Annotated in this window: 47 protein-coding genes, 1 tRNA gene and 2 pseudogenes; 17 read left to right on the top strand and 33 right to left on the bottom strand. The window is 59.1% G+C overall.

Translation table 11 applies throughout. The annotated features are described in order from the left end of the window. The first annotated feature begins 5 nt into the window (after nucleotides 1-5). The gene (locus tag H3U89_RS04125; RefSeq protein ID WP_198178395.1) at nucleotides 6-866 is read left to right on the top strand and encodes an aldo/keto reductase; all 861 of its coding nucleotides are present in this window, start codon (nucleotides 6-8) and stop codon (nucleotides 864-866) included. Nucleotides 867-916: 50 nt separating this feature from the next. Here the strand turns inward: H3U89_RS04125 and H3U89_RS04120 are convergent, their stop codons facing one another. The 5 genes and pseudogenes from H3U89_RS04120 to dnaB form a co-directional block, all read right to left on the bottom strand. Further along, the gene (locus H3U89_RS04120) at nucleotides 917-2626 is read right to left on the bottom strand and encodes an ABC1 kinase family protein (RefSeq protein ID WP_198179391.1); all 1710 of its coding nucleotides are present in this window, start codon (nucleotides 2624-2626) and stop codon (nucleotides 917-919) included. Nucleotides 2627-2921: 295 nt separating this feature from the next. After that, a pseudogene (locus tag H3U89_RS08530) lies at nucleotides 2922-3090 on the bottom strand (phasin family protein); the annotation flags it as partial. A 216-nt stretch (nucleotides 3091-3306) separates the two neighbouring features. Then, nucleotides 3307-4107, bottom strand: a complete 801-nt coding sequence (locus tag H3U89_RS04110) for a type 1 glutamine amidotransferase (protein ID WP_198178396.1) — start codon at nucleotides 4105-4107, stop codon at nucleotides 3307-3309. Between the two features lie 26 nt (nucleotides 4108-4133). After that, nucleotides 4134-5528: a Mur ligase family protein gene (locus H3U89_RS04105; RefSeq protein WP_415873550.1), complete on the bottom strand. Its 1395-nt coding sequence runs from the start codon at nucleotides 5526-5528 to the stop codon at nucleotides 4134-4136. After that, entirely contained in the window at nucleotides 5528-6868 is a 1341-nt protein-coding gene (gene dnaB / locus H3U89_RS04100) for a replicative DNA helicase (RefSeq protein WP_198177608.1), read from the bottom strand. Before dnaB ends, H3U89_RS04105 begins: the two co-directional genes overlap by 1 nt. 416 nt (nucleotides 6869-7284) lie before the next feature. Here dnaB and H3U89_RS04095 point away from each other — a divergent pair, with 416 nt between their 5' ends. Beyond that, a complete protein-coding gene (locus H3U89_RS04095) occupies nucleotides 7285-8676 on the top strand; it encodes an MATE family efflux transporter (RefSeq protein WP_232345499.1) in 1392 nt (463 codons plus the stop codon). Nucleotides 8677-8776: 100 nt separating this feature from the next. Here the strand turns inward: H3U89_RS04095 and H3U89_RS04090 are convergent, their stop codons facing one another. The 11 genes from H3U89_RS04090 to H3U89_RS04040 form a co-directional block, all read right to left on the bottom strand. Beyond that, on the bottom strand, nucleotides 8777-9115 hold the full coding sequence (locus H3U89_RS04090) for a P-II family nitrogen regulator (RefSeq protein ID WP_015022571.1): 339 nt from the start codon (nucleotides 9113-9115) through the stop codon (nucleotides 8777-8779). 17 nt (nucleotides 9116-9132) lie between these two features. Then, nucleotides 9133-10398 (bottom strand): ammonium transporter, encoded by a 1266-nt coding sequence (locus H3U89_RS04085; RefSeq protein WP_101432993.1) that lies wholly within the window; start codon nucleotides 10396-10398, stop codon nucleotides 9133-9135. Nucleotides 10399-10588: 190 nt separating this feature from the next. Next, a complete protein-coding gene (ftsY, locus tag H3U89_RS04080) occupies nucleotides 10589-11827 on the bottom strand; it encodes a signal recognition particle-docking protein FtsY (protein ID WP_198178398.1) in 1239 nt (412 codons plus the stop codon). Between the two features lie 49 nt (nucleotides 11828-11876). Beyond that, nucleotides 11877-12440 carry a hypothetical protein gene (locus H3U89_RS04075; RefSeq protein ID WP_198178399.1) on the bottom strand — a complete coding sequence of 188 codons (564 nt, stop codon included), beginning with the start codon at nucleotides 12438-12440 and terminating at the stop codon, nucleotides 11877-11879. Between the two features lie 225 nt (nucleotides 12441-12665). Next, complete coding sequence (locus H3U89_RS04070; protein ID WP_198178400.1) at nucleotides 12666-13397, bottom strand: ABC transporter permease; 732 nt, start codon at nucleotides 13395-13397, stop codon at nucleotides 12666-12668. Beyond that, a complete protein-coding gene (locus tag H3U89_RS04065; RefSeq protein WP_232345497.1) occupies nucleotides 13394-14203 on the bottom strand; it encodes an ABC transporter ATP-binding protein in 810 nt (269 codons plus the stop codon). Before H3U89_RS04065 ends, H3U89_RS04070 begins: the two co-directional genes overlap by 4 nt. Nucleotides 14204-15364: 1161 nt before the next feature. Continuing rightward, on the bottom strand, nucleotides 15365-15928 hold the full coding sequence (locus tag H3U89_RS04060; RefSeq protein WP_198178401.1) for a GNAT family N-acetyltransferase: 564 nt from the start codon (nucleotides 15926-15928) through the stop codon (nucleotides 15365-15367). A 299-nt stretch (nucleotides 15929-16227) separates the two neighbouring features. Further along, entirely contained in the window at nucleotides 16228-16902 is a 675-nt protein-coding gene (locus H3U89_RS04055) for a response regulator (RefSeq protein WP_101433025.1), read from the bottom strand. Next, the gene (locus tag H3U89_RS04050; protein WP_198178402.1) at nucleotides 16895-18160 is read right to left on the bottom strand and encodes a sensor histidine kinase; all 1266 of its coding nucleotides are present in this window, start codon (nucleotides 18158-18160) and stop codon (nucleotides 16895-16897) included. Before H3U89_RS04050 ends, H3U89_RS04055 begins: the two co-directional genes overlap by 8 nt. A gap of 38 nt (nucleotides 18161-18198) precedes the next feature. After that, the gene (locus H3U89_RS04045; RefSeq protein WP_198178403.1) at nucleotides 18199-19620 is read right to left on the bottom strand and encodes an ABC transporter permease; all 1422 of its coding nucleotides are present in this window, start codon (nucleotides 19618-19620) and stop codon (nucleotides 18199-18201) included. Next, complete coding sequence (locus H3U89_RS04040) at nucleotides 19620-20357, bottom strand: ABC transporter ATP-binding protein (RefSeq protein WP_198178404.1); 738 nt, start codon at nucleotides 20355-20357, stop codon at nucleotides 19620-19622. The genes H3U89_RS04045 and H3U89_RS04040 overlap by 1 nt, the downstream gene beginning before the upstream one ends. Before the next feature lie 498 nt (nucleotides 20358-20855). Here H3U89_RS04040 and H3U89_RS04035 point away from each other — a divergent pair. Then, nucleotides 20856-20928, top strand: a tRNA-Lys gene (locus H3U89_RS04035). A 108-nt stretch (nucleotides 20929-21036) separates the two neighbouring features. Here the strand turns inward: H3U89_RS04035 and H3U89_RS08525 are convergent. The 4 genes from H3U89_RS08525 to H3U89_RS04015 form a co-directional block, all read right to left on the bottom strand. Further along, nucleotides 21037-21342: a type II toxin-antitoxin system RelE/ParE family toxin gene (locus H3U89_RS08525; RefSeq protein WP_198178405.1), complete on the bottom strand. Its 306-nt coding sequence runs from the start codon at nucleotides 21340-21342 to the stop codon at nucleotides 21037-21039. Further along, complete coding sequence (locus H3U89_RS04025) at nucleotides 21339-21629, bottom strand: type II toxin-antitoxin system RelB/DinJ family antitoxin (RefSeq protein ID WP_232345495.1); 291 nt, start codon at nucleotides 21627-21629, stop codon at nucleotides 21339-21341. The genes H3U89_RS08525 and H3U89_RS04025 overlap by 4 nt, the downstream gene beginning before the upstream one ends. A 394-nt stretch (nucleotides 21630-22023) precedes the next feature. Beyond that, a complete protein-coding gene (locus tag H3U89_RS04020; protein ID WP_415873506.1) occupies nucleotides 22024-25062 on the bottom strand; it encodes a cation-translocating P-type ATPase in 3039 nt (1012 codons plus the stop codon). A gap of 452 nt (nucleotides 25063-25514) precedes the next feature. Further along, entirely contained in the window at nucleotides 25515-25901 is a 387-nt protein-coding gene (locus tag H3U89_RS04015) for a hypothetical protein (protein ID WP_144177819.1), read from the bottom strand. Nucleotides 25902-26012: 111 nt separating this feature from the next. Between H3U89_RS04015 and H3U89_RS04010 the strand changes: the two genes are divergently transcribed. The 4 genes from H3U89_RS04010 to H3U89_RS03995 all read left to right on the top strand — a co-directional run bounded on the left by H3U89_RS04010 (nucleotide 26013) and on the right by H3U89_RS03995 (nucleotide 29526). Next, entirely contained in the window at nucleotides 26013-26678 is a 666-nt protein-coding gene (locus H3U89_RS04010) for an ABC transporter ATP-binding protein (RefSeq protein WP_229281577.1), read from the top strand. After that, nucleotides 26675-28105 carry an ABC transporter permease gene (locus H3U89_RS04005; RefSeq protein WP_024627010.1) on the top strand — a complete coding sequence of 477 codons (1431 nt, stop codon included), beginning with the start codon at nucleotides 26675-26677 and terminating at the stop codon, nucleotides 28103-28105. Before H3U89_RS04010 ends, H3U89_RS04005 begins: the two co-directional genes overlap by 4 nt. A 433-nt stretch (nucleotides 28106-28538) precedes the next feature. Continuing rightward, nucleotides 28539-28832: an ABC transporter transmembrane domain-containing protein gene (locus H3U89_RS04000; RefSeq protein ID WP_045924970.1), complete on the top strand. Its 294-nt coding sequence runs from the start codon at nucleotides 28539-28541 to the stop codon at nucleotides 28830-28832. Nucleotides 28833-29229: 397 nt separating this feature from the next. Next, nucleotides 29230-29526, top strand: a complete 297-nt coding sequence (locus tag H3U89_RS03995; RefSeq protein ID WP_146210563.1) for an ATP-binding cassette domain-containing protein — start codon at nucleotides 29230-29232, stop codon at nucleotides 29524-29526. Between the two features lie 1400 nt (nucleotides 29527-30926). Here the strand turns inward: H3U89_RS03995 and H3U89_RS03990 are convergent. The 5 genes from H3U89_RS03990 to H3U89_RS03970 form a co-directional block, all read right to left on the bottom strand. Further along, nucleotides 30927-32399: a HAMP domain-containing sensor histidine kinase gene (locus tag H3U89_RS03990; protein ID WP_198178407.1), complete on the bottom strand. Its 1473-nt coding sequence runs from the start codon at nucleotides 32397-32399 to the stop codon at nucleotides 30927-30929. Nucleotides 32400-32422: 23 nt separating this feature from the next. Beyond that, nucleotides 32423-33154: a response regulator transcription factor gene (locus H3U89_RS03985; protein WP_198178408.1), complete on the bottom strand. Its 732-nt coding sequence runs from the start codon at nucleotides 33152-33154 to the stop codon at nucleotides 32423-32425. 149 nt (nucleotides 33155-33303) lie between these two features. Beyond that, complete coding sequence (locus H3U89_RS03980) at nucleotides 33304-34128, bottom strand: ABC transporter permease (protein WP_198178409.1); 825 nt, start codon at nucleotides 34126-34128, stop codon at nucleotides 33304-33306. Between the two features lies 1 nt (nucleotide 34129). After that, nucleotides 34130-34987, bottom strand: a complete 858-nt coding sequence (locus tag H3U89_RS03975) for a hypothetical protein (protein ID WP_198178410.1) — start codon at nucleotides 34985-34987, stop codon at nucleotides 34130-34132. Continuing rightward, nucleotides 34984-35679, bottom strand: coding sequence for a lantibiotic protection ABC transporter ATP-binding protein (locus tag H3U89_RS03970; RefSeq protein WP_198178411.1), 696 nt, complete (start codon nucleotides 35677-35679; stop codon nucleotides 34984-34986). Before H3U89_RS03970 ends, H3U89_RS03975 begins: the two co-directional genes overlap by 4 nt. 418 nt (nucleotides 35680-36097) lie before the next feature. Here H3U89_RS03970 and H3U89_RS03965 point away from each other — a divergent pair, with 418 nt between their 5' ends. The 5 genes from H3U89_RS03965 (at nucleotide 36098) to H3U89_RS03945 (ending at nucleotide 41350) form a co-directional block, all read left to right on the top strand. Next, nucleotides 36098-37168, top strand: coding sequence for an iron-siderophore ABC transporter substrate-binding protein (locus H3U89_RS03965; protein ID WP_198178412.1), 1071 nt, complete (start codon nucleotides 36098-36100; stop codon nucleotides 37166-37168). A gap of 91 nt (nucleotides 37169-37259) precedes the next feature. Next, nucleotides 37260-38264 (top strand): FecCD family ABC transporter permease, encoded by a 1005-nt coding sequence (locus tag H3U89_RS03960; protein WP_232345493.1) that lies wholly within the window; start codon nucleotides 37260-37262, stop codon nucleotides 38262-38264. 44 nt (nucleotides 38265-38308) lie between these two features. Continuing rightward, on the top strand, nucleotides 38309-39325 hold the full coding sequence (locus tag H3U89_RS03955) for a FecCD family ABC transporter permease (protein WP_198178414.1): 1017 nt from the start codon (nucleotides 38309-38311) through the stop codon (nucleotides 39323-39325). Between the two features lie 5 nt (nucleotides 39326-39330). Further along, complete coding sequence (locus H3U89_RS03950; RefSeq protein ID WP_198178415.1) at nucleotides 39331-40212, top strand: ABC transporter ATP-binding protein; 882 nt, start codon at nucleotides 39331-39333, stop codon at nucleotides 40210-40212. A 169-nt stretch (nucleotides 40213-40381) separates the two neighbouring features. Beyond that, the gene (locus H3U89_RS03945) at nucleotides 40382-41350 is read left to right on the top strand and encodes a siderophore-interacting protein (protein ID WP_198178416.1); all 969 of its coding nucleotides are present in this window, start codon (nucleotides 40382-40384) and stop codon (nucleotides 41348-41350) included. 257 nt (nucleotides 41351-41607) lie between these two features. Here H3U89_RS03945 and H3U89_RS03940 read toward each other — a convergent pair whose 3' ends face one another. The 8 genes and pseudogenes from H3U89_RS03940 to H3U89_RS03905 all read right to left on the bottom strand — a co-directional run. Further along, nucleotides 41608-42183, bottom strand: a complete 576-nt coding sequence (locus H3U89_RS03940; RefSeq protein WP_198178417.1) for an anthranilate synthase component II — start codon at nucleotides 42181-42183, stop codon at nucleotides 41608-41610. Next, nucleotides 42164-43780: an anthranilate synthase component I family protein gene (locus H3U89_RS03935; RefSeq protein ID WP_198178418.1), complete on the bottom strand. Its 1617-nt coding sequence runs from the start codon at nucleotides 43778-43780 to the stop codon at nucleotides 42164-42166. The genes H3U89_RS03940 and H3U89_RS03935 overlap by 20 nt, the downstream gene beginning before the upstream one ends. 457 nt (nucleotides 43781-44237) lie before the next feature. Next, nucleotides 44238-45686 carry an MFS transporter gene (locus tag H3U89_RS03930; RefSeq protein WP_198178419.1) on the bottom strand — a complete coding sequence of 483 codons (1449 nt, stop codon included), beginning with the start codon at nucleotides 45684-45686 and terminating at the stop codon, nucleotides 44238-44240. A gap of 40 nt (nucleotides 45687-45726) precedes the next feature. After that, nucleotides 45727-46650 carry a nucleoside hydrolase gene (locus H3U89_RS03925; protein WP_045935907.1) on the bottom strand — a complete coding sequence of 308 codons (924 nt, stop codon included), beginning with the start codon at nucleotides 46648-46650 and terminating at the stop codon, nucleotides 45727-45729. A 34-nt stretch (nucleotides 46651-46684) separates the two neighbouring features. After that, nucleotides 46685-47503: an energy-coupling factor ABC transporter ATP-binding protein gene (locus H3U89_RS03920; protein WP_198178420.1), complete on the bottom strand. Its 819-nt coding sequence runs from the start codon at nucleotides 47501-47503 to the stop codon at nucleotides 46685-46687. After that, complete coding sequence (locus tag H3U89_RS03915; protein WP_198178421.1) at nucleotides 47500-48348, bottom strand: energy-coupling factor ABC transporter ATP-binding protein; 849 nt, start codon at nucleotides 48346-48348, stop codon at nucleotides 47500-47502. The genes H3U89_RS03920 and H3U89_RS03915 overlap by 4 nt, the downstream gene beginning before the upstream one ends. Then, entirely contained in the window at nucleotides 48345-49163 is an 819-nt protein-coding gene (locus tag H3U89_RS03910) for an energy-coupling factor transporter transmembrane component T (RefSeq protein ID WP_198178422.1), read from the bottom strand. Before H3U89_RS03910 ends, H3U89_RS03915 begins: the two co-directional genes overlap by 4 nt. A gap of 146 nt (nucleotides 49164-49309) precedes the next feature. After that, nucleotides 49310-49960 (bottom strand): annotated as a pseudogene (locus tag H3U89_RS03905) (ECF transporter S component); the annotation flags it as partial. A gap of 251 nt (nucleotides 49961-50211) precedes the next feature. Between H3U89_RS03905 and H3U89_RS03900 the strand changes: the two are divergent. The 5 genes from H3U89_RS03900 to H3U89_RS03880 all read left to right on the top strand — a co-directional run bounded on the left by H3U89_RS03900 (nucleotide 50212) and on the right by H3U89_RS03880 (nucleotide 57616). Next, nucleotides 50212-52083 (top strand): PfkB family carbohydrate kinase, encoded by a 1872-nt coding sequence (locus H3U89_RS03900; RefSeq protein WP_198178424.1) that lies wholly within the window; start codon nucleotides 50212-50214, stop codon nucleotides 52081-52083. Nucleotides 52084-52604: 521 nt separating this feature from the next. Beyond that, on the top strand, nucleotides 52605-54674 hold the full coding sequence (locus tag H3U89_RS03895; protein ID WP_198178425.1) for a glycoside hydrolase family 31 protein: 2070 nt from the start codon (nucleotides 52605-52607) through the stop codon (nucleotides 54672-54674). Nucleotides 54675-54915: 241 nt separating this feature from the next. Beyond that, nucleotides 54916-55311: a VOC family protein gene (locus tag H3U89_RS03890; protein ID WP_029678320.1), complete on the top strand. Its 396-nt coding sequence runs from the start codon at nucleotides 54916-54918 to the stop codon at nucleotides 55309-55311. 302 nt (nucleotides 55312-55613) lie between these two features. After that, nucleotides 55614-56507 carry a 3-hydroxyacyl-CoA dehydrogenase gene (locus H3U89_RS03885; protein WP_198178426.1) on the top strand — a complete coding sequence of 298 codons (894 nt, stop codon included), beginning with the start codon at nucleotides 55614-55616 and terminating at the stop codon, nucleotides 56505-56507. 215 nt (nucleotides 56508-56722) lie between these two features. Next, nucleotides 56723-57616: a 3-hydroxyacyl-CoA dehydrogenase gene (locus H3U89_RS03880; RefSeq protein WP_154312961.1), complete on the top strand. Its 894-nt coding sequence runs from the start codon at nucleotides 56723-56725 to the stop codon at nucleotides 57614-57616. Nucleotides 57617-57671 lie beyond the last annotated feature (55 nt).

Below are 57671 nucleotides of genomic sequence, written 5' to 3'. Positions count from 1 at the left end.
ATACCATGCAGAATGATTCATCCACCTCCGTCCCGTCCGTCAAGCTCAACAACGGCGTCCTCATGCCCATGGAAGGCTTCGGCGTCTACCAGATCGCCGACCTCGACGAGTGCCGCCGCTCGGTTCTGGATGCCTTGGAGACCGGGTACCGGGCCATCGACACGGCCCAGGCCTATGGAAACGAGCAGGCCGTCGGAGATGCCCTGGCCCAGAGCGGCCTCGACCGCGACCAGGTCTTTCTGACCACCAAGGTCTGGATCACCAACTACGGATACGACAAGACCAAGGCCTCGGTCGAGGAGTCCATGAAGAAGCTGGGCACGGACCACCTGGACCTGGTCCTCCTCCACCAGCCCTTCAACGACTACTACGCAGCCTGGCACGCCCTTGAGGACCTCTACGACCAGGGGGTCCTGCGCGCCATCGGCGTCTCGAACTTCTATGCCGACCGCTATGTGGACCTGGTCAAGTTCAACAGAATCGTCCCGGCCGTCAACCAGCTGGAGACCCACGTCTTCCACCAGCGCCCCCAGGAACGCACCTACATGGACAAGTACGGCACCCGGATCGAGTCCTGGGGACCCTTCGCCGAAGGACGCCAGGGTATGTTCACCAATCCGACCCTGACCGAGATCGGGCAGGCGCACGACCGGACCGCAGCCCAGGTGGCCCTGCGCTTCCTGGTCCAGGACGGGGTCATCATCATCCCCAAGACCACCCACCGCGAGCGCATGCGCGAGAACCTCGGCATCTGGGACTTCCAGCTCACTGACCAGGAGATGGACCGACTGCGGGCCATGGACACCGGCAAATCGGCCTTCATGAACCATGAATCCCCTGAAACCGTGGAGGACTTCGCCGGCTGATTCAGCATCAGACAGTGTCTATACCCATATGGGATGAACGGGCTCTCAACCTAGGCTTCGCCGTTGCGTCGCCGACGCTTGAGGGCCCGGTGCTTGATCAGGATGTCCAGGACTATCCAGACCGAAAGAATGAAGGCCACCACGTATCCCAGCATGCTGACCACCGGGATGCCGAAGACCACCGGCTTGATGCGGGCGAAGTAGACGATTGAGGAGCCCACATAGAGGCCGACGACAATCAGGGCCATGGTCAGCCTGTTGACCATGTCGGACAGCTGCTGCAGGGGTTCCTCGGAGCCTACCAGCTGCACATTGGCGCGCAGCTGGCCACGGGTAAGCATCTTGGCCGCGGTCTGGGACTCAGCCAGGGCGCCCAAAAGCCCATGCAGGGCCAGGTCGCCCTGGATGCCCAGCTTCCGGGTCTCCTCCTTGAGGATGGATCCAGTGCCCTGACTGTAGGCGACATGATCGGTGATGATCTGCACGATGTTGGCCTCGGGCAGGAACTCGTCCAGGAGTCCTTCAAGGGTGACCAGGCACCGCGCCACCATGGTGACCGACCCCGGCACCTTGATGCCATGCCGGGCGGCCAGCTTCATAACGGCATTGACATATTCGGCGATGTCCAGATCAGCCAGATCCAGCTTGCCGAACCGCTGGACGACCGCATCCAGATCGGCCAGAAGGTAGGGGTAGTCCTCGGCCCTGGCCTCTCCCGTACCGGCGAAGCGGAGCAGCCCCTGGGCCAGAGCCGGTGAATCCTCGCGGCCCACCGCAAAAATCATGTCCTTCAAAGCCGATTTGGTCACCTTATCCAGGCGGCCGACCATCCCAAGGTCTATCAGCACTATGCAGCCATCGCGGATGATGATGTTGCCGGGGTGCGGATCGGCGTGGAAGAAGCCCCGGTCCATGATCTGAGTGGCATAGTTGTCGACCAGCTTGGTGCCGATCTCCTTCAGGTCATAGCCCTGGGCCACCAGTTGGGCAGGCCGTGAGAGGGATATCCCGTCGATGTATTCCATCACCACCACATGCCTGGTGCACAGTTCGGGATAGGGCTTCGGGCAGTCGATGTAGGCGTATGAGTTGCAGAAATCCTTGAATTCAGCCAGATTGGCTGCCTCCTGCTGGAAGTCGACCTCGGACTGGAAGGTCTCCCAGAGCTCCTCGACAACCCCGCGGATGTCGATCACCTGGGTGCTGCGGATGAACCGGGAGGCCCACTTGACCATACTGCGCAGAATGTCGATGTCCTGGGCCATGGTCTCTTGAATCCCTGGGCGTTGGACCTTGACAGCCACGTCCTCACCGCTGACCAGGCGGGCCCGATGCACCTGCGCCAGGGAAGCCGACCCCAGGGGAACAGGGTCTATGGAGGAGAAGATCTGGTCGAGCGGACGACCATACTCGGCGGCCAGGGTGCTGGTCACCACGGAATACGGGATGGGATCCGCGTCGGCGCGCAGCTTGGAGAGCTCACGGCAAAAGGCCTCCGGCAGGATCTCCGAACGCATGGAGAGAATCTGGCCCACCTTGACGAAAGTGGGCCCGAGCGCCTCGAACAATCGGCGCATGGTGACCGGGGTCAGACCATGGATGATGTCGAACCGGTTGGCAATGCGGATCATCCCGGCCAGTCGACGGGCCCTGCCACGCCTGTGCCGGATCCTTACTGCCGCCCCCTGCCGCTCTCCCGTACCGACCCCGAAGAGGCCGATGGTCTGCACAGGGGCATCATGCCCGTTCATGGCATCCATACTCACCACTCACCTGCGTCCTTTATCCGCATGGCCGACCAGCGGCAGACATTCCGGCGCAGACGACCGACGCTGACAGTAATCGACCGCCTTCAGCCCTGCTGACCCGCAATGGGATCATTGGATGTGATGGGGATGGACCCGGACCGACGATTCGGCATTGGCGCCAGGGGCTCGTGGTCGGGACGGCGGGAATCAGGAGCAACATGAGTCGCAGGCCTGGGCGCGCCAGCAGCCGGTGCAGGTGCGCTGTCAGCAGGAGCGGGAGCAGGTGCAGGAGCGGGAGGGTTCTGTCTGTTCCGCTTGAGCTCAGTGTTGAGAATCTTTCCCTGCTCGACCGTCAGCTCACCCTTCTTGACCAGGTTGTCAATGACCTCCTGGCCCTTCTCCACGCCTGTGGCCAAGGCTCCGATGCCAGCCAGAAGCACCTTGTGCAATCCGTCACCGATATGCAAATCCGACATGATATGCCTCCCAGCATTCATACGCCCTTGAAGTACCGGGCTCTTTTGACCGCCAAGAGACGAGCGGCCGTCTCTCTTTACAGTCTAGCCGGTTATCATTGACCGATCCGATTCGACACCATGGCAAGAGGGACCGCAACGTCTCTCCCCTGGCACTGTCCCCGACCGCTGATCAGAATCTGCGCAGGACCCGCAGGCGGAACTGCAGGCTCCCCTTCATCTGGGCCTGGAGGCTGCGATACGGCTGGCCTGATCTGCCAGGGAGTCCAGGCGCTCCAGCTCGCTCCGGCTCTTCTGGTCCATGGCAGTCTTCATCTGGGCGAAGGTGCCCTGGCCGTACCGCCTTTCGGCTGCCCCCTCGATAAGGAAGTCCGTGATGGCCGGGTTCTTCGGCAGCAGCGACCCGTGCATATAGGTGCCGATGACCTTCTTCCATCGGGCCCCCTCGGTGTGGTCCTTGCCGTTGTTGCCGCGTCCATCCTCGGTCACCATGCCCAGGGGTTGGGCCCCCTCACCCAGGTAGGTCAGGCCCGAATGGTTCTCGTAGCCGACCACCCTGCCGAAGTCCTCTGCCTGCTCCACCAGGTTGCCGATCATCCGCTCGGGCTTGGCAATGGTGTGCACGTCAAGAATGCCGACCCCCTCCAGGCGCTCATGGTCGGAGGTCTCGAAATAATGGCCGAAGAGCTGATAGAGCCCGCAGATCATCAGCATGGGCACATCCTGGTCGGCCAGATCGTGCAGAAGACCGCCCCGCTCCCGCAGGTCGTCGATGATCCGTTCCTGGCCATGGTCCTGGCCGCCGCCGCCCAGAATCATATCGATCCGCTCCGGCCAGGCATCACCGGGATCGTAATAGCGGACCGTGGGACGGAATCCGTACAGCTCGGCCCTGCGGGTCACGCTGAGTATGTTCCCTGAATCCCCGTAGATGTTCATGTCACGGTGGTAGAGGGAGAGGATCTGCAGTGGCGGATGGTCTCCCACGGCCTTGGTCTTATCCTGCGGCTGCGGCATTCCTGCGCTCCTTTTGGTTCGCTCGCTCATGCGCCCACCCCGGCATCGTCCACGCTTGTGATCCTGCCGAGGGCGGACCGGAGCCGGAGCATCGACGTGTAAGTGCAGTAGATTCGCTTGGGTCGGCCTGGGTGCACCTCAAGAAAGGCTGTCAGCGCCCGATCCAGGTCGGTCTCGATCGCCTCAGCGGGCACCTGGTCATAGGCCAGGCGCAGGGCCATGTCGTAGGCCCGGGTGCCGGAGACCATGGCCACACCGGTATCCCTGAGCGAGGTGAAGTCCACATCCCAGAGCCAGCTCATGTCACGCCCGTCCGCATACTCGTCGCGGATGGCGATCATGGTGTCCTGCCCGGCAGGGTCGAAGGAGGACAGGGCCAGACGGAAGCCCATGGGGTTCTTGACCAGGACCAGCTCAACCGGCGCGCCCTGGTAGGTGATGACCTCCCCGCGGCCGAAGGCGGGCGTGACCTTGGACAGGGCGTCCATGAGTGCTGCATTATCTGGCTCCCTGTCCTCCAGAACGACCCTCACCAACGCCAAGGCAGCGGCCGCATTGTAGAGGTTGTAGACGCCCTCCAGACGCAGGTCGGTCTCCAGAAGCCGCCCATCCAGGCGGAAAGCGGCCCGGTGGTCCATGACCCTTTCCAGGGTCACCTCGGCCGGCAACCGGTGACCGGGGCGAATCGGGCGGGAGGTGCTGGCCGCACCGGCACCATCGGCACCCCGATCCGAGGCATGCATGTCGTCATCGGTGGGGAAATAGCTCAGCAGATCGTCTGACAGACCGAAGTAGGCCACACCGGTCCGGGCCGGCGTCTGGGCGGCCAACCTGGCGATGCGTGGATCCTCACGGTTGAGGACCACCGTGCCCGTGGTGGCCTGGGCCACCTGACCCAGCAGCCGGGCAGTAGTATCGATTTCCCCAAACCGGTCCAGCTGGTCACGCATGACATTGAGCAGGAGGGCATAGCGGGGCTTGACCTGCCGCACAAAGTGGACCGCATAGGCCTCGTCCAGCTCCAGGACGGCGATATCGGCATGCAGCCGGCCGGACAGCCCCAGAGTGGAAACCAAGGCCGAGACCACACCACGGGTGAAGTTGGACCCGGTCGGGTTGGTGAAGACCTTGAGCCCCAGGGACTCCAGCATGGAAGCCACCATCCGGGTGGTGGTGGTCTTGCCGTTGGTCCCCGAGACCAGGACCACACCACGGGGCAGCTCCGACAGGGTCCTGGCCAAGAAGCCCGGGTCGATCCGCTCCACCACCTTGCCAGGCAGGGCCGAACCGCCGTGATGGGACAGACGCGAAACGAGGCGCACCGCCTTGCCGACCAGAAGGGCCAGGAGCGAGCGCCAGCGCCGACCGGGACGACCGGGCTGATCGGCAGGCTGCGCCTTGGAAGTCTTGGACCGCATGATCAGACCCCTCCCTGCTGGTAGTCCTGGGGCATGTCCTTGAACTTGGACTTCTCGCCCAGGAAGGCCAGCTTGAAGGTGTCGGTGGGGCCGTTGCGGTGCTTGGCCAGAATGATGTCGGCCTCGCCCGGGCGGTCCTCCTTGTCGTAGAAGTCCGGTCGGTGGACCAGGAAGACCACGTCGGCGTCCTGCTCGATGGATCCCGACTCGCGCAGGTCGGAGAGCATGGGCTTTTTGTCATTGCGCATCTCGGGACCGCGGTTGAGCTGGCTCAGCGCCACCACCGGAACCTCCAGCTCCTTGGCCAGCAGCTTCAGGGCGCGCGAGAAGTCGGAGACCTCCTGCTGGCGGGATTCGACCCGCTTGCCCGAGGTCATCAGCTGCAGGTAGTCGATGACCACCAGTTTCAGGTCGTTGGTCTGCTTGAGCCGACGGCACTTGGCACGGATCTCCATCAGGCTCATGTTGGGCGAATCGTCCAGGAAGAGCGGGGCATCCTGGAGCCTGCTCCAGAAGGTGTTCAGGGTGTTCCAGCGCTCGGGGGTGATGTCGTCCGCCCGGCGCAGGGCCACCAGGGGGATGTCGGTCTCGGCCGAGATGATGCGCTGGGCCAGCTCGGTCTTGCTCATCTCCAGGGAGAAGACCACCGTGGTCATGTTGTTGTGGAGGGCCGCGGCGCGGGCGAAGTCGATGCCCAGGGTGGACTTGCCCATGGCGGGGCGGCCTGCCACCACGATCATCTGCCCGGGCTGCAGACCCTGGGTCACGTCGTCGATGCTCTTGAAACCGGTGGGCACGCCCCGCTCCATGTCGCCGTTCTGCAGCTTGTCCAACTGGTCCAGGGTGTCATGGACGACCGGCCCGATGGCCTCGTAATCCTGGCGGACCCTGCCCACGCTCATCTCGTAGACCTCGGCCTGGGCCAGGTTGACGATGTCCTCGGCCTGGGAGCCCTCGGCCGAGTAGCCCAGCTGGGCGATCTTGGTGCCGGCCGCGATCACATTGCGCAGGATGGCCCGCTGGTGGACGATTTCCGCATAATATGTGGCGTTGGCGGCTGTAGGGACCGAGGCCACCAGGGAGTGCAGATAGTCGGTGCCCCCCACCTTCTCCAGGTCCCCGGACTTGAGCAGCTCGTTGGCCACCAGGACCGCATCCACCGGCTGGGAGGCCGAGAAGAGGGTGACGATGGCCTCGTAGATGGTCTGATGCTTGGGCTGATAGAAGTCGGATATGTCGATCATCTGGCTGACCTCGCCAATGGCATCCTTGCTCATGAGCATGCCGCCAAGCACTGCCATCTCCGCATCGTCGTCATGCGGGGGCACCCGGTCGAAGAGCATGTCACGGCCGGTCTGGGCACGATCGGTGGGACGCTGTTCGGGATGGGTGTAGTCGGTGTAGTCATCGGAAGCCATAGCCACGATTCTACGAAGAGGACCGTCCCTGACAGCCCTAAGATGAGGATTTCACCCAAGGCATTCACCAGGGCGCGCCGACGGAACTGGACGGGCACGGGGCCGGTCCTGCATGTGTACAGAAAAATAAGTTATCCACATTCAAGGCGTGTCCTAGAGGACATGTGCGCAACTTATCCACCTCATGGGTACAACTCTGTGCAAAACTTGGGGACAGTCTTCCACATCACCAATCCAGCTTGCGCTCAGGGCTGTTTGGTGATACTGCACCTACCGGCAGGGCGTCCACGGACTGGCTTTCAGGGGTTGTGTCTTCAGTCCAGAGCATTAGCATGGCGTCCATGCGCAGCCACAGGAACATCCCTGAAACCAAGACCGGATCAATCACGCCGGAAGAGCGGCGGGCGACCTACCGGACCATTGCCGGACTGGCCATACCCACCTTCGGCCAGCTGATCGCCTCCCCGCTCTTCGTCATGATCGACACCGCCATCGTGGGCCACATCAGCGACTCGGCCCTGGCCGGGCTCTCCATCGGATCCACTGTGGTGCTGACCACCGTGGGCCTGTGCATCTTTCTGGCCTACGGGACCACCTCCCAGGTGGCCCGGCTCATGGGTGCCGGCCGCCGCCGGGAAGGCATGCAAGCCGGCGTGGACGGCATGTGGCTGGCCTTCGTCATCGGCCTGGTCGTCTGCGCCCTGCTCCTGGCTTTGAGCCGGCCCATCTGCAGCCTGATGGGAGCCCGCGGGCCGGTCCTGCAGGCGGCGCAGACCTATCTGAATGCCCTGGTCTTCGGCCTTCCGGCCATGCTCCTGGTCTACGCGGCCAACGGCATCTTCCGCGGACTGCAGAAGGTAAAGATCACCCTGGTGGCCGCCGTGTCGGGCGCCATCCTCAACACCGCCCTGGAGGTCCTTCTGGTCTTCGGACTGCACATGGACATTCTGGGCTCGGGCCTGGCCACCCTGATTGCCGAGTGGGCCATGGGGCTCTTCCTGACCATTCCCGCCCTGGTATGGGCCCGTCGGGAAGGCGCCCAGCTGCGGCCCCGGCTCTCAGGCATGGCGGCCAGCATGGGCGACGGTTTCCCGCTTTTCCTGCGGACACTGGCCCTGCGGGTCTGCCTCTTTATGACCGTGGTGGCTGCGGCCCATCTGGGCGAGCAGGTGCTTGCGGCCTACCAAGGAGTCAACTCGGCCTGGAACTTCGGACTGAACATGCTGGATGCCGTGGGCATCGCCGGCCAGTCACTGGTAGCCACCGAGCTGGGCGCCGGACGGCGGTCACGGGCACGGGTCATGACCGACCTGTCAGCCAAGGCCGGCATGGCCATGGGAGTGCTGGTCGGACTGGTCATGATCGCCTTGGGCCTCTTCGCCGCTCCCCTGTTCAGCCCCACGCCGGCCATCAGATCGCTGATCACCGTGGGCATGATCGTCCAGGGAGTCTTCATGCCCGTCGCCGGATGGATGTGGGCCCTGGACGGAATCCTGATCGGGGCCGGGGACTATCGCTACCTGGCGGCCACCTGCTCCCTGACGGCTGTGATCTACCTGATCGGCCTGCTGGGCATGACGGCCCTGGCCATGAACTGGACACCCACCTGGCGGATAGCCATGCTCTGGGCCGTCCTCAATGTCCTCTTCATCGGCGTCAGGGCCATCTGCAACGGCTTGAGAACGCGCACCGATGTCTGGATGGGGACAATAAGCCAGGTCAAGGAAGCCTGAAAAGACATAGAAAACATAGAAAAGCAGGACCCCGACCGCTAGACCATGAAATCGGCCACAGCGGCGGGATCCTGCCGAAACTGATCAGCAGGCGGCTGCCTCAGATGGCGTCTACGCCGGTCTCCCCGGTACGAACCCTGACCACCGAGTCCAGGGTCTGCACCCAGACCTTGCCGTCGCCCACGGTGTTGGTGGCGGCAGCCTGGACGATGGTGTCGACCAGCTCGTCAACCCGGCGATCCTCGGTCAGCACCTCCAGACGCACCTTGGGAACCAGGTCCACCTTGACAGTGCTGCCCCGGTAGACCTCCTTATGGCCGCCCTGCCGACCATAGCCCTGGGCTGACGAGACGGTCATGCCGTGCACGCCGACCTCGGTCAGGGCCTGCTTAATCTGATCCAGCCGCCCGGGCTGAACGATGGCGGTAATGAGTTTCATGCTGCCTTCCTTTCTGATCAGTTCAGAATGGACCCGAAGTCATAGGCGCTCTCACCCTGATCGCTCTGATCGACGCCGATGACCTCCTGATCCTTGCTGACTCGCCAACCAATGGTCTTCTCCAGCGCAAAGGCGATCACACCGGTTACTGCAGCTGCGTAGATGATCGCAATCAACGCCACCAGGAACTGAACCAGCAGCTGCCGGAAATTGCCGCCGGCCAGGAAGCCCGTACCCGTACCGAAGAAGCCTATCAGCAGTGTGCCCAATAAACCACCCACTCCGTGGATGCCCACCACATCCAATGAGTCGTCGTAGGCGAAACGGAACTTGAGCCCGCAGGCCAGGCAGCAGACGAAACCAGCCAAGAGGCCGATGACCATGGCCCAGAGCGGCGAAACCACGTCGGCCGCTGGAGTGATGGCCACCAGGCCGGCGACCATGCCGGATGCTGCACCCATGGCGGTGTAATGCCCGGTGCGGACCCGCTCAGTAAAGAGCCAGCCCAGGGTGGCGCCGCTGGCGGCTATGGTCGTGGAAACCCAGGCATATCCAGCCGTGCCGTTAGCGGCGAAGGCGGAACCGGCATTGAAACCGAACCAGCCGAACCAGAGCAGGAAGGCGCCCAGCATGACCATGGGCACATTGTGGGGACGTATGGACTCCTTGGGGAAGCCGATTCGCCTACCGATGATGAGCACAATGACCAGGGCTGCCACTGCCGCGTTGATGTGGATGACCGTACCGCCTGCGAAGTCATGCGCCTGAGCCCCGATGGCGTTGGAGATGGGTCCATCGGCAGCCAGCAGTCCGTGATTCCAGACCATGTGGGCCATGGGTGCGTAATCCAAGGTGACCCAGAGGGCCACGAAGATCATCCAGGTGCTGATTCTGACTCGCTCTGCCAGGGCTCCCGAGATCAGGGCCACGCAGATCATGGCGAAGGCGGCCTGGAAGGCGATGTCCACCGTGTGCGGGTAGGCGGCGTTTGCGGAATCAAGCGAGGTGAAGACCCCGTCCTTGGCCGTGACCGTGTCCTTGAGCAGGAAGCCGGTGATGGGGTCGCCGAAGACGCCTCCGATGTCCTTGCCTGCAAAGGAAATCGACCAGCCCCAGAAGGCCCAGATAACCCCAGTCACGGCGATGGCCAGCGTGGACATCATCATCATGTTGAGTACAGCCTTGGCTCGGACCATACCCCCATAGAAGAAAGCCACCGCCGGAGTCATCAGGAAAACCATGGATGCCGCTACCAGCATCCAGGCAGCATTTCCAGAATCCATGCCTACACCTCTCTTTTCCCCATCCGAGCGGGCAGTTCCCAATAACGAGGACTTCCCTCCGGACAGCCTACGTCAGATTCTCTTCCACTTCCCGATTCATCAAACAGGAAGAGGATGACGGTCAGGTCACCGCCGCATTACCTGCGGGTGACTATTGGATGACCACCTTATGACCAACCGGCCGGCCGGACTACTCGTCTCCCAGGATGCCGTCGACAAAGGACTCCGGATCGAAAACGGCCAGATCGTCGGGTCCCTCGCCCAGCCCGACCAGCTTGACGGGCACGCCCAGCTCCCGCTGAACAGATATGACAATGCCGCCCTTGGCCGAGCCGTCCAGCTTGGTCAGGACAATGCCTGTGACCCCGATGGCCTGGGCGAAGACCTTGGCCTGGATCATCCCGTTCTGCCCGGTGGTGGCATCCAGAACCAGCAGAACCTCGTCCACAGGCAGGTTCTTCTCGATCACCCGCCGGATCTTGCCCAGTTGGTCCATCAGATTGGCCTTGTTCTGTAGACGACCGGCCGTGTCCACAATGAGAACATCTGCCTGATCATTTTTGGCTCGTCCGGCGGCTTCGAAGGCCACGGAGGCAGGGTCAGCACCGTCACGGTCGCTGCGGACCACGGGCACACCCACCTTGCCGCCCCAGGTCTCCAGCTGGTCAGCGGCGGCGGCACGGAAGGTATCGGCGGCACCCATGACCACTGACTTGCCATCGGCCACGAAGAGCCTGGCCAGCTTGCCCGCGGTGGTGGTCTTGCCGGTGCCGTTGACGCCCACCATAATAATGACCGACGGCCTGTTGGCCTGGGGTCGGGCAGCCACCAGAGTTCGGTCCATATCGGGGTCGACCAGATCGATCAGGCGCTGACGAAGGCCACGACGCACTGCTGCAGGATCCTTCTGCCCTGTGATCCGGGCATCGTCGCGCAGCTGCTTCACCAGCTGTTCGCTGGCCTCGGCACCCACATCCGCCATGAGCAGGGTGTCTTCCACATCCTCCCAGTCGGACTCGCTCAGATGGTCCTTGGTCAGAATGGCAAAGAGGGCCTTGCCGAAGGGGTTGGGGCTCTTGGCCAGCCTGGCCTTGAGCCTGGTCATACGGGATGCAGAGGTCTCCGGATGAGCCAGCTCCTCCTGCGCCGACGATGCCACTTGCCCGACTGAGGACGACTGACTGGACTCCCTTGAATCGACTGAGCCCGCTGAACCCGCTGAACCCGTAGAAGCGTCCAAATCGGAGGCTACAGCCGTCGCCGACTCCGGGGACAGAGAAGAGCGGCCATCATCAGACTCTTGCACCCTGCCTGGGCGCGTGGAATCCCCCCGGGACCGGCGCTTACGGACCGCCACCAGAATGCCGGCCACCGCCAGCACCAGGACGATCAACACCGCGATAAGAATAAGGAGCTGCTGTGTTGTCATAGATACCAGCCTAAAGGCGAAAAGGGACACGGATGGTCATCATGAGCGGTCACTTTCCGCTCGGGTGACCCTTGTCCGTCTGCGAACCGCTCTTGACCGAAGGCATGACGTCGGAGGTGATGGGTTGAGGCTCCCGCCGCTGCGGATGCGAATGCTCAGGGCTGGATGATCGCAAGGTGACGTTCCTGGGGGCTGGAGGCCCAGAGGCCGCAGAAACCGATGGCACGGCATTCCTCCGTTGCCTCGGGCTAGTCGACGATGCAGAATCAGCGCTTGGTGGCCTGGGCAGATTTATCTCGTCCGTGGAATCGGAGGCCAGCATGCCTCGAACCTCCACCACGGAGGAGGAGTTGACATAGACCGGATAGGGATGTGCAAGGTCTTCAGCGGTTGGCGCATCCTCGCCCGAGCCAGGGGCAAAAGACAGATGCCCTCCTGCAATCCGCGGCAGCTTATTCTCCCGCTCCTGCTGACGGCGGGCGGCCTTACGCACACGCTCATCCAGAGACTGGGAAAAAGCACGGTCCTGGGACTCGCCAAGCGCCAAGCGCATGACAAATACGATGAATGCCACCACCACCAGCACCCATACCAGGACAATCATCCAGACCATACCTGCCATTCTCTCAGAAGAACCCCACAGACGCGCTAAGACACGAGGAATCTATCGGTCTCTTTCACACTGGCAGGTCAGCAGATGCTCAGGACCCCTCTTACACCCAAGGCAGTCGCAGGCAAGTAGGAAGACTATCGCAGGAATTACGCTCAGCAAGGTCCGCAACTACCATTCGAGAAATCTCCTGCAATGGCGACAAAAGATGCATAGCCATCAAAAGTATCATTTCCAGCGAAATCCGTAGATGGAAACAAGCCCTGAGGCAATGCAGCCCACGGCCAGGTAGAGGATCCCGAGCCAGGCATGAGGCCAGGTGCCCGATCCGATCAGCATCATCGATAAGGCCTCCCGCATGTGGTATAGGGGCGTATACGGGGCGATGGTCTGCACCCAGGACGGCAGCATATTGACAGGCATCATAGCTCCGCCAATGAAGCCCAGGGGCAGAATAATGATGTTCGCGAGGATGGATACCCCTGCGATGGAGTAAATTATCATGGCGATGATGACACCCAGGAAAAAGAACAAGAGGTAGCCTAGGACCAGGGGAAGCAATCCCGACAAAAATGTCGGTTTCAGCAGCATTCCCATAATCATTCCCAAGACGACAAGCACTACAGCTTGTGCCAGAAGAACGACGATACCCACAACAGCTTGGGAGAGGATAATCACATTCCAGGATAGAGGAAAATTGCGAACCGTCTGCAGCATGCCATTCTCACGCCAGAGGGCAAGGTGCGAAGCACCCGCAAAAATACCCACATAGGCCGCACCAAACGCAATGACATTGGCGCTGATTTGACTGGCAATATCAACTCCAGGAACGTAGCTCTTAAAAGACAGGACCAGGACCAGCAACAAGGCTATAGGAAAGAGAAAGGTGAAAACCAAAGTGGACCAGTCACGAATATCGTAGTGGAACATCAACTTGAATAGAGTTTTGAAGCTGTTCATTTGACGTTCTCCTTTTCGAGAAGGCGAAGGTAGACATCCTCCAGACGCCCATCCTTGACTTGCGCCTGGCTTGTATTGATCCCGGAATCAACCAATTTCGCGAAAGTAACTCCGGTATCCCTGGTGCGAACTGTCAGACCGTCGGGTGTGGTTTTTACATAGTCAGCTCCCATGAGACGGGCTACATGATCGGCCTGATCCAAGGCATTCGGAAGAAGAATGGTCGATTCCATCTCTGCTTGCGCAATAAGCTTGCTGGGACTGGCCGTCACGAGAATATGCTTATCCGCCAAGATCGAGACCACGTTGCACAACCGCTCCGCCTCGTCCAGATGGTGCGTTGTATAAAGAACCGTGGCGGCCAATTGCTGATTCGATTTGAGCAGGCTCACAAGGTCATGGCGTGACTCAGGATCGAGGGCAGCAGTGGGTTCGTCCAAAAAGAGCAGCCGAGGATGGTGGACGACAGCCGTGGCGATGGCCAGTCTCTGCTGTTCGCCGCCGGACAATGATTCAACCTTGTTGGATGCCACATGATCCAGTTTCAATGCATCAATAAGATCGTCCACACGCGACCGAGGCACCTGGTAGATATCGGCCACTGCAGTAAGGTGCTCAAGGAGCGTCGTTTTGGGGAAGAAGGACGACTTTTGAGGCTGGATGCCTATTTGGCGCAGCAGGGCCAGGTTGCGTGGATAGGGCGTCTTGCCCAGAACAGAGACCGTTCCCTCAACCGGTTTTTGCAGTCCTTCCAAGACGGTGAACAAGGTTGTCTTTCCAGCGCCATTTGGCCCGATGACCCCCATGGAAGGCCCCTTCTTCAACCTCCAATGAAAGATGAGAGAGAATCGTTTTGTTCTTTATTCGAACAGTAAGGTTCGATATGCTTACTTCGATATTGCCCATTCCAGAGCCTTTCAGCGTCAATACTGATGTGGTAAAGCGCGGGTTGTGTCGTCTATTGCTGCTTGTCTATTCATGACTATTTCAATTTGCTGAGTCTGCGCAGGTGGAGGAAAGAATCAGTCCAAATTCCGGCCCAGCATAGTATGGTGATTTTGGCTCCGATGGTCTTTTCCATGAGACCATCTGCTTCAACTACGATAGCTTATTAAGCCATATTCTTTCCTCACCCATGAGCCCAGAATTTCAGGCATTTTCTAATAAAATACAAGCTGGATCAGACATAAAACCGCCACCGTCCCACAAATTATGGCATCCAAGAGCACGTACTGGCAAACACTGATTCCACTACTGGTTTACCTGCAGCTGGAACAGCATATTCCCATTTATCAAGCGGGCCGCCAAGGGGCGGACGGGTACATCTACTTTGTTCCCAATCGGCACTTTGGTAAGAGAAGCCATACCAGTATCAGCAAAAGCGGATATTGAGAAAAGTGCGATGCTTGTTCCCCCGGCTCATGCTCACCAGTGGGGAGGTTGACCGCCGACAACAGTAGACCGCGCGAACGAACAGCGACGGCGATGATGCGAAACTCTGCAAGTTATCGACGGAACCCACTATTTCGCCCTTTTCGCGTATTGGCTATCTCGAATGATGCTGGCCTTCACCGTTTCGCCGCCAGTCTCTTACCATCATGAAGACAATCATCATTAGCCAAGCTGCTGGGTATGTGCATGAACCCCAGAACTGTGAACCGGTGGCAAACGATATAACATGGGCGAGAATTAATGCCAGGGCAAAAAACCTGACAGCAATGACTTGCGGCTTATCGGATGGTTTCTGTGTCGAAGCTGTTTGTCTCATGGCGGTTCCTTTGCCGTCGTACATAATGCACGGAATGTGCATAAAAACAAAATATACACTAACCGGCATTCGCTCAAAATAAGCTTAAAATAAGTTCGCGTTCTGGATGCGCATATACGTCATAGCCGGAGAAAATCATTGCAGAGAGCCTAGCCAGGAAGCAATTACATGAAAGCTGCTTTTGCATCCAAGATTGCGTTTACTGATCTGTTCGTTTCGTAGACAAATCAATCCAATACCGTTCTACTGGCTGACCAGATCTGCTGGGGAGCACATTCTCCAGTTGCCCGCCACGCGAAAGGATGGTCCGGCGGCTGGCCAGATTCGACGGGGAGCAGGTGATTAGGACCCTACTCATGCCCAGAGTGGCAGCTTGTCGAAGACATTCATCCAGCATCAGCCCGGCATAGCCCAGCCGGCGACAATCCGGACGAACTGAATAGCCGATGTTGCCGCCCACTCGCAGAAGCGCCTGCGTAAGCTGCAACCTCAGCTGAATCATCCCCACCAGTTTGCCGCTGGGGTCCATGGCGGCGAACTGCAGAGCTGGCACAAACCCCGGCGGCAGATCATCACCACGCGCCTGACGAGCCACCTCCGGCAGACCAAACCGACGAACCTCATCCAGGCTGTGGCAGCCCTCCAAGGGGCCGAGACCAGCCGCTTCATCCTGAGGCTGAGAACGGCAGGCCTGCAGATATTCCCAGATCATTTCGGCATCCACCGCCCCCGGCCGGTCCAACCTCACCAGATGGATTCTCATGGTCCACCTCCTCTGTCGAGTGCTTGGCCACCACTTTGTGTTTCAGCTTACCTGAGCAGCATTCAACGGAACTGGGGTTTTCAAAGAGGACAAGCGCCACAGGGACATCGCGCGCATGGGTGAATAGTCGGAACTCAATACAGCAAGAATCACAATGTTCAATAAGGTTCTTCCAAACTTAAGTTCTGGTCTTTAGTTCCCAGCTTCAGCTTCATCAGGTCAACGAAAGCGTCGCTCTGGAATCTATCGTTCTTTCTACTTTTCTCCTCCCAATGCCCCGAATGGCTGGTCATGGATCGTCAGTCAGACATTCCGGCCTGAAACCATGTGATGACAATTTGCGTACGATCTCGCAGACCGGTCTTGTCGAGTATGCGGCTTACGTAGCGCCGGACGGAGGTGATTTCGAGAGTGAGGCGCTGGGCTATTTCCTGGTTGGACAGCCCCTGAGCGATGAGTCCGGCTATCTCGTACTCCCTAGGGGTCAACTTATCCAGCTGCTGCCTGGCCTGCGGGTCACTGACCTTATGCCGTGCATAGGCTCTGTCGCGGTTGATGAGCTCTGCTGTGATGCGCGGGGTGAGCACTGCGTCCCCATCAGCTACTGCGTGAATGGCTCGGTGCAGATCTCTCGTGGATACGTCCTTGAGCAGAAAGCCGTAGGCGCCTGCGTGCAGACCGGTGAAGGCGTAATCGTCTTCGTCATAGGTGGTCAGAATCAGCGTGCGAATGTCGGGGAACTCCTTGGCAATGACCGCAGTGGCACTGATGCCGTCCATCACCGGCATGCGAACGTCCATCAGGATCACTCGAGGCAACGGCTGGGCGGCTGCTTTCATCTCCCGAAGCATGGTCACCGCCTCCTGACCGTTGGAGGCTTGTCTGACTACCTGTAAATCGTGGTCGGCCTCAATCATGCGTACCAACCCCTTGCGGAGGAGCGCAAGGTCATCGACCAGCATCAGGTCAATCATGGGCGTTGCACCCTTTCTCGCTGGTGCCAGGCAGGACGGCTTTTACCGTCCATCCCCCGTTCTCGCTCGGTCCGCAACTCAGACTCCCTCCCATCAGTCGGCATTGCTCGCCAATCTGTTTGAGCCCCACTCCTGGATGATCATGAATGGCTGGTTGCTGATCGCCCAAGACTGGCCCATGCTCATCCCCATGCCCATCGTCGTGGATGCTGATGCGGAGGGTGCCGTCCTGTCCATAGTCACGGGAGATGACGATGGTGCTCGGGTCCGAGGCATGCCGGAGCGTGTTGGTGATGGCCTCCCTGCTGACGATGAAGCAGAGGCTGTCCTGTCTGGGATCGTGCCGATGATGGCCTGTTTTAGTAGACACGACAGCCAGCCCAGCCGCGCGGGCATGGGCGATCACGGTGTCGAGTTCGTCGAGCGTATGCAGCCTGGAGCCAAACCTGCACCCATCGTCATCGGACTCTTCAGGTAGCGCCTCATGCTCGTGGACAAGGGTACGGACGGCTTGTCGGGTGTCAGACAACCCATCCCTAGCCACTTGGTTGACGCCCTTAAGCACCTCTTGCAGCTCTTCGATCTCAACCGAGTCAGCGAATCCCTGGGTCAGGGCGATGATCGTGGTGAGGTCATGGCCCACGCTATCGTGCAACTCCCCTGCTACCTGGGCACGTGATATAGCCTGATCCCTTTGCCTGGCAAGCATTTCAGAGCGGATGCGCTCCTGCTCCTCACGCCGTTGCGTCTCGCGCCGACTCCGGTAGGACCTGACAGCTATGGCAGCGGCCGCTACAGCCATGATGACAGCCATCCGAGCCGACCATTCCAGCAAAAGCATGTGCCCGGCATGCATACTGACAGTGACCAGGCTGACGGCCGCGACTGCCTCACTCACGCCTGCCGCAATCCTGGGTGCTGACGATAAACAGACACAGAAATAAAGAGCGCCTACCAGAGGTATCAGGAAGCTATCGTCCGAGGCGGCAAATGACAGGCCGATGTATACCAGGGTCTCCACGGTCGTGATGAGCAGGGGAAATTGTCTGCTCCAGTACAACAGGCAGGAACACAGGAGTCCGATCAGGCCGATGACAGTCTTCCAAACGGGCAGAGGAATGTCCCCGGCCCAGCCCGGAGGAAACATGGGGGCGCTGACGTATAGGAGCGTATAAATCAGGCTCAGCAGAGGCATGACGAATCTGGTCAAGCGTTGATTGCTCAACAGCTCGAACAGGTTGGTTGCCATGCCCTTCATCGCGCCCCCCTCACACCGCATGCCGAGGATGCCCAGGTTCATTCGCCAGTGTACTGTGCTATCACACCGGCAGGGGAACGACCTGCTGATTTGCGCACTGTGACCCAGGAAGCCAGTGATGCCGCCGAAGTCAGAAGCAGATAGACCAGCGCCCAGTGAGCCCATGGTATGCCAATGCTGGCAGCCCCGAAGACCTTGCGGAATCCGACAGCATAGGCCATGACCGGCAGAAGGCTGGAGGTGAAGGATATCAATACGGCGGTAGTTGCCATGACGAACCCTTCAAGAGCGGCCATGATTTCAAGTTGATTCGGGTCCGCACCAGCGATCGAGATAAGGGACAGATCCAGGCTTCGACCGTGGGCTGAGATCAGGTATCCGGCGCACACTCCAGCCAGTGTGACAACCAGCGCGGGGCCCAGGAGCGTCATGAGCATGGAGAAATCAGAGCTGCTGACATCCAGGTTGGGAGGCAGCAAGCGACTGGAATCGGCGCTGGTCTGATAGAAGGAATCGGTCATCATCAGCAATGAAACCCCCACGACCAACGGTATGACCGTGGAGCTGAGGCTGCGCATGCGGGCACTGGCTTGCCGGCAAGCGATCAGCCATGAGGGGCTGTGAAGAGCGACGAGCCTGGTCCAGCCGCTGGTGACCGCACCCAGCAGGGAGGGACCCGCCAAACAGATTGCGGCCAGCAGGAGCATGAAGCCGAAAGTGCTTCCCATGGCGATAGGCAGAATGAGTGCCGCAGTGTGCAAACGGACCAGTTGCTCACCAGGAATGGTCCGCGCTTGCATAATCGGCATCAGCATGGCTATCGATGCCGCCAGCAAACACAAGTCAGCAGCGATACGACGAGCTAAACCTGCTGTTTTTGGAGGAATGATTGCAGCCCGCAGGGATTCCACGGGACTGATCCTGCTGATGGTTCGGATGGTCAGCAGCGTGCCAATCAAGGCCACCAATATTCCGCATGAGGTTCCTGCTGCCCAGGAAGCCAGCTGGTGGCTGACGATGAAAGGCTGCTTGCCGATCAGAAACTGCGAGGTCTCCCAAGCATAGAGGGGACGAACCAGCAGAAAAGAGGCCGTCAGCGAGACCACACTGGCCGCGAGCGCCAAAATGAGCACGCGCAGACAGGTCAATGAAGTCAGCTGCCAGGGCGTGGCGCTTTGCAGGGCTAACAGGGCAAGGTTGCGTCTGCGCTGGTTGATCACCGACGAAACGACTTGCAGAACGATCAATACTGCGGCAACGAGAAGTGCTACGAAGGGGATCATCAAGTTTTGGTAGGCGGTGCGACCTTGCTCGGCCATGCCGGGAAGGTCGCCCAGGGCCTTGGCTGAAGAGAGCATCATGGCAAGCAGGCCGATCGTGGTTTGCGAGGCAATCAGCACGAGCATGACGCCAGACCAGACCAAGGGGGCATCCTTGAAATCTCGCAGAAGAAGTCGCATCAGATGCCGGCTTTCGGCATAGGAACCTTATCGTCTGTGGCTATGCGACCGTCACGGAGATGCACCAGCGTGTTGCAGCGGGAGGCGACTTCCGGACTGTGGGTGACCATAATCACTGCATGGCCCGGCCTATTGGCGAAGGCGGCGAGCTCATTGACGACCGCATTGCCGGTCTCCTGGTCAAGGGCGCCCGTTGGCTCATCGGCGAAGATGATTGCGGGATCCGAAATCAGCGCCCGGGCCAGGGCCACACGCTGCTGCTCGCCCCCTGACAGGAGGGTTACATTGGCCTTGAGCAGCCCCCTGATGCCCAGTCTGTCCAGCAGCTTGGCCGCCTGATTCTCCGGCCAGCGGGTCTTGCGCAGGATAAAGGGCAGCTTGAGGTTGTCCTCCACACTCATCGAAGGCACCAGATTATAGGACTGGAAAACGAAGCCCAGGTGCGCGCGCCGAAATCGCGCCGACGCTGCAGGCCCCATGGCAGAGATGCGCCGACCCAGGACTTCCACCTGGCCCGAGCTGACGGGTTCGAGACCAGCCAGGCAGTAGAGCAGGGTTGATTTGCCGCTGCCCGATGGCCCTATAATCCCGGTCAGGGCTCTCCAGGAAGCAGTGAACTCCACATTGTCTAGGAGAGTGATGGTCTCCCCCTTCCTGGGTGAAACCTGCTTGCACAGGCCGGATGCGCGAATGGCGAAGGGCTCGCCCTTGCCGGAAGGATCGACGGTACACTTCATAGCAGTATCCCGCGCCTGCAAACGGGTGAATGCCGGTACTGGCCTGTGACGCTCTGTACACGCGGCGGTGTGTATTGAGCCGGATGTTTCATCGGAGCTCCCTCCCTCAGGGTACTTGCGAGGACAATCGGACCGCCTCGCAGGGATGATTCTTTCAATCCGAGTACAGGGAATCAACGTCGGCCGCCACTTCGCCATCTGCAGATGGCAAAACAGAGCCACACTCACTGCGCAACTGATAGGAAGCCGCACTACGCTCTGGCAGAAGCTTTTGACTGGCAGATTGGTTTACTGTCCGGCACGGATCCCGTCGGCAGGTTCAGAGTTTGCCCCACCTCTCTCCCACGCATCTCAACAACCTTCTTAAGTGGGCGGAAAGGTAGCGTTTCAAGTTGATATTCTTCGTTGATCTGTACGGGTTCTCGGTCTTGCTTCGCCCGAGAACCGGCTTGCCGCGAACTGGAAAAATCGAGAACAAACATGTAGTGTTGAGCTGTTGCCCCTCTGGCTCAATGGTTAGAGCAGCGTCCTTTTAAGTCGTGGGTTGTGGGTTCGAGTCCCACGGGGGGCACTTTGGATTACCGATTATTTAATACCAGCCACTATGCTCCGCACAGATCATCTGCCTGCGCAACAGTGAGCCAGGTCCCTGATACAACTTTGATCTATTTACTGAATCTCAGTATCTACCGCGCCTTCCAAACACCTGCTCGTGGGAACCTAGTCGCAAAATATAGGCAGCATCGCCCTCCCTATGCCACACCAGCAGTAGGTCTCCGGCATTGCCTACATGGCACTCATACACAGCTGCATAACCTTGCAGCATATGCATCCGATGATGCGCCTTCAATGTATGGAGCGACGCTTCGGAATTCTCTGCTATCAGATTTAGCACCTCCTCGACCGGCTCTAATGGGACGTGCCTGCGAGCCAGGCGCTTCAGGTCTCTCGCGAAAGCACCGGTGGGAACCAGCGCAAGCCTCATCGGTCCACGCCAGCAGTTGCCAGCACGCCATCCACAAGATCCTTTCCTGTGGCGTACCCCTTAGTCTTCCCCCTCATGGCCATACGGCGCGATTCCTCCAAGGCCTCCTCGGTTTCGACAGGTAGATCCAAGCTGAAGTCCAAGGGGATCCGCTGCTCCCGAATGATCTGCTTGTAAAAGGCTCTGGTGACCGTAGTCATATCCAGACCAAGCTCCTTCACGATACGATCTACCTGTTGCTTGTCTGCATCGGATATACGCACCGTAACCTGAGACATCTTCTCCATGGGAGCCCACCTTCCTTGTTGTCTGTAATTTTGCATTAAAGTGCAAAATTACAGACAATTTCTTACTTTAATGCAAAATTGCAGTGCATGGTAAGGCATCAATGCACATAGCTGACAGCAATAGCATGCATCCATTGCTTCATGCTGCGCTGGGCGATTCCGACTACTCATGCTTCCAAGCCAACTTTGACGAAGCGGTCTTCTGCTACAACCAAAGTCGCCCGAACGAGAATGATGCCGGACACGGATGCGCTCGCTCCCCCCTAGCAACAACAGCCTTGGCTCTACACAGCTGATCCACAATGGCTTTGCGGAAGATGAAGTAGGGCGCAAACTGTGTCCTCACTTAATGCAGCGGCAGTGAGTGCGGTCGCCGCATCAGGAAGAAGCGATGTTATGCCCGTATCCGTCTGATCGCCCAGTTGAACAGCTTGCGCAGCTCCGAGGCCACAAGGACCAGGGAGGCCAGGGCGATGCACTCCAACCAGGCCTGAGGCTGGAGGGGAACAGTGCCGAAGGCCTCGCCCAGGAAGGGCACATAGATCACCAGAAGCTGCAGGAGGATGGAGATGCCGATGGCGCCCCAGAGCCAGGGATTGCTGAAGAGCCCCTGGAAGGCCGACTTGCGGGAGGAGCGGGAGGCCAGTGCGTTGAAGAGCTGGGCGAAGACCAGGATCGTGAAGCCCATGGTCCGCGCCTCACGCATCTGCGCCTCATGGCCGATCGCCTGGACCGACCTGTCAGTGAAGAGACCGCCACTCAAATGCATGTCCATGCCAATCAGGGTCACCAGGGCCATGACCAGGCCGATATAGACGATGTCGACCCACATGTTCCGGTCAATCACCCGGTCGTCGACGGACCGGGGCGGACGGCCCATCAGATCGTCGCTCTGCGGGTCCACTCCCATGGCCAGGGCGGGAGCCGCATCGGTCAGAAGGTTGATCCAGAGCAGCTGAGTGGCCAGGAGCGGCACGGTCACGCCCGCCACGCCGGGCTGCGATATGCCCAGAAGACCCGCAAAGACCACGCCCCCGAAGACCGTGAAAACCTCGCCCATGTTGGAGCTGAGCAGGTAGCGCAGGAACTTGCGGATGTTGTCGAATATGCCCCGGCCCTCTCGTACAGCCTGGACGATGGTGGCGAAATTGTCGTCCGCCAGAATCATCTTGGCCGACTCCTTGGTGACCTCGGTCCCGGTGATGCCCATGGCCACGCCGATGTCCGCAGCCTTTACAGCAGGGGCGTCGTTGACGCCGTCGCCGGTCATGGCCACGACCTTGTCCTGGTCCTGAAGCGATTCGACGATCTTCAGCTTGTGCTCGGGGGCCACGCGAGCGTAGACGGAGACCTTGGAGGTGGTCTCCCGAAGCTGGTCCGCATCCATGGCATCCAGCTGCTCGCCGGTGCAGGCGGGGCCGCCGGGTTCGGTGATGCCCAGGTCACCCGCGATCCTGGCCGCAGTGAGTGGATGGTCGCCAGTGATCATGATCGTTCTGATGCCGGCACTGTGAGCCTGAGCCACGGCCTGGCGGACCTCAGTCCGAGGCGGATCGATGATGCCGACCATGCCCGCCCAGATCAAATCGCTTTCCAAATGGGCGCTCTCCTGGATTACCTTGTCCGCAGACAGGAGAACTGCGGAAGCACGCTGAGTCTCCTTAGACAAACGGTCCGTCTGGCCTGTCCCAATCGTGCTTGACGGCCTCTCCCCCTTGTCATCTTCGGTCAGGGACGACAGTTCCTGACCGGATACAGGCCGGAAAGCCTGTCCTAGAGTCCTGTAGGCATCGCCGGACAGTTGGCTGACCTGGGCGAGTATCCTCTCCCGGTCAGCGCTAGTCATAGGCCTGACCTGGCCGTCTTCGAGAATCCGGGCGCACCGGCCGAGCAGCACATCGGGAGCACCCTTGCAGAAGAGACGCGATTGCCCTTCGCTGCCGTCACGCGGAGCGGCCAGGACCGACATGAGCTTGCGCTCGGACGTGAAAGGAATCTCAGCCAAACGACGGTAGCCGTCAGCCTTGGCATCAGCGCCGACTTTGCGAGCGGCGACAATCAGAGAGACCTCCGTGGGATCGCCGACGCTCTGCCAGTGACCCTGCCCGGATCCAGACTGGGCCTGGGAATCAGGTTCGGCCTCGACCGGCTGCCAATGCAGGTCTCCGTCGTTGGCGATGGCCCCGACCATCAGGGTCTCTTCCACTGCCTCAGCCAGAGATGAACCAATGGTATCTGTCAGTTGTTGATCATCTGACCCACTGGCCTCGAACGGCTGCATGGTTCCCTCCGGAGCGTACCCGGTGCCAGTGAGCCTGACCTGCCCCGAGGGGACGACCACCCGTTCAACGGTCATTTCATTGCGTGTAAGAGTTCCTGTCTTGTCGGAGCAGATGACTGATGCCGATCCCAGGGTCTCCACCGAGCTGAGCTTCTTGACGATGGCATGATGCTTGGCCATGCGCTGCACGCCCAGGGCGAGAACCACAGTCAGGATGGCCGTCAGCCCCTCCGGCACAGCAGCTACGGCCAGAGATACGGCCATGAGCAGGGAATCAATCAGATCCTGGGTTGTCTGAAAGCCTTCCATCAGGGCCAAAGCAGCCAAAACCAGGGCGGCAATCAAGCAGACGGCCAGTCCGAGGAGCTTGGAGACGCGGGCCATCTCCTTCTGTAGGGGCGTGGGTTCCTCCTGGGTATCAGCCAGCATGTCGGCGATCTTCCCGACCTGGGTGTCCATACCAGTAGAGGTGACGATCATGCGCCCGTTCCCCTGGGTCACTGCGGTGCCGTTGAAGACCATGTTGGTTCTGTCACCCAGAGCCTTGGGCTGGTCAAGCCGACCGGGCCGCTTGCCCACCGGCAGCGACTCGCCGGTCAGCGATGCCTCGGCCACGCGCAGACCCGCGGCCTGGAACAGTCTTCCGTCGGCGCCGACCGAATCGCCTTCAGCCAGGACTACTACATCACCAGGCACGATCCTGCTGGTCTCCAGGCTGACCACCCGGCCGCCTCGCAGCACCGAGGCGTGCGGGGCCGTCATGCTCGCCAGAGCATCCACAGCCCGCTCGGCCTTAGCCTCCTGAGCGTACCCCAGGGCGGCATTAAGGATGAGGATGATCATGATGACGATGGCATCAAAGGGCAGGGGCTCCCCGCCTCCTGATGCCGGATGTGAGCGTTCCACCACCCAGGCCACCAACGAAATGGCCGTGGCTGCCAGAAGCAGATAGACCAAGGGGTCCTTGAACTGTTGAAGGAATTCCCTCCATGCAGGAACGGGAGGCGCTCCAGCCAGCTCATTAGGACCGAACCTGTCCAGCCGACGCGCCGCCTCGGCCTCATCCAGGCCCCGGTCGGGGTCCACATTCAGAGCAAGGGCAACCTGATCGACACCTACTATAGAAGGGTCCTTGAGGACGGGGCCATTCACTCTGCGCCTCTGCTCATGGCCCTGCCCTGCAGTCGGGATCACGCCGGTATCTGTCGATTTCTCATGCTTGGGATCGCTGGTCAACCCAGTCATGCCACTCTCCTGCTTATGCCACGGAGTAGTCAACGCTTCAGAGGCCCGTTGGAAGAAATCAGAGGCGGCCAGACCAAAACGCTGCGTGGATGCTTGCCAAGTTGAACCAATAATATACATAAACACGGCCGAAGTCGTCAAGGCCTTTGCTTCAGTATGCATTCTCAGGCCTGTCTCATGACAGAGACGGTATCTTTGCTGCACTTAACTTGGCAGCGCCCTAGTTGCCGAATCCCCCCCCAAAAAAAATACTAGATCTTCATTAGAAAAGCTTTAATCAATTTGGGCTCATCTGGCATAAAAACCCTTATCTGCCCTGAGAATCCTATTTAAGACCCTCTTGTGATTATTCGACAGGCTCAGCTGGCGTTATCTGAGCAGTAAATAGTCTTATAGGCCAACCATGGTAGTTCTTGCCAGCCGTCTGCCCTAACGATCCTTTCAGTGGAGACACCATTGGAAATAGCACTAAACACGAGAAAGAGAGGAGAGAGACGGACAAAATGCACAACATTATCGATCTGCAGAATAGTAATATCGCCATGAATGATGAAGCCGCTCATCATAGCGGCGTCAGCATATTTGCATGCCACGGCGGTGGGCATGATAATATCTGGAGTTGATGGACCTGCAGCTAATCCACAAAAATATGCCACTGCGATGACGCATTCACCAAAATGGCATGGGCTGTCATTTTTGCCCTGATGACGGCAGGGACAACAGTCATGTAAGTCTATGGGCGCCATCCTTGTATGGCATCCATAGCAATATTCTGATGAAGATTTATAAGTCGCGAGAACGGCGATGATGGGAGAACGGTGATGAGTGGTGCTTCAGTGAGTTCAAATGGATTGACAATGACGGTGACTCCGAGGAAGGATGATTCGATCACCATCCTCGACCATGTCGACTTCCATGCTGAGCCCGGAAGAATCACGGGGATTGTCGGCCCCTCAGGCAGCGGAAAGTCCACCTTGCTGTACTGCCTTTCGGGGTTGGAACGTGCGACATCCGGAAGCATCTCCCTTCTAGGGCATGACATCACACATATGCGAGCGTCCGCGCTCACTCGGTTTCGGCGTCGACATCTGGGATTCGTGTTTCAATCCTACAACCTGATCACGAGCATGACGGTGGAGGAGAACCTCGCGCTGCCATTCACCCTGCGCGGCCGTCGACTCCCCAAGCAAAAAGCGGATGAGATGTTGCGGTACTTCGGATTGGCAAACGAGAAAAAAAGGAGCGTGACGATGCTCTCAGGCGGAGAGCAGCAACGTGTCGCGCTTGCACGAGTGCTGCTCTCCGATGCAGATATCATTTTCGCCGACGAGCCGACTGGAGCCTTGGATCAGGAATCTGGCGCCAAGGTCATGCAGGTGTTCAAAAGCCTGGCTATGGATGCGGGCAGGACCGTAGTAATAGTGACCCACAGTGGAGAGGTAGCCGGACAGTGCGACCAGATCGTTGAGGTCCGTGATGGCCACGTGCTGAACGCTGATACGGAGAGCGGGGCCCGCATATGAGGGGCGCACTCTCTGATCTGAAAGCAGCCCCGGCCGTATGGGCCGGCGTATGGCTGTCACTAATCGTTTCCCAGACCGCTGTGTGCACTATCGTCGCCGCGCGCAGGGCTATTGATGCCGCTTACCACGGACCGGATGCCGGGTTAGGCGCCAACCTTTCCGGCCCAGCAATGCTGTTCAGCGTGGTCATAGCCGTGTTCGTGATGCTGTGGGTCGTGACCGCCGCTCTGAACCAGCGCAGGCACCAACTAGCATTGCTGGTCCTTCAAGGCGCCACGCCCTGGCAGCTGCTCTTCGGGAATCTGGCTATCATCATCGTCCTATTCATCTTGGCAGCAGTAGCGTCATCCCTCCTGACGCCGCTGGCAGCACCATATCTGTTCGACCTCCTGGCCAGAGCATTCGAGCTGAAACTGACGTATCAAGCAACCCAGCTGCTGGCATCCATCGGCACTGGGTTGGCCATTGCCGGAGTCGCCGTCCTTGCAGGCACAGTGCTGACCGTGCGCACACTATCCAAGATCAGGCCGATAGAGGCGCTTCGGCAGTCACAAAACCCGCCGAGACAAGTGAACGCATTCCGTGTTCTGCTAGGCGCATCGTTGCTCGTGGGAGCGATATGCGCGCTCATCATCCCGGGGACAGCTACACGCAAGATAGACTCTGGCGAGCTCGCCACGCACATTTCCGGCAGGAATCCCATAGAGTCCAGAGTGACAGGATTCATTGGGTTCTCCATGGGAGGCATGTTCCTCCTGATCTTCGCATTGGCTGTTCTGGCTCCCTATGTCATGCACTGGTTCACCAAAGGATGGACGCATCTTCTCCCCCTGCCATTCAGCACCTGGAAACTCGCTAGGCAGCAGGCCGTTGGGAGGATCCAACGACAGAACGCGACCATCATTCCCATGACGGCCGGCTTGTCGTTGCTCATGACTTTCTCTGGTGTGTTGCATACGCTGACCGACAGCCTCAAGAATTTCGCCAGTAACGGCCATTCCATGAACGTGAACCCACACATGCTGACGAACCTGATGGCCATGCTCGGCCCTGCGCTCATCATCGCTTTGGTGGGCGCAATCTCCGGACTGATGATCACCGCACGAGGGCGACGCCTGGATCTGGCGCTGACATACGTATCCGGTGCCAGTACCGGACAGTTGCGCATTTTGGGAGCCCTCGATGGTCTCATTTCGATGGTCACCTCGGTGCTGCTCGCCTTCGTCATCACACTGCTCAGCACCTGCGGCACCGCCTTCATGCTGCAACGATATCTGGGAAGCGCAAAGATAAGCGTTCAATGGGGATATTGGGCGGTCATCGCACTCCTCGCTATTGTCGTAGGCGCCCTCGTCACAGGCGTGCAGGCGCTGTGCGCGCGTTCCGAGGATTCTGTGAGGGTCATATCACGTGCAGTCGGTGAGTAACCACCCCCAACAAAGGACGAAAATGTCGCCACACAAGCGGAATAGTAATGAGAAAACCGCATCTTTGATAGACGTGCCCCGCCTTTTGAAATCCATAAGGGTGTTTTATTCACGGTTAGTCTGCTAAGTATAGCGAGCGCCCTCTTAAATCTGGCTCAGCCACAGCTTGTCAATGTCATTCTTGGACGCGTGCAGCATAACATGCGATCCGCAGTGCCCCTCTAATAGCGTTGGCAGGAGTGTTTCTGTCCGGCGCAGCAATCACTTCTTTTGACGCTTACCTGCTGTTGAACGATATGAGACGGTCTCTAGTAATGCATATTCTGCATTTGCCGTTCAAAGATCTGGACCAGTCGCATACAGGCAACGTAATTTCTATTATTTCATCTGATACAAATGAACTGAAGCGATTGCTGACCGATAATTGCCAGAAGTGTTTGGCACTTTACTGGTGTTCATAGGCGCGTGTGTGGGAATGGTCATAATCAGTCCCGTCATGTTCGTTATCTCTCTTTCGACCTGTCTTGTTACTGTCGGTTTACTGGTAGTCTTATCCGGAAAATTACGAGACTGCTCCAGAGGGGCTCAAACGGCCATAGGAGATATGACGTCTGCAGCCACTGATGCTTTGATGAGTTTGAAAAGGATCAGGGCCTTCAACGCCACGGAGCGTGAGACCAATAAAATCGGCGAGAAGCCAGGCAAGCGTGCACATCCGGTCGTCTAATTTCAAAGAAGCAGTCACTGATATGGCCATCAGGAATGGCCTTAATGCAGTTGTGCCTGATGGTTGTATCGGGAATCGGCGCTTTCCAAGTGGCCAAAGGAGTGATGACTGTTCAGCAACTGGTAACTTCTCTATGTACCTAGAAATGATGCCCACGCCTATGGCGACACTTTCTTCGACATATAGCAGACTGTTCAGAGCGTTGGGCGCGAACTCCAGCATTCAAGCGATAATGAGAATGCCGACCGAAGATGCGACATCAGCATGAGCAGTATCCAGTAGGGTCCAAAGGAAGGTCACCAACTCCGATCAGATTGACATCGATCTTGACCATGCTGATATTCCGTATGATGACGCACGGAACAATCGTGGCGGGCTCCAATTGAATGAAGCGGGCGTGCATATGAAAGGCGGTGTCGTCTACGCGATAGTCGGACCATCCGAAGCGGGCAAATCAACCATGCTGGCCCTTATAAGGGTATTCTATAAGCCAAATCATGGCCATGTTCTCTTTAATGGTATTGATCTTTCAACTCTCAGCTCCTCTTATGTACGTTCTCTGATCGGCTATATAGAACACGATGCCCCCATATATTCCGGTTCTTCCAGAACGAATCTGGCGATGAACAAGAACGGCGTATCCGATGAAGGCTGCTGGAATGCCTTAAATAAGGTGAACCTCACGCCAAAGTGAGAGACACCTTCGATGGATTGGATACCCCAGCAGGCAACGCGGTGTATTGCTGAGTAGCGGTGAACGCTATCGCTTGGCCCTGGCAAGGCTGTTGTCCATAAGGCGGCCGATCATGCTGCTTGACGAAACAACATACCATTTAGACGCTAAAAACGAGGAGCTCGTCGCACAAGTCATTCATGCCAATTCCCCGGAGCAGACAATAGTCATGGCGGCACAGAGAATACAATCAATCGCTTCGTCAAATAGAATCATGGTTTTGGCCAATAGAACTATCAATGGTTTCCTTTGGAAAATATTGTCTGCCAATTCTACTCTCCTATATGTATTGCTGTTAATAAACTTGATACCAATGTGAATAATTTGGCTATATATAAATATGCGCGGAAAATACGATCCACCGGCAGCAAGGTTCTCACCTCAACAAAGGAACAGACGATTCAAACTATCGTCTTGCCCTCTAAAGATATCTTTAATGACATTTATTGGCTGCTTGGTTTCCAGCATGATATGCAGTCATTACTAGACTGACCACGGGATATCTAGCAGTAAAGTTTAGCTGGGAGTACAGCACGTGAACCTTACACAGGGCACGCAGGAATAAATCTTGGAATTGCTCATTGTCAAGACATGACCCTCGCTGTTCCGCACAGTCAATCAGCTATCTGTTTTTTGATGACTATATGATCACGACGATGTTGATCGCCTACGGGCTTAAGGAGCCGGACCGGGCATCAGACCGCTGGTTAATAGCCTAAACGAGTGGGCGTGGGCTGATACATGACGTACGCTCCGGGCTTCTCATACCAGATAGGATGATGCGAAAAAGAAGAAGAGGATACGGCACCTATATTCCATGCCGGCCGTGCGTTTTGAACCGTATTACGGTATTTTTCATGTCGGGCCCTGACGACGATCTTGAGGCTTCTCCGGTCATCTCAAATAGTTTCAATTTCATACAGCTGCGTAGGCGTCATACGGGCATCGGCATCTCCGATCGGGTATGACTGCCTGCGCTGATGCCTGCTGTCTTGCAGCAGACAGGCCTCTTCGCCTATGTGTCTGCCGTTGATGCAAGCCGAAACCACCGTTTTGCCGTCGATCAGGCTTTCGCTATAGAATAGGTTTGACCTCGGGATTCATTTCTTTTCCCCTGCGCTCTTATCGCCTCCTCCAACGACAGATCGCTCTGTTCAGCGTCATCTGATTTTTATATGCAGATCCCTACAGATTGATAATTTCTATTATCTGTAACGTACAGATCTGCCAAAGAATGGTAAACTTTAGTAATCAATTACTAAAGCGATTGCTAAATAATTGATGTTTTCATAATTATTGGCCCACGACTAACACTATTTCCTAATCTTTGTTTGCTGTGACCGGTATCAGCTCCACTGAATTCACTGCACTGGCAAAGATACAGTGACTGCTGCGCCATCGCCACTGGCTGCATTGGCCAGGATTAGGCGGCCTCCTGCACTTTCCACAGTCGACCGCGCTGCAGCCAGGCCGATGCCATGGTGACCGCTGGAGCCGTGCCGACTGCTGTCAGCCTGATAGAGCCATTCCGTGGCATGGGCCAGAGCCCGGCTGCTGAAACCTGGACCCCGGTCACGCACGGTCACCACTAGGGCTCGCCCGCCCTCCTGACCACCCTCCAGCCTCCAGGTCAACGTCACTAGGCCATGGTCCGGCGAGTAGTCAGCCGCGTTGGCGATGATGTTCATGATCGCTCGGGTAAGGTCAGCCGCGTCACCGGAAACCTGACCGGTGTCGGAACCTAGACGGTCATCCCGCTCAAGCCGCAGACTCCGGGCATTCAGGTAGCCTTGGGCCTGGTTGTTGACCACATCTTTCAAAGCAACCGCCATAACCCCGGATCGCCCTGAAGCCGTGCCCACGGAACCCTGGCTGATGGCTTGCGCATAGTCGGCCATCTCACGGATGGCATCCTCGATGGAGTCCAGGTAGGACTGCTGCTCCCGGCTGAGCCCGGTCTCCCCCAGCAGGTCTGCATTGCCTCGCATGATGGTCAGCGGCGTCTTCAGGTCGTGTGCCAGGGCCGCCACCTGCCGACGCTGGGACTCCTGGGCCATCCAGGTCTTCTCCAGGGATTCCTTCAACGTGGCGCGCATCCTATCGAAGGACCCCAGCACCCGGTTGATCTCCAGCACGTTGCTGCAGGGCAGTGAGACATCCAGATCCTGCCGCCCTATGTCGTCAGCCACCTGGTTGAAGACCTTGAGCTTGGACGATATGACATGGGCCGCCCGCAGCCCGACCAACAGGAGGGTGAGCAGCAAAGCGATCCCGTAAGACGCGAGCAGCAGGTTCTGGGGATTGGGATAGCGGTCCCGGGTCTGCCTTGACGCCCACTGCGGCTGAATCCGATAGGCCAGGACGCATGGCCGCCCATCGGCTGTGGCATAGACGACGTAGGTCGCATCCGGCTTTGCACGAGTGGCAAGGGGCCGTCCCGTCTTCTTTTCCCGCTCTTCCGATGGCTTAGACGCCCTATGCTCCCGATGGTCGGCTGCCAGCTGGTCGGCCTCGCTGGCCATGCCGCCCTTCATATCGCCCCCCACGGGATGCCCTTGACTGTCATAGGTTCGGTACCAGTAGGCAGCGGGAATCAGGGATTCGTCAACAGTGGTCGTACGGCCAATGGAGCGCCCAACCTTCTCCAGATGCTGCTCGCCGTAGTTGGCCCAGAAGAAGTCGCCCCTGGCCCCCAGGTTTATCCAGACCATATATATGCCGGCGAACAGCAGAGCCAGAATCAGCAGCACATAGAGAAAGTATCTGATGATCAGCAGAACGATGGGCATTCCCTTGCGGCTTGGCCGGCCCTTGCTGTTGACGCTCTGTTCCATCGGCGACTCGGGTACGCCGTCGGTCAGGCCACCCATTGGTAACCCACCGACCAGATGGTCCTGATGGGGTCCACCCCCAAGGCCTTGAGTTTGCGCCGGGCATTGCTCAGATGCACTCTGACCGCAGCCGTGGCATCGCTGTCCGTATCATCGGCGGCCGGATCATCCTCTGCAGCCAGGCAGGCCTCCCATATCTGCATGGGCGCGTAGGCCCGACCTGGATGCTCTGCCAGCAGGGCGCATATGCGGTATTCTGCATCCGTCAGATTGGCGTTGTGCCCGTCCACCCTGATCTGCCGCGCCTGAAGGTCCATGTCCAAGGGTCCGAAATGCAAGAGCGGGCGCCCGCGCCGACTGCCCTGGGAAAGCCTCGCCCTGACCTTGGCTCGGAGCTCGGCAATGCCGAAAGGCTTGCGTATATAGTCGTCGGCGCCCAGGCCATAGGCCAGGACCGCGCTATCCTCGTCGGTCTTGGCCGTCAGGAAGATGATCGGACAGGACACCCGTTCCCTGATGGCGGCCAGGAGGGCAAAGCCGTCCATGTGAGGCATCATGACATCGCAGAGAATCAGGTCGACCGAGGACAGGTCCATGCTTACGACCTTCCGCGACTCGTTGACCACGGTCACGGCATAGCCGTCCTTGGACAGGGCCGCCATCAGCAGTGTGGTGATCCTTGGATCGTCATCCACCACCAGGATGGAGGCCCGATGCCGATCGTCCCCGGGGGAACCTCCGGCGTGCACATCAGCCACGATTGGCTCCTTTTCTGCGCTTAGCGACCCGGCCCAGCAGCGTTTGAGAATGAACCTTTGCAGGCCAGGATTCTTACAAGCTTGATTTCCTGCAGGACGATTTTCTTGCAGGACAGATTCCTTACGAACCGGATGCCCTGTAATCCAGTCTAATCGCTGACCTTGCGCCGATCCTCGAACCTGCCGATCCAGAGCAGGAGGGCCAGGCCCAGGGTCAGGGTAAGGACCAGACAAGGAACCAGATTATCCACAGCCGTCACGCCGATTGAGGCACGCAGGCCCTCCCCTCCCGGCATGGTCAAGGCCAGGGCCTGCTCGATTCCCAGGGAGCCGAACCTGGTAGGCCAGGTAAAGGGTATCCACTGGCTGATCCCGGGAGTGCTGGCGGCGCCGGACAGGGTACGGCTGTACAGGCCGTTGAAGAGGCCACCAAGGGAACTGATGGATACTCCGGCCCCGAGGACACCAATGGCGATGGTCGCGTTCCGGCCGAAGCTCAGGGCCAGGGCGATGGAGAAAAGGTAGAGGCAGAGGGAACCACCTGCCATGCCCACGGTGGCGAGCGCGACGGCCGAGATTGGTGCACCCAGTCCGCCAGCCAGAACCATGGGCAGGCAGAAGGCCAGAGCCGCCAGGGCCAGTGCCAGCAGACCCAGAAGCCAGAGCACCAGGACCTTGGCCGCCAGACCCAGACGGCGGCTGGGAATCCCCAGAAGGTTGGCCATGTCGCCGGCCTCACGCTCGGTTTCGATGTTTATGGCAACGACAATGGCGGCCATCAGGGGCATGAAGGCGCCCAGGACCTGAAAGAAGGCATCGGTCTCCAACCCGGGATCATAGGGGGCTGCGGCGAAGTAGGCACCGCAGACGAGTCCTGCCGCCAACCCGCAGACGACATGGATGGCGATGAGCACAGATCCGTGCAAACGCACGATTTCCGAGGCAACGACCCGGCCGACTGTCATCCCAGTCATGTCAGCTGGTCTCCTTTCGCGAGAACCAGATTCCCGTCAGGACGGACAGGAGCAGGAACCAGACCAGACAGGCCACCAAGGCCGTCAGGCTCTGTCCGCCGAAGACAGACAGCGCAGCCTTGATCGGGCTGTTGTCCTCGGTCTCCAGGGGCACGCCATCAGGCATGACCTTCATGAAAGGCACCGGCAGGTTGATCATGGCAGCGGGCGGCAGGAAGGGCCATAGCCGTTGGTTCCCCCAGAAGGTGATCGAGGCCAGCAGGTCCGCCATGTAAGGCAGACCGAATCCGACCAGAACGCCGAACCGGGCGGTCAGCGCCAGTCCCGTCGGTATCATCCAGGAGCATGCCAGGACCAGCATCAGGGCGCTGACTACGAAGTCGACTACGGAAGGCCCCCCGACCCCGAAAATGGCGACTATGAGCGCCGACAGACCCAGAGCCAGCAGGGTGGCGAGGCCGACCAGCAGCAGGCAGTAGACGATCTTGGCCCACCAGATCAGAGCGGGCGCGGCGGGCAGGGCCAGAGTGGTCCTCCACCGTTGCTTGCCGTCGATGTTGGCCACGGCGACGCTTATCAGGGCGGTCATGGCCGGAAGGAGCAGGACATACCAGTAGTTGACCCAGGAGGGCAACCAGGCGTGCAGTCCGAATGCGAAGCAAGCCACGATGACAATGAGCACCAGGGGGAAAGCCAGGGCCATCCTCCTGGGTGCGGCCGACCGGCCCTTCATGATCTCCGCTGCCAGGATTCTGCCGAAGGGGATGCCGTTGCCCCTAGTCCCGAGCCTTGCCTCGGCCCGGTTGTCTGAAGTAGTCGTATTCTGCTGGATGAGTTCGCTGGCATTCCTCTCGTTCATCGTGACCTCCTGAGCACGTCCATGAACAGCCCCTCCAGGTCCTCTCCGGCGTGCAGCTCATTCTCGTAGGCCAGGCGACCGTCGGCGATGATGCCGATGTGATCCGCCAGGATTGACACCTCGGAGAGGATATGGCTGGAGACGATCACGCTCATCCCCTGCTGCGGGAAGCTGCGGATCATCCCCCTCAACTCCTCGATGCCCAGCGGATCCAGCCCGTTGGTGGGCTCGTCCAGGATCAGCAGACGGGGGTTGGTCAGGATGGCGTTGGCTATCCCCAGACGCTGCTTCATGCCTAGTGAGAATTGCCCGGCCTTTTTGGAGCCCGTATCGCTCAGTCCGGCAATGGAGAGCGCCTGGTCGATCCGCTCATCGGGCAGACCAAACAGGGTTGTGCGCACCTTGAGGTTCTGGCGGGCCGTCAGGTTGGAGTAGATGGGCGGCTGCTCGATCAGGGCGCCGATGTCGTAGAGGTCCCGGCGCGACCAGGGGTGCCCATCCAGAATCATGGATCCGCCAGTGGGGTGCAACATGCCTGTGACCATCTTCAAAGTAGTGGATTTGCCAGCCCCATTTGGACCCAGGAGCCCGTAGACTCCGCCCTCAGGAACATGCAGGGACACTTGGTCGACGGCCCGCTGTCTGTGGCCGAAGACCTTGGTCAGCCCCTCGGTCCTCAATATGTAACGCATGGTCAGCTCCTATTCGTTTCCGTGCAGCAGGAGCCAGACTAAAGAGCGAAAATAAAGAAAGATAAAGGAGCGGGCAGAGCCCTCCCGCAATCCAAGGAAAGCATCGTGAAAGGTGAAGGTCTGAGAGGCCTGGAACAGTCACAATTCTGCGTCTGTCAAACCTTAATATCCGACAGGATCCGTATATCTAGCCGACAGAGCAAGAGGCCAGCAGAACAAGGACTTCGCTGGATGGTTTCGCCGAAGGTCATGAGATGTCGATCGGACCCAACCCTCGCTTTCTCCTCGTTTTTACAGCGTGCCATTTAACACACGCAACCAAGGAAATCAACTCTTTTCTTCCCGTCGGGCCGATGCTACATCTGGTACCTGGCTCTGGTGCACCATGCCAATTAGACAGCACGATCAAAGGAACCACATGCACATTCGACCACTCCTTTCCCTCACTCGATTCAAGCGCATTATCGCAGTCATCCTGGTGCTGGCAAGCGCCCTCTTCTTCCTTGGCGCTTGCGGATCGGGCTCGCAGGCAGGCTCGTCCAGCCAGTCAAAGGCTTCGGAAGGACAAGGCTCCTTCCCCGTCAAGATCGATCACGTCTACGGCACCACCTCCATACCCTCCAAGCCCAAGCGCATCGCCACCGTCGGATGGGCCACTCCCGACAATCTCCTGGCCCTGGGAGTCGTGCCGGTCAGTATCCAGAAGAACGCCTTCGGCAAGACCGTGGATGGCGGATACCTGACCTGGACCAAGGATGCCCTGGATGACATGCATGTGGACAAGGCGGATATGCCCAAGCTGCATGACGAATCAGACAGCACCGATGTCGAGGCCATCGCCGCATCCAAGCCCGATCTGATCATCGGCCTGCTCTCCGGCATGACCAAGAAGCAGTACGACACCTTGAGCAGAATCGCGCCCACCATCGCATATCAGAAGGTTGCCTGGGGCGACCCCTGGCGCAAGGTCATCACCGCCACCGCCCAGGCCATCGGAGAACCCGAAAAGGGCAAGAATCTGATAGCCGACCTGGAGGAGCGCATCGCAAAGGCAGCCGAGGCCAACTCGGCCATCAATGGGAAGACCGCGGCGGTCATGTACTTCGACGCCTCCAAGCTCTCCAAGTTCAGCGTCTACACCACCTCCGACGCCCGTCCGCAATTCCTGAACGACCTGGGCCTGGATACTCCCGAATCTATCAAGGAGGACTCCAGGAGCACCAAGGACTTCTACAAGGAGATCTCCTCCGAGCATGCCGACAGGTACAAGGATGTCGACATCATCGTCACCTACGGCACCCCGGACCTGCTTGAAGCGATGCGCAAGGACCCCCTTCTCTCCAAGATTCCCGCAGTTGCGCGCGGATCCGTCGTGGTCATCGACAACGACAGCGAGATGGCCAATGCCCTTGACCCCTCGGCCCTGTCCATCCAGAAGACGACCGACACCTACGCCGGGCTTCTGGGCGAGGCCGCCTCCAAGGTCTGATTCAGGCCGCAGGTGAGGGGATGAAAGAGGGATAAGGGGTGCCGATATGCGACCAGCAATGACACCGCGCCCTGACACTCAGCAGGCCGTCATGCATGGCAAGGGAAACGGACCCATGGTCCTGTCCGGGCTGATCCTGGCGGTCTGCCTGGTCATGGTCTGCGCCCTGTCCCTGGTTTTCGGCTCCCGTTCCGTCAGCCCTTCCGACATCCTCCATGCCCTGTCCGCCTCCTCGGATGACATCGCGGTCTCGGCCATCCGCCTGAGAATCCCCCGCACCGTCCTCGGCCTCCTGGTCGGTGCCGGGCTCGGGGTGGCCGGGACCCTGATGCAGGGCATATCTCGCAATCCACTGGCGGACCCGTCGATCCTGGGGTTCAATACGGGGGCGGCCCTGGCGATCGTCTGCTCCATGGCCTTTTTCTCCCTATCAACACCGGTCCAGTATGTCTGGGTGGGACTGCTGGGCAGTGCGACGACCGCACTGGTCGTCTGGGCCATAGGCTCCCTGGGGCCATCCGGTCCATCTCCGCTACGGCTGACCCTGGCCGGTGTCGTGATCAGTTCGGTACTGGGGTCTCTTACCTCCGCCATCCTCCTGCCGCGCGTCAATGTCATCAGCTCATATCGCTTCTGGCAGGTGGGCGGAATCTCCGGCGCCCGGTTCGACCTCATGATGCCGGTCCTGCCTCTTCTTGCGCTTGGGCTGATACTCGCCTTCTGCCTGACGCCCGGAATCAACGCCTTGGCCCTGGGGGACCAGATGGCCGAAGGACTGGGTATGCACGTCGGACGTGTCCGCAGCCTGGCCTGGCTTGCGGCGATACTCCTCTGCGCCTCCTGTACGGCACTGGCGGGTCCGATCGGCTTCGTCGGGCTGGTGGTCCCCCATGTGGCACGACTGCTCATAGGCCCCGACTACAGGCGAATCATGGCCCTGAGCATCCTTATCGGTCCCCTCCTGGTGGTCGGCGCCGACGTGGTTGGCAGGATAATCACCCGTCCATCCGATGTGGAGGTCGGCATCGTCACGGCACTGATCGGGGCTCCCGTATTCGTGATTCTGGCCGGGCGCAGAAGAACCACAGAGGTATAGGCATGGTCGTTTGTTCCCTTCATGATTCGCATAGGCGCGATACGATGACCGACCTGCAGCGGATACGACGGACCCATACCGTTCGTTCACTGGCAGTCACCATTCTGCTTGTGCTGCTCCTGGTTGCTCTCGCGCTGGCCGACCTGGTTCTGGGACATCGCACATACTCCATGAACGACCTGGTGGGAGCGGTTTGGGGGCAGGGCGACGAAGGTACCAGGTTCGTGATTCTCCAACTGCGCTTGCCCCGGACACTGATCGGCTGTGTCGCCGGCATGGCGTTCGGCATGGCTGGGATCGGCTTCCAGCACCTCCTGCGCAACATGATGGCCAGCCCGGACATCATCGGCATTACGGCCGGAGCCAACACGGCCGCCATCTTCGGCATTGTCGTATTGGGCCTTTCGGGTATGCCACTGGCCTGCCTGGCGGTCATGGGCGGTCTCCTGACAGCCCTCCTGGTCATGGCCCTGGCCTGGCGCGGTTCGTTTGACCCGACCCGGCTGATACTGATCGGCATCGGAGTGGCCGCAGGGTTCAACGCACTGGGCTCCTGGCTGATGATTCGCAGCGACCAGTGGGACATCCAGACTGCGACCAGATGGCTGACGGGCAGTCTGGCCGATGCCCAGTGGACCGATCTGCCGATACTGGCAACAGCAACCCTGCTCGGCGCCATGCTCCTGTTGGCACTCGACAGGAATGTCAGCACCCTGCAACTGGGGCAGGAGATGGCCGCAGGGCTGGGAGTCAGGGTAAGCCGCGTCCAGTTCCAGGTGATTATCGTAGGTGTGCTGCTCCTGGCCGTCGCAACGGCGACCACCGGTCCCATCTCCTTCGTTTCCTTTCTCTCCGGCCCCATCGCCGCGGTCCTGGTAGGCCGGGGGGCATCAGCCCTTATCCAGTCGGGCCTGGTAGGTGGTTGCCTGGTCCTGGGGTCGGACATCGTCGCCCAGCATCTGCCCACGACCCAGGTGCCGGTCGGCATCGTCACCAGCATTGTGGGCGGGCCCGTTCTCATCGCGATCATGGTCCTCATGACCCGCAGACAGGAGCTCTGAACATCATGACGTCACCCCCGGCAGGCGACTCCTGGAGCAGCGCACATAGGCTGACCGCCTCGCACCTTCGCCTCACCTATGGCGGGCGTACGGTCATCGAGGACCTGAGTCTGGATGTACCCCCACACACGATGGGATCCATCATCGGACCCAACGGGTGCGGAAAATCAACCTTCCTCAAGGCCATGGCAAGGATACTGAAACCGGCCTCGGGTGCCGTCATGCTGGACGGAGAACCCATCACCAGCATGTCCACCCGCAAGGTGGCGACGATCCTGGGGCTGCTACCGCAGAACCCGTCAGCCCCCACCGGCATCACCATCGCCGACCTGGTCGCTCGCGGCCGATACCCCCACCACCACTTCGTCGAGCGGTGGACAACCAAGGATGAGAAGGCGGTGGAACGGGCCCTTGCCCTAACCGGACTGACCGATATGGCGGGGTGTCCAATCGACCGTCTGTCCGGAGGCCAACGCCAGCGCGCTTGGATTGCCCTGACCCTGGCCCAGCAGACCGATATACTCCTTCTTGACGAGCCGACCACCTACCTGGACATCGCCTACCAACTGGAGGTCCTTGACCTGCTGAGCACCCTGAACAGGCAGGAGGGCGTCACGGTGTTCATGGTTCTCCACGACCTGAACATGGCCGCCAGATACTCGGATTGGATCCTGGCCATCAAGGATGGCAGGAGGGTCGCCCTGGGCGCCCCCGATGAGGTCATGACCGAGAACCTGGTCAGCGAGGTATTCGACATCGCTTCCACTGTGGTGACCGATGGATCCACCGGTGCCCCCTTGATGACCCCGGCACCCCTCCATAGTCTCGAAGCCCACTCTGGCGGGGCCTGTAATGTACACGTACACTGGGATGACTCGGCAGGATGACACCGAACAACCCAATGATGTAAAACCCTTGGCGCAAACCCCTGCGTCCTGCTCTCCGCATCGGTTACCCCGACGTACCGAACCCCAACGTCCCTAACCGCCGCAACCTGAACGACGACAACCCGACACCAAGGTCGACCCATGAATCCCAACCGAAAGAAAGCCAGCCATGGAAAAACAAGCCAATCGTCCTGTACCCTTGATTCCCTTCCGCGTCACTGTAGCCAAAGCGGAAACGCTCTCTCCCCATTTCAAACGAATCGTCTTCCAAGGGCCGGATCTGCAGGACTTTGCAGATGCCGGGTACGATGAACGAATCAAAATCCTCCTGCCCCTCCCAGACGGATCACTTCCGGCCCCTTCCTTCTTCGAAGCGTCCCCCGAGAATCCGATTGCCTGGTACCAACAGTGGAGAGCCCTGCCCGCAGAGCGCCGCAATCCCCTGCGCACCTATACGGTTCGCAAGGTCAGGCCCGAGAGCGAGCAAATCGACGTGGACTTCGTCATCCACGATCATGCCGGCCCGGCTGGAGCCTTCGCAGAGGCTGCCAGGCCTGGCGATCAGGCCATCATCATCGGCCCGAATGCACAGGCCGGGGGACCGGTCGCAGGGATGGACTTTCACCCAGGCCAATCCAGACATCTCCTCCTGGTGGGCGACGAGACGGCGGTACCGGCCATCGCCGCCATAATGGACAGCCTGATTCGTGACCACTGGCAGGGTGACGGGGTGGCAGTGATCGAAGTCCCGGCCGAAGAGGATCGTCTTCCGCTGCCCGAACTCGAAGGAATCCGCATAATTTGGACGACCTGCGACGAATCCGGTCATGGACATGCCCTTATCGAAGCCATGCGCAACCTCTTGGAGGACCTGCCGATTCATTCGCCTACGGCCGTAGCCGATGAATCCTCCAAGGAATTCACAGAGGTCGATATCGACAAAGAGCTGCTCTGGGAGACTGCCGATGCCACCCAAGCCGATGCCTCCATTCGTACCGACGACCTGTACGCCTGGATCGCCGGAGAGGCGGCCACTGTCCGCGAACTGAGGCGCATGCTGGTCAGAGACCGGGGAATGGACCGGCGTAACGTCTCTTTCATGGGATATTGGCGTCAGGGACGCAGTGAGATGTCCTGACCCTCCGACCCAGTGAGCGGGCGACCTGCCATGTGCGGACAACCCACTCCAGTCTTTCTTGACCTACGAATCAGAGAGTGATCACACGAACCCTTCTGACTATGTGAATATCAGACCATGGGTTGCCGAGTTGAACCTCGCCACAGCATCTTGCAGGACCGCAGAACCGATAGGGAGAAACTACAGGCCTGCTTGCTATACCGCGGATTGCATGGAAAGAAACCCTGTTCGGCCCCAATGAGTCATTCCTCGTCGAATCAGCCGCAGTACTCCTGGAAGAAATTGGCGATTACCTGGTGACCATACTGGCTACCGATGCTCTCGGGGTGGAACTGGACGCCCTCCATGAGCAAGCGGCCACGCCTCAGACCCATCACATAGCCGTCCAAAAGCGAGCGCGCGCTGATCTCCAGATCGGCGACTTGATTGACCGAGGTCTCATCGGCAACCAGAGAATGGTATCTGGCCACGTCGAAAGTATCAGGCAGGCCCTCGAAGCAGCCCTTCCCGTCGTTTCTTATCCGGCTCACCTTGCCGTGCTGACGACTAGAGGCCCTGACCACCCGGGCTCCGGCATTTACCGCGATGGCCTGCATGCCCAAGCAGATGCCGAAGACCGGCTTCCTTCCTGCCACCTGATCAAGAAACTCCAGGTAGCCGCAGTCCTCCGGACGACCCGGTCCGGGGCCCAGAATGACCGCGTCGAAGGCGAGCGGATCCACCTGCGCAAGGCGGTTCACCCGGACAATGGTCGTATCAGCGCCCAGCAGGTCCACGTAGTTCTTGACCACATAGACGAAACTGTCAAAGGCATCAACGAGCAAGACTTTCATGGGCCAGCTCCTTTCCGGTGATGGCCAGGTAGGCCGAACTCATCTTCTTCGTGGTCTCCTGCCACTCGCTCTCCGGCTGGGAGTCCTCAACGATCCCGGCCGATGCGCGCAGGTGATAGCTGCCGGAATGGTAGGAGGCCGTCCGTATGCACAGTGCAGTCAGGACCATACCGTCGAATCCGAGGAAACCCACTGCCCCGGCGTACACCCCGCGCGAGCTGACCTCGGTCTCCTCAATGATTTCCACGGCACGTACCTTGGGGGTTCCTGTCATGGTACCGGCGGGGAAGGCGGCCGAGAAGACGTCGTACTTGTCCAGGCCAGGCCGGATCCGGCCGATCACATCCGAGACCATGTGAATGACGTGGGAGTAGACCTCGGTGGTCATCAGCCGGTCCACCTCCAAGGATTCGGGAGTACAGCACCTGGCTACATCGTTGCGACCCAGGTCCACCAGCATCAGGTGCTCGGCCCGCTCCTTGGGGTCGCCGGTCAGCTGCCTGATGGCCGACTGGCGGGCCTCCTCATCTCCGGGATTGCCGACCGTCCCGGCGATGGGCCGCAGGGTTATATCGCCATCAGGGGTCAGCCCAATGAAAAGCTCAGGACTGGCTCCGATGACATGCACCCCTTGGGGAGTCACGAAGTAGTACATATAGGGGGACGGATCCTGCAGACGCAGCCGCCGGTAGACCTGGAAGGGTGGAATGCGGGAATCCACCTGGATCTCATGTCCGAGCTGGAGCTGGTACACATCGCCCTGGGCTATGTGCTCCTTGCCCTTGGCAAACCACCGATAGAAACGGTCCCGATCGATTGTGTCATGGGCCTTGTATGGATAGTCCGGCCCAATGCCACCCTGGGATTCAGGAGATTGCCCCAGCGATGCGTCGAATTGGAGCAGCCCCAGCACCTCTTCCAGCGACGCGAATCCATGCCCGGGCCTGCCGTTCTCAATTGCCCCATGCTGAACCTGTGGATCAGACTGCGCGCAAGATCTGCGCTCTTGCGAATTTTCCTTGCCCTCGGGACTGTTACACCCAGCAAGGTTCTCATTGACAAGGATCAAGGTGGCGCTGCAAACATTGGTTTTCAAATCCAGGGTGATGATTCCCCGATACAGGGTCAAGGAGATGACCGGCAAGGCTGCATCCCTTGGTATGTGCTCCTCCAGATCCTCGATCATGAAGATGGTGTCATACCCGAAGTAGCCGAACCAGCCCATCCCGAAGGGGCCTTCGTGGTCGCCGCTGATGGCGAAGGAGGATTCCAGCCTCCTCAGCACTGCAAAGACCTCCTGGATGTCGGGGACCGGATGGTGGACCACCCCATGCTCAATTCGGCCGAATTTCTCCAGGATTCCTGTCAGCTGAGCATTGCCCAAAGAGTCGATGGTCATGACATGGTCCGTCACGCTCAGGGTCAGCATTGGCTCGAACCCGATGGCTGAGCGATTCCGGTCTTTATCTGGGCCACTTAGAGACTCCAGAAGGAAAAGCTGATCCTCCCGATACCTGGTGCACAGCCGCTTGTAGATGGCCAGGGCATCGAGGTCACTGGAGAACCGGCTAGATTCCATGGTTACGTTGATAGTCATTAGGGCACTTCCTAAGTCGAATACTGCGGTTTGGAGCGGCAGCGATACCTCACCTGATGCCGTTTCAGCGCGCCATGGATATGAGTTTCCTATGGCAGCATGTCCGCAGATAATAAAAGAACAACCTCAAACACCGAGGCAAATATAGGAATCAGAAGAAGAACCGGCTAAAACATCAACGCCATCGGGCATCGACATAGAAGAAGACACCCTTGGGCAACCAGGGCTGCAGTGATGTCGTTTTCTCCATGGCCACGATGCTAGAGCACCAGGATGCAACCGCCCAACCGGCATCCATAATCCGGACATTTTTAGACCGAAAGATGTTCACCCGCCAACGGCGTTGCGGAAGATATGCCCATCATGCCCAACGGAATTCTGTCCACACCCTTATAGAGAAGAACCGGGCCCAGGAATAAATCCCAGACCCGGTTCTCTCAATGAGTAGCTCGGAAGATCAGTCCTCATCCTCAGCCACGCGGGAGTGGCTGTAGATCATCTTCATGGAGCAGATGAAGAGCACCAGGCCCAGCAGGATGATGACGCCACCGATCATGAAGACATTGGCGTAGGTCGAAGCCAGGCCCTGCGCGGTGCCGGCCAGGCTGCCCGAACCCATGGATCCGTTGGCCATGAGCTGCCCGAAGAGGGCGACGCCGACAGAGCCGGTGATGGCCTGCAGGAGGTCGTTGAAGCCGAGCACACGGCCGGACTCCTCAGGAGCCACGGTCAGGGTCGCGGTGTCAACGATGGGCTGGTAGAAGAAGGAGGTGCCGAAGTAGTAGATGCAGGGCGCCACAGCCAGGGCCCAGATCTTGCCGGCGGGAATCAGGAAGGCGATGGCGATCAGGCCGCCGCCCATGCAGGCCAGAGCCAGGATGACCGAAGCCTTGCGCCCGATCTTCTGAATGATGGGCCCGGCAGCGAATCCCATGATGCCGGCCAGGATGATGGACCAGACCAGCAGGTTGGAGACCTTGGAGGAGTCGATGCCGTACACGTTCAGACCAATGGCGTTGACGCCCGCGTTCAGGGTGTAGCTGAAGAAGTAGCCGACGAAGATGACGGTCATGGTCATGGCGAAGGCCGGGTTGGTCAGCATCTCCGGAGTGATGAAGGGGTTGCTGGCCTTGTTGACATAGACCAGGAAGGCCACCAGGGTCACGATGCAGGCAATGCCCCAGCCCCAGTTGATGTCGGTGAAGAACATGGTCACCGAAGCGGCGAACAGTCCGATCAGCGTGAAGCCGATTCCGTCGATCTTGACGCCAGCGGCATGCTGGTCGGGCAGGTTCTTGGCCAGGACGGGAATGAAGAAGACGGCCAGGATGCCCACGCCGAAGAGCCAGCGCCAGTCGAGCAGGGTCATGTAGCCGGCCAGGAAGACTCCCAGGGCGGCGGCGAAGCGGAAGACCGCGACGAAGACACCGTACCAGAGCACGCGCTTCTTTTTCTCCACATACTTGGAGACCAGAACCAGGAAGATGGATCCGGAAACCTGCCAGCCGGCCGACTGCACCACGCGGGCGGCGATGACGATCCAGATGCTGAAGGTGCCGAAGCATCCCAGAATCGATCCCAGCACGAAGACAATCGTGCCCAGGATCATCATCTTCTTCAGGGAGACGAAATCGCCCAGGGAGCCGTAGATGACGCAGACGATTCCCAGGATGATGCCGGGCAGCGAGGTGATCAGCGGAGCCAGATTGGCCTGGTTGAGCTGCTTGCCGATGTTCACGTAGATCATGCCGAAGGCCTGCTGCTGGAGCACGCCCAGGGTGAAGATGATCAGGACCACCGGGATGGCCACGCGGGCCATCTTGTTCATTTTCGCGAACTCGGGAGTCCCCTCCTCGGGAACGGGTATGCCGTTCTTCTGCTCCTCGGAGACAGTTGACTCACTCATTTTTTCCTTAGTTTCCTTTCGGTTCTTCTCAATGCGGAAGCTACTGGCGGCGGACCCGGCCGACCCTGTCGACAAAGGCGGAGCGGAATCCGTCCACATCCACGTCCACGCAGACGCTGGCGTTGGCCTTGCCGCCGAGGATGCCGTCGTAATCGACCACCGTGGCGCCCAAGGTGAGCGGGCTGGAGATCTCGACATCCACAAAGGCCTCGCGCATGGTGAACAAGTCGGGCTGAAGCAGGACCATGGCGGCGGAGGGGTCATACATCTTGATTCCCTCCTCGATATGTCCGCCGTCGTAGGACCGGAAGAGGGAGGCGACCATGCCGCCCACTTCGCCGGCTGCGTCCAGGTCGTCCAGATCGCCGGCGACCAGATGGGCCTTGCGACCGATGTCCAGGCCAACCATGGTCACAGGCAGCCCGCTACGGAAGACCATCCTGGCAGCCTCAGGATCGACGGAGATGTTGAACTCGCCATAGACCCCGATGTTGCCGCGTCCGGTGGAGCCTCCCATCATGACGATCCGGTCGATGTGGTCCTTGACCTCCGGGAAGGTGGCCAGCAGCAGGGCGATATTGGTCAGAGGGCCCAAGGTCAGGATGGTGACTGGCTCATCGCTCTCCAGAAGCACCCGCCGCTCCTCCAGGACCGCATTGTTCTCGGTCAGCAGGCTGGTGTCCGGCTCAGGAAAGACGAATGACCCCATCCCCGACTTGCCGTGGGCTTCGGTGGCGAATCTGTTGTCACGCATGAGCGGGGCCGCCGCGCCACGGGCCACGGGGATGCGCCGGCCCAGGAAGGTCAGCAGCTTCAGGGCATTGTTGGTGGTGTGGCCGATGCCCACATTGCCGGACACCGAGGCTATCAGCCTGATGTCGAAGCCGGGCTCGTCGACCAGCATCGTAATGGCCGCGGCATCATCGATGCCAGGGTCCGTGTCGATGATCAGTGGTCTGGTCATTGCTTCACTCCTTTTGCTCTTGTCGTATCCAAACTCAAATTCCTGCCCCCGCTTTGGCCCGCCGGGCCGCATCGACAAAGGCAGAGACGGTGAAGACCGGGCCCTCCAACCCGACCTGCCGGGCCACCCGGGTGATGGGCGGAGGCGTCACATAGGCCTGCTTGAGCACATCCTCCCGGGAGAAGACCTCCTCGCGGCTGCCATCCAGCAGGACCCGGCCATGTTGCATAAGCACGACCCTGGGGAAGTTGCGGGTGACGAACTTCATGTCGTGGGAAATCGTGATGCAGAGCCTGCCTTGGTCCCGCAGCCGGGCGATGATGGCAGCCAGCCGATCATTGCCGGCCTTGTCCTGCCCGCATGTGGGCTCGTCGAAGACCACGGCACCCGTATCCATCATGAGGACCGAACCGATGGCACAGAACTTCTTCTCGGTGGGGCTCAGGTCGAAAGGATGATCGTCCAGCCGGTCCGCCAGGCCCACCAACCCAGCCACCTGCTCTATACGTCGCCCTATCAAATCCTGATCGAACCCCAGCTGCCGGGGACCGAACTCGAATTCCTTGCGCACGCTGTCCAGAAAGAGCTGATCGTCGGGATTCTGGAAGACGTACCCCACCTTTCGGGCCCACTGGGCCGTGTCCGCCGTAGCCAGATCGACGCCGTCGATCAGGATCCGGCCGTTGGTCGGCCTGAGGATGCCGTTCAGATGCTTGGCCAGGGTGGTCTTGCCAGCGCCGTTCTGACCAATCAGCGCCACGGGCCGATCACCTTCGAGGGTCAGATCCACTCCGTCCAGGGCACGATGGCCATGCGGGTAGACGTACTCCAGATGCTCCAGGTCGATCCTCATCGCAGCGCCTCCCGAATCATGCCTACCGCCTGGTCCTCGCGTACGGGCAGATCCGACAGGTCGAATCCTGCGTCATCCAGACCTCTGCCGAGCTTGACGTAGTCCGGTATGTCAATCCCCCACTTCTCGGCATCGGGATCGGTGAAGACCTCCTCGGGTGTTCCCAGGGCGCGGACCCGGCCTGCACCCAGGACCATGACCTGGTCGGCGCATCGGGCGACCCGCTCCATATCGTGATCGACCATGACTACGGTGATCCCCTCCTGGTTGAGCCGCTTGACAATGTCGAAGATCTCCTCGCTGCCAAGCGGGTCCAGCTGGGCCGTGCATTCGTCCAGGACCAGGATGTCCGGCTCCATGATCAAGGTCGAGCCAAGGGCCACCCGCTGCACCTGTCCGCCGGAAAGCTCCAGGGGGTTCTTGTCGAGCAAATCCTCGATATGCATAAGAGCAGCCACCCGGGCCACCTTGGCATGCATGGTTTCACGTGAAACCCCATGATTGCCCAGCCCGAAGGCCAGTTCCTCGGCCACGGTCCCGGCCGTATAGGAAAGCTGATTGAAGGGATTCTGAAAGACCAGGCCCACCTGTCTGGACAGATCGGCAATGGTCGAAGCGGCTACGTCCTTGTCTTCGATGCTGACGCTTCCCTTGGATTTGCCTACAAAATAGTGCGGAATCAGACCGACCAGGGCGTTGCACAGGGTCGATTTGCCCGACCCGTTGGCTCCGACGATACAGAAGAAGCTGCCCTGCTCAACGCTGAAACTCACCCGCTTCAAGGTGGTCCGATCGGCGTCACGGTATCTGAAGGAGAAGTCGTCCACTCGTATGACCTCGGTCATGCCCGACCTCCCCACTGGATTGCCAGGGTGATCAGCCCAGTGCGCGAGAGGCAACCGAGCACCAGGGCCAGCACCAAAAACACGGTGAACAGGATGGTCACCACGGTGTCACTGCGCCGCCAGACCACCTCAAGGTAGCTGGTCTGCCGCACCCCCCGGATGCCGAATCCCCGGGTCTCCAGGGTCATCCCGCGCTCCTGCGAATCCGTCAGGGAAGAAAGGACAACCGGCCCAAGCAGGGGCAGGAAGGCCCGCACCCGGGAAATCAGGCTGCCGCCGGTCTCCAGGCCACGTGCATGCTGGGACTGCTCAATGACCGCAATCCTGCGCTGCATCTGCGGGACCACATTCAGGCTGGCCAGGATCAGGTAGCCTACCTTCGATGGAACGCCGATCTGTGTCAGAGCCGCAACCAGGCGACCCATGTAGGTGGTTTTATTGGTCAGGTAGAAAGACCCCAGGAAGACCAAAAGTGTCACTACGATTTTGGCCGCATAGAGGCTGCCTTCGAGGCCCACTTGGGCGAATCCCAGGTCAAGAATGACCCTGGTATTCCTTGGGCTGTAGCACCCCTGGATGAACAGCAGCATGAGCGTGACGGGAATGCCAAACCCAAGCATGACCCCGGAAAAGGGCCTGAGCACCCGAGCCAGGGCCGCTGCGATAAAAAGCGCGACGATAATCCCCAGGCCCAGAGTGAAGTCCGGCCAGGCCAAGGTCGCCAGGCCCAAGGAGCACACGCCGGCGATCTTGGCCATGGGATGCATGCGGGCCAGTGGAGAATCAGGAATCCGGTTCGAAGCAGGGCCAGGCATCAGCGTTCAGACCTTTGGGTACGTTCACAGGCCAAGTCCGCTGGGTCGCCTGCAGATGGGTCCCGCTCAGATTCCATCGCGCCGTCGATCTTCCCCGACCGTGCCGAACTCTCCCGACTGGACGCCCCAGTCGCTTCGCGTTCGTCCTCGTCTTCGTCCTCATCCAGGTCATCCAAATCGTCCAGATCGGCCTGGTCCTCGCTGCCATCCAGAGCGTACTGGCTCAGGAAGCGTTTGGGAATTCGTCGCACGATCACATAAGCGATCAGGACGGTGATTCCCTTGTCAATCAGATTCTCCAGCATGGAGGAGGACAGCACCGAGATGACGATGTTCTTGACAGCCACCACCAGTGCAGCCGTGAGGACCGAGGTGCCGTTGACTCCGGTGGCACCTCCATAGACGAACACGGTGATCAGAGAGGCGGTGACCGTGTTGACCAGGGCGCAGGCCAGCCAGACCAGGACCACTCCCCATATCCGTTTGAAGAGCCCGGCCTTGACCATGTACCCAATCACCAGGCCACACAGAACACTGGAGAGCGCATAGGGCAGATAGACCGGATTGGCCACCAGGGCGAGGAAGACGTTGGTCAGCAGCCCGCACAGGGCGGCCACCCAGGGGCCAGACAGGCAGGCGATGACTGTGGTGCCGATCATATCCAGGAAGAGCGGCAGCTTGAGGGTGGAGCTCAGAGTCCCACCGATGAGGTTGATGCCCACCGCGATGGGCATCAGCACCAAGGATTTTGTCGAGAACTGCGCTGTGATCCCTCTCCACAACGATCGCGCGCTCATAATCCGTACCGCCTTTGGTCCTTGAATGTCGATTTCTGCAGATGGCCGTCGCTCACAGCCAGATCCGCATCACCGCTTTGAGAAACCACTTTAGTAAACAACTTTCATTGACAGAGACTATCAACAGCCGCATGGGGTGTCAAATGCGAAACCTCCGACGACGATCCCTCAGGTAAGCTTGATTCGCTAGATCCAGCAGGTCGACAAAGCCGTTCGCCGGAGCTTCAGAGATGAGGAGGACAGGAAACCCCATGAACATCAAGGACATTGCTCAGCTTGCCGGCGTATCCACATCGACGGTCTCCAAGATTGTGAATCACAAGGACGCGAGCATCACAGCCGCCACGCGCGAGAGGGTCCTTGAACTGGTCAGGAAGTACCACTACACGCCCTACGGATCCTCCAAGCCCAGCACCACCACCTGGAGAATCGGGGTCCTGCTCAGTTCATCCATCTCCATGGACTCCACCTTGGACGGAATCATCCAGCAGGCACAGAAGTCGGGGTACGGCACCCTGGTTTTCAACAGCTACGGCGATCATGACCAGGAGGAACGCAACATCCTGGCCGCTCTGGAGCATCGGGTGGATGGCATGGTCTGGGAGCCGATCGACCAGACAAGCCTGGCCTTGAAAAGCAGGATCGAGGCAGGGGGGATTCCCGAACTCACCATTGGACCCCTGGGAGACGACCGGGCCGCACTCATGCCCTACGAGGAGGCTGCCTACAGTCTTACTGAAGAGCTGATCAAGCGCCACCACACCAGCATCGCCTGTCTGCTCTCGCCGGGCAGACGGACCCAGAGCTTCCTGCACGGTTATCGTCGCTGCTTGTTCGACCACAACCTCCAGTACCACACCGACATGGTCCTGGAAACCATCGGTGAGGATCTGACCCGGGTCCTGGAGAAACGGCAGGTCACCGGGGTCGTGGCATCCCACTACCACCATGCCCTGGAATTCCTTCAGTTCGCCGAATCCATGCACTACCGCCTTCCCCAGGACCTTTCCCTGGTCTCCCTGATGAACGACACCAACGTGCATCTGCGCTACCCGGGCAGCCCGGAAATATCGTCCTACGTCATGCGCAATGCCGACTTCGGCGCCTACCTGTGCCGACGAATCATCCGCTCCATCGAGCATGAGTCCGATCCAAGCGAGACCTTCGAGCACGTCTTCACCCTGGACGGCGAGAAGACCATCGGTCGGCCCCCGGACCAACAATGCAAGAAAATCGTGGTGGTCGGCAGCATCAACGTGGACACCTACCTGACCGCCCCCAGCCTGCCCAAGGCGGGTATGACCACCACGACCAGGAACTTCGCCTCCACGCCGGGGGGCAAGGCCACCAACCAGGCGGTGGGCGTGGCCAGGCTACAACATCAGGTTTCCCTGATCGGCAATGTCGGCAGTGATCCGGCCGCGGACTACATATACAAAACGATGAGGCAAGCCCATGTGGATGCCACTGGCGTGCGCAGGGTCACCGGAGCGGACACAGGCAAAGCCTATATCTTCGTCGACAGCAAGGGCGAATCGATGATCTCCCTGGTGGCGGGCGCCAACGAGTCCCTGACACCGGACGACATCACCCAGCGCGACCAGATCTTCAGAAACACCGGCTACTGCCTGATCCAGACAGAGATCCCCATGGACACCGTCGCCGAGGCCTGCAGAACGGCCAAGCGCCACCAGGCCGCCACCATCGTCAAACCGTCATCCTGCGACCACCTGCCTGAAGACCTGCTGCCTTCAATCGACATCCTGATCCCGAATCTCAACGAGCTGAACACCCTGATACCCGGACCAGAATCCGTGATAGACAAGGCGAAACGGTTCATCGACGGCGGGGTGGGCAAGGTCATCATCACCCTGGGCGAGTACGGCTGCACCCTGGTCACGGCCAGCGGACACAAGGACTTCCCGGCCCACGAGACCCGAGCAATCGATGACACCGGTGCCAGCGATGCCTTCATCAGCGCCCTGGCCGCCTATCTGTGCAACGGATGCTCCCTGGACAAAGCCGCCCACATCGCCAATCTGGCCGCGGGCTTCAGCGTCGCCCACGAAGGCGTCATCCCCTCCCTGATCAACCGCCGCCAGCTGGAGGGCCTGATCGACTAAGCGGCCCAGGCACGAGACCGGTCGGAAGGCTGTGATTGTCCTAGGCCTTGCTCTGGCTCAAGCCGAACGTCCCCAGGTCCTCCGACTGCCGTGCCAATCATCAAGGTCTGCGGTCATGGCCCCGTCTCGGCCTTTTGGCGTGCATCGCCGGTCCAATCACTGCGGATTCCACAGCAGCTGTACCATTCGCCGTTACGCTGCTTCACATTGGCATATATTTACAACCATCGTGACGACCTCGCTGTTCTCATTGTTCTCATTGTTTGGCATGGTCTGACTTCATGATTTCGTCAACGCTGGATTCCGACGGGTCCGCATGCGTCCCATCACGATGGTCCCTATAATTTCATAGGGCACAGAATCCGGAATGGGGCCATTGATGGCTGCAACTGTTCTGACTTCGGTGCCAACCGCAATACTGCTCATGGCCGCACAGAAACGTATCGTTGCGGAAGTTACAGCAGGTGCGATAAAGGACTGATCTCAAAGGTGAATCAACCAAGTGAAAGGGTACCGAATCAATGCAACATTCAACATTTACCACCGACGGCCAAGCCCTGAAGTGGACAGGCAACGGTGAATACCTTCGCATCGAGCCCTGGGGATCAGATTCGATACGCGTCCGATCCTCGCAGATGCACGAACCCGAAGACCCGGACTGGGCGCTTTTACGAGACCACCACGAGCCTGCCGATGCGGTGAACATAAGCATCGATGACCAGCAGGGACAGGCCACCATAATCAACGGGTCTCTCATGGTCAAGGCGCAGGCTTCGGGCGGCATTGACACAGGTAACGGCTATACCGACAAGTGCCTGCTCAGCTTTTGGCGCACCGACGGTACGCTGCTCTTCAGCGAGATGAGTGATGGCGGCTCCCTGAATTTACGAGCGCGCTCTTTCGCTCCCATCGTAGGAGGCGACCACCAGGTCAAGGTGACATTCGTGCCTCCGGAAAACGAACGTCTATACGGCATGGGTGAATATCAACAGAACATCATGGATCTGAAAGGCTGCACGCTCGAACTGGCCCATAGGAACTCGCAAATCTCCATACCCTTCGTCGTCTCCAGCTGTGGATACGGATTCCTCTGGAACAACCCAGCCGTCGGTTCCGTCAGTTTTGGGAAAAACAAGACTCAATGGTCGGCGGACAGCACTCGACAGATTGATTACTGGGTTACAGCCGGCGCCGATTACCGCTCTATCATGGCCCATTACGCAGACGCTACCGGCCATGCTCCTCAGATGCCTGAATGGGGTCTTGGATTTTGGCAGAGCAAGCTTCGCTATTGGAACCAGGATCAATTGCTGGAGGTTGCCAGAGAGTTCAAAAAGCGCAACATCCCTCTGGACCTCATTGTCATCGACTTCTTCCATTGGCCTCACATGGGTGATTTCAGGTTCGAGGACGAATTCTGGCCAGATCCCGTCAGCATGAGCGACGAATTGCACAAGATGGGGATCCGACTCATGGTGTCAGTCTGGCCGCAGATAGCACTGACTTCTGAAAACTATCCAGAGATGAAGGCCAAGAATCTGCTGGTGCGAGCAGACCACGGCGAAGACCTCGGCATGATGTTCGAGGGGCCCAGCCAGTTCTACGACGCTACCAACCCTAGAGCCCGCCAATATGTATGGGAGAAATGCCATGAGCACTACGCCAATGTCGGCGTCGATGCCTTCTGGCTGGATGAAGCCGAACCAGAGTACGGCACTTACGATTTCAGCAATTACCGCTACTGGGCTGGACCTGCTCAGCAGACAGCCAATCTGTATCCGCGGGAATACAACAAGGGGTTCTACGAGGGGCAGCTGGCCTGCGGACGCCAGGGGCAGATCGTTAACCTCACCAGATGCGCTTGGGCCGGATCCCAGCAATATGGAGCTCTTGTATGGTCGGGCGATGTGGCGTCCACCTTCGAGGCGTTCAGAGCACAAATCACCTGCGCTATCCATATGGGCATGGCCGGCATTCCTTGGTTCACCACCGACCTGGGTGGCTTCCACAATGGCGATATCGACGATCCCACCTTCCGTGAACTGTTATTGAGGTGGGCGCAATTCTCCTGCTTCTCGCCCGTCATGCGCAATCACGGTGACCGTAGCCAGCATCACCCCGACGGGACCACCAAGACTGCCATCACTACAGCGCGAGGCGAACGGCGACTACCGTCCGGAGCGAGCAATGAACCATGGAGCTACGGCAAGTCCGTCGAAGACATCTATGTCAAGTTCATCAAGATCCGAGAACATCTTCGCCCGTATTTGCGTGAGCTATTTGCTCAAGCGCATGAGGATGGGCAGCCGCTCATCAGGGGGCTGTTCTACGAATTCCCCCATGACGACGCTGCCTCCGATATCGCCGACGAGTATATGCTCGGACCTGATCTGCTGGTAGCCCCTGTGGTAGAGGAAGGGGCCAGATCCCGACAGGTCTACCTGCCTGGGGATGCGACTACACAGTGGCAGGATCTTCGCGACGGAGCCATGTACGACGGAGGTCAGACGATCACCGCAGAGGCCCCGCTGGATACCCTGCCGGTATTCGCCAGGGACAGCAGAAACCACGAGCTGCTGGGCATACTCTGATACATCCGTCATTCGCATCGGGTCAGGACCGCTCGTCCTGGCCCGACTTCTTAGTCAATCCAGACATGATTCATCCCGCTCCCAGTTCCGTTGAACTTTCATGCAGGACGATGTAGGCTTCTGAAAATTCAAACTACGAAGTTGGTTGCTCTTTTTATCTCATTCCATCTTCAGGTGCACCACAGCCTAGAGTAGACGCAAGGAAGCATCGCAGCATCAAGGTACCAAAGGAGAGGCCATCATGAGACCAATGTCGGACTATGCCAAGGACCTGCAGCACTCGGGCATGGTCGCCCGCGATCTGGACGAGACCATCGACTTCTACACCGACAAACTCGGGTTCGAGCTGGTCGGCATCTACCCCAACGGAGAGAATCGCTGCGCCTTTCTGCGTCTGGGCCATCTGACCATCGAAACCTGGGAGGGCGAGCCTGCGCCCATGCGCACCGGGGCCATCAACCACTGGGCACTGGACGCGCCAGACATCGATGCTGCTTACGAGCATGCCCTGGAGATGGGGTTGAACATCAGAGAGGACTCCATCCAGTCCATTCCCACCTTCTGGCAGCACGGAATCCGCTACTTCAACGTCATTGGCCCCAACCAGGAGACCATCGAGTTCTGCCAGATTCTCTGATTGTCCTCTCAGAGTCCGGCGACTCTTCCCTCTCGTGTATACCGAGGAATGGAGATGGCCAATCGCGTAATAGAGCAGCTCGCAACCCCGCCCCAACGACGACTGCTGCTTACCACTCATGTGAGCAAAGCGACAAAATTCTCAGTGTCTCACACGCTCAATTGAACGGCTGAATAAACCGCGATTTCGGGCGTTATTTCAGGCTTCCAACAATCATGGAACACCCAGAATAATCCCAGGCACTACCAGTAGTATGGAATAAGTATCCAAAGATGGATGCATTGCGACGAAAAGAGGTTTCTATGACGAACATTCATAATGTCACGGTTGCCGGCGGTGGGGTGCTTGGCAGCCAGATCGCCTATCAATCAGCCTTCAAGGGTAAGAAGGTAACAATCTACGATATCAACGACCAGGCTGTGGCGGCCGCCGAGGAGCGCGTCAAGAACCTGCGCGATTCCTACAAGCACGACATCAATGCTACTGATGAGCAATTCGACGCCGGACTAAACAACATGTCCTTTACCGCCGACATGGCCGAAGCCGTCAAGAACGCTGACTTGGTCATCGAAGCTGTCCCGGAGAAGCCCTCGATCAAGCATGACCTTTATCAGAATCTGGCCAAGTTGGCTCCCAAGGACACCATCTTCACCAGCAACTCCTCCACCTACGTGCCCAGCACCTTCGCAGCTGACACGGGCCGGCCGGACAAGTTCCTGAACATGCACTTCGCCAACCAGGTTTGGCTGTACAACACGGCTGAGATCATGGGTACCGATCAGACCGACCCTAAGGTCTTCGATGAAATCGTGGACTATGCCAGGGAGATCGGCATGGTTCCCATCGTCCTGAAGAAGGAGCAGCCTGGATACGTCCTGAACACCCTCCTCATCCCCCTGCTCGAAGCCGCCTCCTATCTTTGGGGTCAGGGCATCGCGGATCCGGAGACCGTGGACAAGACCTGGATGATCGCGACAGGCGCACCCATGGGACCCTTTGCCATCTTTGACGTTGTGGGACTGCGGACCGCTTACAACATCACCAAGGAGCAGCGGGGAGACAACCCTGACTTCAAGCTCTTCCTCGAGAAGATCCAGAAGATGATGGACGAGGGCAAGACCGGCAAGGATTCGGGAGAAGGGTTCTACACCTATCCCAACCCCGCCTTTGCTGATCCTGACTTCCTGAAGGCCTGAGAGAACCGTTTCCACCAGACAGGACCCGTCCGTTGCGGGGGACCACAACGCAAATCGCCTCCCCGCAATAGGCGGGTCCATTTTCATTGTTAACTTTCAAGCGGATCTAAACGTCAAGCCGCTCGTCAACCTTTGCAAATCGCCGGCTGCGCCTCTTTACTACCATTGAATCAGGCATCCGAGGAAGGATGCCGACACAATGAAAGAGGTCATTCATGACAAATATTGAACAGGTCACCGTCGCCGGTGGCGGTGTTTTGGGCAGTCAGATCGCCTATCAATGTGCATTCAAGGGCAAAAATGTCACGGTCTACGACATCGGAGACGATGCCGTAGCAGCGGCCAGAGAGCGAGTCAAGGCGCTTCGCACCGCCTATAAGCGCGACATAAAAGCAACAGACGAACAGTTCGATGCCGGATTAGGCCGAATGAGCTTCACCACCGACCTGAGCGAGGCAGTCAAGAACGCGAATCTGGTCATCGAGGCAATCCCCGAGAAGCCCTCCATCAAGCACGACTTCTATCAGAGCCTGGCCAAGCTGGCGCCCGAGAACACCATCTTCGCCAGTAACTCCTCCACCTACGTGCCCAGCACTTTCGCATCCGACACAGGCAGGCCAGACAAATTCCTGAACTTGCACTTCGCCAACCAGATCTGGCTGATGAATACCGCTGAAATCATGGGAACCGATCAAACCGACCCAGACATCTACAACCAAATCGTTTCCTTTGCCCGGGAGATTGGTATGGTCCCCATCCAGCTGCATAAGGAACAGCCCGGCTATGTGCTCAACACGTTGCTGATGCCGCTCATGGGCGCTGCCGGCATGCTATGGGCGCACGATGTGGCCGATCCACAGACTATCGACAAAACCTGGATGATCGCCACTGGCGCGCCCAAGGGACCCTTCGGTTTCTACGACATGGTCGGCCTTCGGACCGCCTACAACATCCTCAGCCAGCGTCAGGGTGACAATCCTCAAGCCAAGCCCCTCCTGGACAAGCTCAATGCCATGATCGAGCAAGGCAAGCTGGGCGAAGAGACCGGTCAGGGCTTCTACCAGTATCCTGATCCCGACTACCGAGATCCCGGATTCCTCAAGGCCTAATTAAATCCGATCAAGAGGGCTGTGGAGGGCCAGATAAGGGCCCGCCACAGCCCTC

Origin of the sequence: Bifidobacterium sp. W8104, assembly GCF_016100735.1 — a bacterium.
GTDB classification, from domain to species: domain Bacteria; phylum Actinomycetota; class Actinomycetes; order Actinomycetales; family Bifidobacteriaceae; genus Bombiscardovia; species Bombiscardovia choladohabitans.
Note: the sequence above shows the minus strand (reverse complement) of the source record. Positions and strands in the feature narration are given on the sequence as shown.

Coding starts and splice junctions, on each gene's coding strand:
- H3U89_RS04125 (WP_198178395.1), top strand. CDS start 6: ATGCAGAATGATTCATCCACCTCCGTCCCGTCCGTCAAGCTCAACAAC.
- H3U89_RS04120 (WP_198179391.1), bottom strand. CDS start 2,626: ATGGATGCCATGAACGGGCATGATGCCCCTGTGCAGACCATCGGCCTC.
- H3U89_RS04110 (WP_198178396.1), bottom strand. CDS start 4,107: ATGCCGCAGCCGCAGGATAAGACCAAGGCCGTGGGAGACCATCCGCCA.
- dnaB (WP_198177608.1), bottom strand. CDS start 6,868: ATGCTCTTCGACCGGGTGCCCCCGCATGACGACGATGCGGAGATGGCA.
- H3U89_RS04095 (WP_232345499.1), top strand. CDS start 7,285: ATGCGCAGCCACAGGAACATCCCTGAAACCAAGACCGGATCAATCACG.
- H3U89_RS04090 (WP_015022571.1), bottom strand. CDS start 9,115: ATGAAACTCATTACCGCCATCGTTCAGCCCGGGCGGCTGGATCAGATT.
- H3U89_RS04085 (WP_101432993.1), bottom strand. CDS start 10,398: ATGGATTCTGGAAATGCTGCCTGGATGCTGGTAGCGGCATCCATGGTT.
- ftsY (WP_198178398.1), bottom strand. CDS start 11,827: ATGACAACACAGCAGCTCCTTATTCTTATCGCGGTGTTGATCGTCCTG.
- H3U89_RS04075 (WP_198178399.1), bottom strand. CDS start 12,440: ATGGTCTGGATGATTGTCCTGGTATGGGTGCTGGTGGTGGTGGCATTC.
- H3U89_RS04070 (WP_198178400.1), bottom strand. CDS start 13,397: ATGAACAGCTTCAAAACTCTATTCAAGTTGATGTTCCACTACGATATT.
- H3U89_RS04065 (WP_232345497.1), bottom strand. CDS start 14,203: ATGGGGGTCATCGGGCCAAATGGCGCTGGAAAGACAACCTTGTTCACC.
- H3U89_RS04060 (WP_198178401.1), bottom strand. CDS start 15,928: ATGAGAATCCATCTGGTGAGGTTGGACCGGCCGGGGGCGGTGGATGCC.
- H3U89_RS04055 (WP_101433025.1), bottom strand. CDS start 16,902: ATGATTGACCTGATGCTGGTCGATGACCTTGCGCTCCTCCGCAAGGGG.
- H3U89_RS04050 (WP_198178402.1), bottom strand. CDS start 18,160: ATGAAGGGCATGGCAACCAACCTGTTCGAGCTGTTGAGCAATCAACGC.
- H3U89_RS04045 (WP_198178403.1), bottom strand. CDS start 19,620: ATGCGACTTCTTCTGCGAGATTTCAAGGATGCCCCCTTGGTCTGGTCT.
- H3U89_RS04040 (WP_198178404.1), bottom strand. CDS start 20,357: ATGAAGTGTACCGTCGATCCTTCCGGCAAGGGCGAGCCCTTCGCCATT.
- H3U89_RS08525 (WP_198178405.1), bottom strand. CDS start 21,342: ATGAGGCTTGCGCTGGTTCCCACCGGTGCTTTCGCGAGAGACCTGAAG.
- H3U89_RS04025 (WP_232345495.1), bottom strand. CDS start 21,629: ATGGAGAAGATGTCTCAGGTTACGGTGCGTATATCCGATGCAGACAAG.
- H3U89_RS04015 (WP_144177819.1), bottom strand. CDS start 25,901: ATGGCGCCCATAGACTTACATGACTGTTGTCCCTGCCGTCATCAGGGC.
- H3U89_RS04010 (WP_229281577.1), top strand. CDS start 26,013: ATGACGGTGACTCCGAGGAAGGATGATTCGATCACCATCCTCGACCAT.
- H3U89_RS04005 (WP_024627010.1), top strand. CDS start 26,675: ATGAGGGGCGCACTCTCTGATCTGAAAGCAGCCCCGGCCGTATGGGCC.
- H3U89_RS03990 (WP_198178407.1), bottom strand. CDS start 32,399: ATGGAACAGAGCGTCAACAGCAAGGGCCGGCCAAGCCGCAAGGGAATG.
- H3U89_RS03980 (WP_198178409.1), bottom strand. CDS start 34,128: ATGACTGGGATGACAGTCGGCCGGGTCGTTGCCTCGGAAATCGTGCGT.
- H3U89_RS03975 (WP_198178410.1), bottom strand. CDS start 34,987: ATGAACGAGAGGAATGCCAGCGAACTCATCCAGCAGAATACGACTACT.
- H3U89_RS03970 (WP_198178411.1), bottom strand. CDS start 35,679: ATGCGTTACATATTGAGGACCGAGGGGCTGACCAAGGTCTTCGGCCAC.
- H3U89_RS03965 (WP_198178412.1), top strand. CDS start 36,098: ATGCACATTCGACCACTCCTTTCCCTCACTCGATTCAAGCGCATTATC.
- H3U89_RS03960 (WP_232345493.1), top strand. CDS start 37,260: ATGCATGGCAAGGGAAACGGACCCATGGTCCTGTCCGGGCTGATCCTG.
- H3U89_RS03955 (WP_198178414.1), top strand. CDS start 38,309: ATGACCGACCTGCAGCGGATACGACGGACCCATACCGTTCGTTCACTG.
- H3U89_RS03950 (WP_198178415.1), top strand. CDS start 39,331: ATGACGTCACCCCCGGCAGGCGACTCCTGGAGCAGCGCACATAGGCTG.
- H3U89_RS03945 (WP_198178416.1), top strand. CDS start 40,382: ATGGAAAAACAAGCCAATCGTCCTGTACCCTTGATTCCCTTCCGCGTC.
- H3U89_RS03940 (WP_198178417.1), bottom strand. CDS start 42,183: ATGAAAGTCTTGCTCGTTGATGCCTTTGACAGTTTCGTCTATGTGGTC.
- H3U89_RS03935 (WP_198178418.1), bottom strand. CDS start 43,780: ATGACTATCAACGTAACCATGGAATCTAGCCGGTTCTCCAGTGACCTC.
- H3U89_RS03930 (WP_198178419.1), bottom strand. CDS start 45,686: ATGAGTGAGTCAACTGTCTCCGAGGAGCAGAAGAACGGCATACCCGTT.
- H3U89_RS03925 (WP_045935907.1), bottom strand. CDS start 46,650: ATGACCAGACCACTGATCATCGACACGGACCCTGGCATCGATGATGCC.
- H3U89_RS03920 (WP_198178420.1), bottom strand. CDS start 47,503: ATGAGGATCGACCTGGAGCATCTGGAGTACGTCTACCCGCATGGCCAT.
- H3U89_RS03915 (WP_198178421.1), bottom strand. CDS start 48,348: ATGACCGAGGTCATACGAGTGGACGACTTCTCCTTCAGATACCGTGAC.
- H3U89_RS03910 (WP_198178422.1), bottom strand. CDS start 49,163: ATGCCTGGCCCTGCTTCGAACCGGATTCCTGATTCTCCACTGGCCCGC.
- H3U89_RS03900 (WP_198178424.1), top strand. CDS start 50,212: ATGAACATCAAGGACATTGCTCAGCTTGCCGGCGTATCCACATCGACG.
- H3U89_RS03895 (WP_198178425.1), top strand. CDS start 52,605: ATGCAACATTCAACATTTACCACCGACGGCCAAGCCCTGAAGTGGACA.
- H3U89_RS03890 (WP_029678320.1), top strand. CDS start 54,916: ATGAGACCAATGTCGGACTATGCCAAGGACCTGCAGCACTCGGGCATG.
- H3U89_RS03885 (WP_198178426.1), top strand. CDS start 55,614: ATGACGAACATTCATAATGTCACGGTTGCCGGCGGTGGGGTGCTTGGC.
- H3U89_RS03880 (WP_154312961.1), top strand. CDS start 56,723: ATGACAAATATTGAACAGGTCACCGTCGCCGGTGGCGGTGTTTTGGGC.